We start from the raw sequence: 57,671 nt of genomic DNA, 5'->3' as shown, positions 1-57,671 counted from the left end.
AGCAAACCGGCCAAGGCACCGGAACCAACCGCTGCCGACGCGCCGTCGGCACAACCGGCGGCCCCGAGCAAACCGTGGCAAGTGCTGCTCAAGGACGTGCAACTGCGTAACTATCAGGTGCACCTGGCCGACCGCCAGGCTAAACCGGCTGTGGCGCTGGAACTGGGCCCGTTGAATGTCGACGTACAGAACTTCGACAGCCTCAACCAGAGCCCCTTCGCCTTGAAGGTCGACACCGGCCTGGGTAAGCAAGGCAAAATCCAGGCAACCGGCGAGGTTAACCTCAACCCGGTCAGTGCCAAGCTGAAAGTGAACACCCAGGACATCGACCTGCGGGTCGCCCAGGCCTATATCAGCCCGTTTATTCGCCTGGAATTGCGCAGCGGCATGCTCGGCAGCAACCTGGACGTAAACCTCAAAAGCACCGAGCCACTGGCCCTCCAGGTCACCGGCCGCGCCCAGGTTGACCAGTTGCATACCCTGGACACCCTGAAGACCCGCGACTTCCTCAAGTGGCAGCGCCTGGTGCTAGAGGGCGTGAACTACCAGCACGGCCAAAGCCTGTCGATCGACAAGGTCAACCTGTTGCAGCCGTATGCGCGCTTCATGATCAACGAAGATCGCACCACCAACATCGACGACCTGCTGATTCCGCAGCCGGCCGACAGTGGCAGCAAGTCGGCCGCCAAACCTGCCGCCAGTAACGACAAACCCCTGGGCATTCATATCGGGCAGATCGCGATCAACGACGGTTCGGCCAACTTTGCTGACTTTAGCCTCACGCCCAACTTTGCCACCGCGATTCAACAGCTCAACGGCCAGATTGGCACCATCGACAGTCGCCAGGCCAAACCGGCCAGCGTCGACATCAAGGGCAAGGTGGACCGATACGCACCAGTGACGATCAAAGGCAGCGTGAACCCGTTTGACCCGATGGCCGCGCTGGACATCGCCACCAGCTTCAAGCGTGTCGAGCTGACCAACCTGACACCTTACTCAGGTAAATTCGCAGGCTTCCGCATCCGCAAGGGTCGCCTGAATCTCGATCTGCACTACGTGATCACCAAAGGCCAGTTGAAGGCTGAAAACAAAGTGGTGGTCGAGCAACTGCAGTTGGGTGAAAAAGTCGACAGCTCCGATGCCGTGGACTTACCGATTCGCCTGGCTGTCGCCCTGCTCAAGGACTCCGACGGCAAGATCTCCATCGAACTGCCAGTAAGCGGCGACCTGAACAACCCGCAATTCAGCGTGATGCCGATTGTGTGGCAGACCCTGCGCAACCTCGTGGTACGCGCGGCAACCGCGCCCTTCAAGTTCATTGGCGGGCTGGTCACCGGTGGTGGCTCTGAAGACCTGGGCAATGTGTCGTTCGCCGCAGGCTCCAGTGAGCTGAACAAAGACGCCGAAGGCGCTCTGAACACCCTGGCCAAGGCGCTGAAAGAACGCCCTGCCCTGCGCCTGGAAATTGAAGGCACCGCCGCTGCCAGCAGCGACGGGCCGTTCCTGGCCACACAGCGACTGGAGCGTGAATACCAATATAACTACTACAAGATCCTCCAGCGCCGTGGCGACAAGGTCCCGGCCCAAGCCTCCCTGCTTGAAGTGCCAGAGAAGGAAAAAGCACCATTGCTGGAAGGCATCTACCGCACCCGCCTCAAACAGCAACCGCCGGCCGAATGGAAAGACCTGGGCAGCGATGAGCGCTCGGCGAAGCTCAAGGACGGTGTGATCAAGTTCTGGAGTGGCAGTGACGTGCTACTGCGCCAGTTGGGGCAGGACCGAGCCAGCACGATCAAGGATTACCTGGTAGACAAGGGCCAGTTGGAAGATGACCGCGTGTACTTCATCGATGCGCAGCTGGGGCAGGCCGAGAAGGATGGCCGGGTGATCACTCCAATGCATCTGGATGCTGAGTAACTTCTAAGCACTACCCATCCTAATGTGGGAGCTGGCTTGCCTGCGATAGCATCACCTCGGTGCAACTGAATGACCGAGGTGCCAGCATCGCAGGCAAGCCAGCTCCCACATTTTTTGACCTGATCATTCTGTTTCAGCCTGAAATAGAACAGGCCCCGACACAAGTGCCGGGGCCTGTAATGACCACATCCGTGTGGTCGGTCGCATGAACTCCAGAGGTGCGTCAGGTGGATATCTAACTCACCCTAAGCCGCCGCTATTCAGTCCAGACGAAACGTCAACGTTACTCTGCTTTCAGGCCATCGGCCGAGACAGCTTTAACGCCTTTGATCTTCTTGGTAATCGCTACAGCTGTTTCTTTCTGCGAAGCGGTCACAGCGGTAGGGGACGACAGGGATACAACACCTTTGTTGGTTTCAACCTTGATGTCGGTGCCAGGAATGCCTTTTTCAGTGACCAGGTCAGCCTTCACTTTGGTAGTGATCCAGGTATCGCTGGTGGTCTCTTTAGCGTCGTGGGCAGCGCCTTTGGTTTTGTCGATGCCGTCAGCTTTGGTAGCACCGCCAGCCAGCAGGCCGTCAGCAGAAACCGCAGTCACACCTTTGATTTTCTTGGTGATGGCTACAGCAGTAGCTTTCTGCGAATCCGAGACTGCTACGTCGGAGGACAGGGAAACCACACCTTTGTTGGTCTCAACCTTGATGTCCGAACCTGGAATGCCTTTTTCGGTCAGCAGGTCAGCTTTGACTTTAGTGGTGATCCAAGTATCCGAAACGCTTTCCTTAGCCTTGGTCGCTTCACCGGCCGCCAAAGTCATAGGGGCTTGGGAAGTCTGAGCAAAGGCTACGTTAGCACCCATGGCCAGGGTCAGAGCGGTAGCAGTAGCGAGAGCGAACTTCTTCATACGAGTAACTCCTGTTTTATTAAAAGTCTGCAGGCGTAAACCTTCATGCTGCAGCGCTACCAGGGATATTGCAGACAGTGTGCCAACTCGCTGAACAGATTAAATCCCTTATTAAACAATGACTTATGAAAAGCATAAATTTTCGAAATCGTGCAACTTGCATGAAGCTCATCGTGCCTGCATGCAAGTTGCGGCTTTTGGGCGGCGCTAAACAGCTGATTCTGCTTCATTTTCTCGCGCCCATAAAAAAGGACTCCGAGGAGTCCTTTTTTCAGCGTGAAGCCTGCGGGTGATTAAACGCCCGAAGCCTTGGCTGCTGCTACGTCCTTGATGGACAGCTTGATACGGCCGCGGTTGTCCACGTCCAGTACCAGCACTTCCACTTCCTGGCCTTCTTTCAGAATGTCGGTCACTTTCTCAACGCGAGCATCGCTCAGCATGGAGATGTGAACCAGACCGTCTTTGCCCGGGAGGATGTTGACGAACGCGCCGAAGTCGACGATGCGCTCAACCTTGCCGACGTAGATCTTGCCGATCTCGGCCTCAGCAGTGATACCCAGTACGCGCTGGCGTGCTGCTTCAGCCGCTTCCTTGGTTTCGCCGAAGATCTTGATCGAACCGTCGTCTTCGATGTCGATCGAAGCCTTGGTTTCTTCACAGATCGCACGGATGGTCGCGCCGCCTTTACCGATGACATCACGGATTTTGTCGGTGTCGATTTTCATCGCGATCATGGTCGGAGCATTTTCCGACAGTTCGGTGCGGGACTGACCAATGATCTGGTTCATCTGGCCGAGGATGTTCAGGCGCGCTTCCAGGGCTTGGCCCAGGGCGATTTCCATGATCTCTTCGGTGATGCCTTTGATCTTGATGTCCATCTGCAGCGCGGTCACACCTTTGGCGGTACCAGCTACTTTGAAGTCCATGTCGCCCAGGTGGTCTTCGTCACCCAGGATGTCGGTCAGGATGGCGAACTTCTCGCCTTCTTTAACCAGGCCCATGGCGATACCGGCAACCGGTGCCTTCATTGGCACACCGGCGTCCATCAGCGCCAGGGAAGCACCGCAGACCGAAGCCATGGAGCTGGAACCGTTGGACTCGGTGATTTCCGATACAACACGGATGGTGTACGGGAACACGTCAGCGGCAGGCAGCATGGCCTGAACCGAACGACGGGCCAGACGGCCGTGACCGATTTCACGACGACCTGCACCGCCCATACGACCACACTCGCCCACCGAGAACGGAGGGAAGTTGTAGTGCAGCATGAAGGGGTCTTTTTTCTCGCCTTCCAGGGTGTCCAGCAGTTGTGCGTCACGGGCAGTACCCAGGGTCGCAACCACCAGGGCCTGGGTTTCGCCACGGGTGAACAGCGCCGAACCGTGAGTCTTCGGCAGTACGCCGACTTCGATGTTCAGCGGACGCACGGTGCGGGTGTCGCGACCGTCGATACGTGGCTTGCCGTTAACGATGTTTTCGCGAACGGTGCGGTATTCGATCTCACCGAAAGCAGCTTTGACTTCGCTGGAGGAAGGCTGGCCTTCTTCGCCGGACAGCTTGGCGACGACCTGGTCCTTCAGCTCACCCAGGCGAGCGTAGCGGTCGGCCTTGACGGTGATGGTGTAGGCGTCGGAGATGGCAGCGCCGAACTCGGAGCGGATAGCGCCCAGCAGTTCGGTGGCTTCCGGGGCAGCAGCCCAGGTCCAGGTCGGCTTGGCAGCTTCGGCAGCCAGTTCTTTAACCGCGTTGATCACAACCTGGAACTCGTCGTGAGCAAACAGTACGGCACCCAGCATCTGGTCTTCGGTCAGCTCTTTGGCTTCCGATTCAACCATCAATACGGCTTCGGACGTACCGGCAACGACCATGTCCAGGCTCGAGGCTTTCTGTTGCTCGTAAGTCGGGTTCAGCAGGTAGCCGGTGCTTTCGTGGAACGCAACGCGGGCAGCGCCGATCGGGCCATCGAAAGGAATACCGGAGATGGCCAGGGCAGCCGAGGTACCGATCATCGCAGCGATGTCCGGATCGGTCTTCTTGCTGGTGGAAACGACGGTGCAGACAACCTGCACTTCGTTCATGAAGCCTTCTGGGAACAGCGGACGGATCGGACGGTCGATCAGTCGGGAAGTCAGGGTTTCTTTCTCGGAAGGACGGCCTTCGCGCTTGAAGAAACCGCCAGGGATCTTACCGGCAGCGTAAGTCTTTTCCTGGTAGTGAACGGACAGAGGGAAGAAGCCCTTGCTCGGGTCAGCGGTCTTGGCGCCAACAACGGTCACCAGTACGGTCACGTCGTCGTCAACGGTAACCAGCACTGCGCCGGAGGCTTGACGGGCGATACGGCCTGTCTCGAGGGTAACGGTCGACTGACCGAACTGGAATTTTTTGATAACCGGGTTCACGGTGTCCTACCTTCTTTGTGGCTCTTGGGGGAACTTGTCTTCTTGCGAAATTCTTGGGCAATGCCGGGAATCGGCCCGACGCTCGTCCAGGGTAAAACGTGTATCCAGATAAAACTTGAGGCTGGGAGCCTACCACGGGCCAACGGGAATCCCGATGACACGCGGCAGACAACCAACCTCTAGCGCAATCGCTTATTAGCGACGCAGACCCAGGCGACCGATCAGAGTCTGATAACGACCCAGATCCTTGCCTTTTAGGTAGTCCAGCAGCTTACGGCGCTGGTTTACCATGCGGATCAGACCACGACGGGAGTGGTGGTCTTTACCGTTGGCCTTGAAGTGACCTTGCAGTTTGTTGATGTTGTGGGTCAGCAGTGCAACTTGCACTTCTGGCGAACCAGTGTCACCAACAGCTTGCTGATAGTCAGCTACGATTTGTGCTTTTTCTTGAACGTCGAGAGCCATGAGGCAATCCTTTTTTCAGGAAACCACCCAAAGGGCAGTTTCAACAGGCCAGGGACAAATCCCTGTATCTAAAAATGAGTGTTGACCATGCCTGTTAACAGCCACACTCGTTCGGTCATTCTGACCGAATCAGCCGACGCGGCGCGATGCGCCCGTCTTCGCTCACTTCACCGATACCGATAAAGCGACCGTTATGATCCTGTACTCGCACCATGCCGAACTTCGGGGCATCCGGGGCGCGTACCGGCTGGCCGTTGAGCCAGTAGAACGCGCTGTGCTCCGAGAAGTGCAGCAGCGGCCAATCGAGCAAACCGCTGTCCGATGGCATGAGGAAGCGATCAACCGCTTCATTGCCGCCCTCGGCGTGTACCGCTTCCAACTCTTCCAGCGTGACCGTCTGGGCCAGGCTGAAAGGCCCGGCCTGGGTGCGTCGCAGTTCTGCAACGTACGCGCCGCAACCGAGCTTTTCACCAATATCTTCCACCAGGGTACGGATATAGGTGCCTTTGCTGCAGTCCACGGCCAAACGGGCAGTGTCGCCTTCACAAGCGAGCAATTCCAAGCGCGCAATAGTAACAGAACGCGGTTCGCGCTCCACTACTTCGCCCGCACGTGCCAGCTTGTAAAGTGGCTGGCCATCGCGCTTGAGTGCCGAGTACATCGGCGGTATCTGACTGATTTGCCCACGAAAAGCGGGTAAAGCAGCTTCAATATCCGCACGACCAACGGTCACGTCGCGAACCTGCAAAACATCACCTTCGGCATCCGCCGTGGTGGTGGTCTTACCCAGTTGCATCAGGGTTTCGTAACCCTTGTCGGAATCAAGCAGGTATTGCGAAAACTTGGTGGCCTCGCCAAAGCACAACGGCAATACACCGGTGGCCAATGGATCAAGGCTGCCGGTATGCCCGGCCTTCTCGGCGTTGAGCAGCCAGCGAACCTTCTGCAACGCGGCATTGGAGGTAAAGCCAATGGGTTTGTCGAGCAGAATGATGCCACTGACGTTGCGACGAATACGTTTGACCTGAGCCACCGCTTACTCCTTGGCGTCTTCAGGTGTGGACGGATGCTGGCTGTCTTCAGCCACGGCGCGTTCGATCAGGGCCGACAGGTGCGCGCCACGCACGACGCTTTCGTCGTAGTGGAAGTGCAACTGTGGAACGCTGCGCAGCTTCATTTCACGGGCCAACTGCATACGCAGGAAACCTGCGGCGGAGTTGAGCACCTTGATGCTTTGCGCGATTTCTTCGCTGTTGTCCTGCCCCATTACGGTGATGAAGATCTTGGCGTGACCCACGTCACGGCTCACTTCAACAGCGGTAATGGTGACCAGGCCAACGCGTGGGTCTTTGACTTCGCGGCGGATCAGTTGGGCCAGCTCACGCTGCATCTGATCGCCGATACGCTGGGTACGGCTGTATTCTTTTGCCATGTCTTGTTACCTGTTACTGCCACACGGTGAAACCCGTGGGGTCTGAAAGCGGCAAACGCCCGGCCTGACAAAAGCCAGACCGGGCGTTGCGTTTAGAGTCCTGACGCTACACGGGGCATCTGCATGCCCACACGCTGCGCGGCTCCTGAAGTGCGCGAGTTAGAGGCTGCGAGCAACCTGAACCTTCTCGAAGACTTCGATCTTGTCGCCAACCTTGACGTCGTTGTAGCTCTTGACGCCGATACCGCATTCCATGCCGGCACGTACTTCGGCAGCGTCATCCTTGAAGCGGCGCAGGGATTCCAGCTCGCCTTCGAAGATAACGATGTCTTCACGCAGTACACGGATTGGACGGTTACGGTACACAGTGCCTTCAACCACCATACAGCCGGCAATCGCGCCGAATTTCGGCGAGCGGAACACGTCACGCACCTCGGCGATACCCAGGATGTTCTCCCGGACGTCACTGCCAAGCATGCCTGTAAGGGCCTTCTTGACGTCTTCGATGATGTCGTAGATGACGTTGTAGTAACGCATGTCCAGGCCTTCCTGCTCGACGATCTTGCGAGCGCCAGCATCGGCACGCACGTTGAAGCCGAACAGTACAGCGTTGGAAGCCAGTGCCAGGTTGGCGTCGGATTCGGTGATACCACCGACACCGCCACCGACAACGCGCACTTGCACTTCGTCGTTACCCAGGCCGTTCAAGGCGCCGTTCAACGCTTCGAGGGAACCGCGGACGTCGGATTTGAGGACGATGTTAAGCGTCTTCTTCTCTTCCTGGCCCATGTTCTCGAAGATGTTTTCCAGCTTGCCGGCGTGAGCACGGGCCAGCTTGACCTCGCGGAACTTGCCTTGACGGAACAGAGCCACTTCACGGGCTTTCTTCTCATCAGCCACTACGCTCATCTCGTCGCCAGCGTCCGGCGTACCGTCCAGGCCGAGAATCTCGACCGGGATAGCAGGACCTGCTTCCTTGATTGGCTTGCCGTTCTCGTCGAGCATGGCACGTACACGGCCGTAGTTCGAACCGACCAGTACCATGTCGCCTTGGCGCAGGGTACCGTCTTGGACCAGCACGGTGGCAACTGGGCCACGGCCCTTGTCGAGACGGGACTCCACCACGACGCCACGGCCAGGAGCCGATGGAGTAGCGGTCAGTTCCAGGACTTCGGCTTGCAACAGGACCGCTTCGAGCAGTTCGTCAACGCCGGTACCCATTTTCGCCGAGACCGATACGAATGGCGTCTCGCCACCCCATTCCTCGGACGTCACGCCGTGAACCGACAGTTCGCTACGGATGCGATCGAGATCGGCGCCCGGCTTGTCGATTTTGTTCACGGCAACGACCAGAGGAACACCGGCAGCCTTGGCGTGCTGGACGGCTTCAATGGTCTGCGGCATTACGCCGTCGTCCGCTGCAACCACCAGGATCACGATGTCGGTCGCCTTGGCACCACGGGCACGCATTGCGGTAAACGCGGCGTGACCTGGGGTGTCGAGGAAGGTGACCATGCCGCGTTCGGTTTCAACGTGGTATGCACCGATGTGCTGGGTAATACCACCGGCTTCGCCTGCGGCCACCTTGGCACGACGGATGTAGTCGAGCAGGGAAGTCTTACCGTGGTCAACGTGGCCCATTACGGTCACGACCGGCGCACGGGAAACCGCTTCACCTTCAAACTTCAGGGACTCGGCCAGGGAATCTTCCAGGGCGGTGTCGCTGACCAGGGTCACTTTGTGGCCCAGCTCTTCAGCAACCAACTGGGCAGTTTCCTGGTCCAGTACCTGGTTGATGGTGGCCGGAGTGCCCAGCTTGAACATGAACTTGATGATTTCAGCAGCCTTGACCGACATCTGCTGGGCCAGATCGCCCACAGTGATGGTCTCGCCGATCTTCACTTCACGCACGACAGGGCCGGTTGGGCTCTGGAAACCGTGGGCGTTGCGCTTCTTCAGCTTGGCCTTGCCGCGACCACCACGACGGAAGCCATCGCTTTCTTCGTCGGTGGTACGTGGGGCAACGCGTGGCGCAGGCGCTTTCTCTTTGACCGAGGCGCGGTGCGGAGCGTTTTTACGCTCGCCATCGCCACCACCACCGCGACGATTGTTGTCGTCAGCACGTGGTTTGTCCGGACGACGAGGCTCGTCGCGCTTGCGGGCGTCTGCTGCAGGAGCAGGTGCGGCGGCAGCCGGGGCAGCCTCACGCACAGCTTCAACAGGGGCGGCGACCGCGTCAGTGGCAGCAGGTTGCGCAGCAGCAGGCTGGCGACGCGCTTCTTCTTCGGCGCGACGCTTGGCTTCTTCTTCAGCCTTCTGACGTGCAGCATTTTCTACTGCGCGACGTTCTTCCAGCTCGCGTTTGCGCTCGGCTTCGATTTCTTCCGGGCTGCGCTGTACGAAGACTTTCTTCTTGCGTACTTCAACGCTGATGCTCTTGCTACCTGCAACCCGCAGGGTGCTGGTGGTTTTGCGCTGCAATGTAATCTTGCGCGGTTCTTCCACTTTCGCCTTGTGGCTGCTCTTCAAGTGAGTCAGCAAAGACTGCTTCTCACTATCGCTCACACCTTCATCGGCGGCGGTGTGCGGCAGACCTGCCTCACGCATCTGCTGCAACAGGCGCTCTACCGGTGTTTTGACCTCATCGGCCAGTTGTTTCACCGTGACTTGCGTCATGCACTTCTCTCCTCAGGCCGCGCCTAATTACTCGAACCAATGGGCTCGGGCGGCCATGATCAACTTGCCGGCACGATCTTCGTCAATGCCGTCGATGTCGAGCAGATCGTCAATAGACTGCTCGGCCAGGTCTTCGCGGGTAATTACGCCGCGCACCGCCAGTTCCATCGCCAAATCCTTGTCCATACCCTCAAGCGAGAGCAGGTCTTCGGCCGGATGGGCGTCTGCCAGCTTTTCCTCAGTAGCGATGGCTTTAGTCAACAAACGATCCTTGGCCCGAGCGCGGAGCTCGTTGACGATATCCTCGTCAAAGCCGTCGATGTTGAGCATTTCTTCCAACGGTACGTAGGCAATCTCTTCCAGGCTGGTGAAGCCTTCATCTACCAGCACCTGTGCCAGTTCTTCATCGACTTCCAACTCTTCGATGAAGTTGCGCAGGATGTCACCGGTTTCAGCTTGCTGCTTAGCCTGGATGTCCGATTCGGTCATCACGTTCAGGGTCCAGCCGGTCAGTTGGCTGGCCAGACGCACGTTCTGACCACCACGACCAATGGCCTGAGCCAGATTGTCTGCGCCAACGGCGATGTCCATTGCATGGGCATCTTCGTCAACGATAATTGCCGCCACTTCAGCTGGCGACATGGCGTTGATCACGAACTGCGCCGGGTTATCGTCCCACAGGACGATGTCCACACGCTCACCGCCCAATTCGCCCGACACTGCCTGGACGCGCGAACCGCGCATACCGATGCAAGCGCCTTGCGGGTCGATGCGTTTGTCCTTGGAGCGGACCGCGATCTTGGCACGCGAACCCGGGTCACGGGACGCAGCCATCACTTCGATCAGGCCTTCGGCGATTTCCGGCACTTCGATACGGAACAGCTCGATCAGCATTTCCGGCGCGGTACGCGACAGGATTAACTGCGGGCCGCGGTTCTCGGTGCGGATTTCCTTGAGCAGCGCACGCAGACGCACGCCGACACGGAAGGTTTCGCGAGAGATGATGTCTTCGCGGGCCAGCAACGCTTCGGCGTTGTTGCCCAGGTCGACGATCACGTTGTCGCGGGTAACTTTTTTCACGGTGCCAGAGATGATTTCACCCAGGCGTTCGCGATAGGCGTCAACGACTTGAGCGCGCTCGGCTTCGCGAACCTTCTGCACAATGACCTGCTTGGCGGTCTGTGCAGCAATACGGCCGAATTCGATCGACTCGATCTTTTCTTCGACAACATCGCCAACCTGAGCGCCCGGATGCGTTTGCGCAACCTTGCTTGGCCAGGTTTCGATGGCCGGATCATCAAGATCGTCCTCTTCGACCACCGTCCAGCGACGGAAAGTCTCATAGGCACCGGTGTGGCGGTTGATTTCCACACGCAGATCTACTTCGTCTTCAAAACGTTTCTTGGTAGCAGTGGCCAGGGCCAGCTCCAACGCTTCAAAAATCACGCTTGCCGGTACACCCTTTTCATTGGATACCGACTCAACAACCAGCAGTACTTCTTTGCTCATCGTACGCCTCGCCTTTCGCAAGCCATTGGATCCGCGGGATCCGCGTCTCAGTCAAAACTGGGAATAATGTTGGCCTTGTCGATCATATCGATCGGCAACAGGAACTCGTGGTCTTCTACCTGCACCACGACATCCTGCTCTTCTACACCGCGCAGAAGGCCCTGAAAGTTGCGTCGCCCTTCAAAGGGGGAGCGCAGCTTGATCTTCACTTGTTCACCGGCATATTTAGCAAACTGCTCGATAGTGAACAGTGGGCGTTCCATGCCTGGCGAGGAAACTTCAAGGGTGTATTCAACGGAGATTGGATCTTCAACATCCAGCACACCGCTGATCTGACGGCTGACAATGGCACAATCGTCCACCAGCACGCCGCCCTCTTTATCGATATAAACGCGCAACATTGAGTGGCGACCTTGAGCCGAAAACTCAATACCCCAGCATTCATAGCCTAGGGCCACGACCACCGGGGCCAACAAGGCCTGCAACTCTTCTAGCTTGCTCGACACCTGAACCCCCTCGTGCATGTATGTGCATGCTGTGCAAAATAAAAAAATGGGCGAAACGCCCATCCTTGAAACGCCGTCGAACAGCGGCGTTGAAAGTGTCCAGCTAACAAAAAGCCCCTTAAAAGGGGCTCCGCTAAAACTGGTTGCGGGGGCCGGATTTGAACCGACGACCTTCGGGTTATGAGCCCGACGAGCTACCAGACTGCTCCACCCCGCGACAAAGCTGGGGCGGAAGTATACGACCGATCCCTTACAGGGTCAATGTAACCTTCCACCTACAAGAAAGCCCGCAACAGCGGGCTCTCCTGATAATTGGTACCGAGAAGGGGACTCGAACCCCTACACCCTATGGGCACAACCACCTCAAGGTTGCGTGTCTACCAATTCCACCACCTCGGCAATACAGCGTTTACAACCCTTCTTACTTCTGCTCTTGAGCTGGAGGTACGTCAGTCGCTGGAGTAGCCGACTTTTGCTCTTGAAGCACCGGGACATCATCAGAAGCCGGTTTTGCTTTTGGAACTTCCAACACTGCTGGGTTTGGCAAACCTACTTGAGTCAGCACATGAGCTTTCTCTTTAGCAAAGTAACCTAACCCTAAGCTGGTTATGAAGAAACCTGCGGCAAGTATAGCAGTAAACTTACTAAGAAAGGTAGAGGAACCTTGGCTTCCGAACACAGTATTTGAAGCACCTGCACCGAAAGACGCACCAGCATCCGCACCTTTACCCTGTTGCAACAAAACCAGAGCAACTACGCTCAGGGCAGCCAACAGATGAAAAACGACTACGACTGTTTCCAGCATTTTTTCAGTTTCCCGCGGCGCGACAGATCGCACCGAACTCATCTGCATTCAGGGAAGCTCCACCAATGAGCCCCCCATCGATATCCGGCATGCCGAACAGTTCGACCGCATTGGCCGCCTTCACGCTGCCGCCGTATAGAAGCCGCACACCTTGTGCGACTTCAGAATTCTCTGCCGCCAACTGCGCGCGGATGGCTGCGTGCACATCCTGCGCCTGTTGCGGTGTAGCAGTCAGCCCGGTGCCAATGGCCCAGACCGGCTCGTAAGCAATAACTGCCTTTGCAAATGCACCAACACCCAGCTCCTCGATGATGCTGCCCAGCTGACGCGAGACAACTTCAAGAGTCTTGCCCGATTCGCGCTGCTCAAGGGTCTCCCCTATGCACAACACCGGAATCAAGCCACAAGCCTGTGCTGCGGCGAACTTGCGGTTGAGCGTCCCATCCCGCTCGCCCATCATCTGGCGACGCTCGGAGTGCCCGACAAGCACATAGGAACAACCCGCATCAACCAGCTGACTCGGCGAAATCTCGCCGGTCAACGCACCTTGCATCGGCTCTACCGCAGAGTTCTGCGCGCCGACCTGAATCGACTTGCCCTTCAAGCCATCAACCACTTGGTTGATATGCAAGCAAGGCGGGAACACCGCGACGTCAACACCGCTAGGCAAGGCCAAGTGACGAAGGCCGTTGATCAGCTCAGCGACACTGGCGCGGGTACCGTGCATCTTCCAGTTACCAGCTACCATAGTGCGACGCATGCTGTACCCCGTCGGTCAAAGTGGGCGCAGATGTTACCCAACCACATCATCACTGGCAAGCCGAATTCAGGCGCAAACTTCAGTTACCAGTTTTGCCAGGTCTTCGGCATGGCCGCGAACCTGTGTTTCGTCCTCGCCTTCGACCATCACACGCACCAGCGGCTCTGTGCCGGACTTGCGCAGCAACACACGCCCGCGCCCCGCCATTGCCTGGGTCACGCGCTCGCAAGCCTCTTTGACAGCAGGGTGCTCGATGGGGTTTTCGCCACCGGCAAAACGCACATTGAGCAGCACTTGCGGGCACTTGCGCAGGGCTTGACGCGCCTGGGCCAGGCTCTCCTCGCGGCGACGCAGGGCCAACAGCACCTGTAGCGCGGCGATGATCGCGTCACCCGTGGTGGTGTGCTGGAAGCAGACCACGTGCCCGGAGTTCTCGCCGCCGACCAACCAGTTACGCTCCAGCAGCTCGGCGATCACGTAGCGGTCACCGACATTGGCGCGAATAAAGGGAATCCCCAGTTCTGCCAACGCCAATTCCAGCCCGAGATTACTCATCAGAGTGCCGACCACGCCACCTTGCAGCTTGTTACGCTCATGCAGGTCACGGGCAATGATGAACAACAGGTCATCACCATCCACGATCGTGCCAGTGTGATCCACCATCAGCACGCGGTCGCCATCGCCATCAAAAGCGATGCCCAGGTCCGCATGCTCAGCCAGCACAGCAGCCTGCAGTTGCTCCATGTGGGTGGAACCGCAGTTGTCGTTGATGTTCAAGCCGTTGGGCTGAGCCGACAGCACGGTAACCTGTGCGCCCAGTTCCTTGAAGACGCTCGGCGCCACCTTGTAGGTCGCCCCATGGGCGCAATCGACAACAATTTTCAAGCCTGCAAAATTGGTGCTGCTCGGGACGCTGCTTTTACAGAATTCGATATAGCGGCCTGACGCGTCGTTAATGCGCGACACCTTGCCCAGCTTGCTGGACTCGACCACCGTCATCGGCGCATCCAGCAGCTCTTCGATCATCAACTCGATCTCGTCAGGCAGCTTGGTGCCCTGCCCCGAGAAAAACTTGATGCCATTGTCATCATGAGGATTGTGGGAGGCGCTGATCACAATACCGGCTTCAGCGTGGAAGGTACGCGTCAGGTAAGCGATTGCCGGCGTGGGCATAGGCCCCAACAGCATCACATCGGCCCCGGCGGCGGACAATCCGGCCTCCAGCGCAGACTCAAACATGTAGCCCGAAATACGGGTGTCCTTGCCCACCAAGATGCGACACGCGCCCATGCTGCGGAACGCCATGCCTGCCGCCCAACCCAGCTTGAGCATGAAATCAGGGGTGATCGGGAATTCGCCGACCCGACCACGAATGCCGTCGGTGCCAAAATATTTTTTAGTCATAAGTACTCCATCATTCTTATTCGGCTGATTCTACAGCAGCGAGCATGCGCACCACATCGACCGTTTCGGCGACATCATGCACACGCAAAATACGTGCGCCCTTGGTCACGGCAAGCGCCGCAAGCGCCAGGCCGCCATACAGGCGTTCGCCGACGGGGCGATTCAAGGCGAGCCCTATCATGCTCTTGCGCGAAACGCCGACCAACAGCGGGCGACCAAGGGCGTGCAGCGCTTCCATGTGTTTGAACAGGCTTAGATTGTGCTGCAGGGTCTTGGCAAAGCCAAACCCCGGATCGAGGATGATCTGCTCAGGCGCAATACCCACAGCCACACACTTGGCAACCCTCTCAGCAAGAAACCCACCCACCTCGCCAACCAGGTCGTCGTAATGCGGATTGTCCTGCATGTTGCCGGGCTCACCCAACATATGCATCAGGCAGACGGGCAAGCCGGTCGCAGCGGCCGCATCAAGGGCGCCGTCGCGCTGAAGCGAGCGCACGTCGTTGATCAACCCAGCCCCCAGACGCGCGGTTTCGCGCATCACTGCCGGGGTGGAGGTGTCTACCGAGATGATGACATCCAGCTCGCGGGCTATGCGCTCAACCACCGGTGCCACCCGCTCCAGCTCCTCCAATGGAGAAACAACGCGGGCGCCGGGGCGGGTCGATTCCCCACCCACATCAATCAGCGTCGCACCGGCAGCCACCATCGCCTCGGCATGGCGCAACGCGGCGTCCAACTGACTGAAGCGGCCACCATCGGAAAAGGAGTCAGGGGTTACATTGAGGATGCCCATGACATGCGTCCGGGCCAAATCAAGAACCCGGTTGCCGCAAGGCAACCGGGTAGAGGACAAAGCAGAAGTCATTTCAAACCTTAGTGATCAGCTGCCGGGCCGCCGATAGGCGTTTCAGGGCGCTCATTCTGCACCACAGGCGGAGTGCCCGAAGTACCCGAACCACCTGCCCAGTCGCGCGGCTCACGCGGCGTGCGGCCCGACATGATGTCGTCGATCTGGTCGGCATCGATGGTTTCGTACTTCATCAACGCATCAGCCATGGCGTCCAGCTTGTCACGGTTGTCAGTGAGGATCTGCTTGGCCGTGCCGTAGCACTGGTCAATGATGCTGCGAACCTCGGAGTCGATCAGCTTGGCTGTCTCACCCGAGAAGCTGGCGCTTTGCCCACCGCCGCCACGGCCCAGGAACACTTCGCCTTCTTCTTCGGCGTACATCAATGGGCCGAGTTTTTCCGACAAGCCCCACTTGGTCACCATGTTTCGCGCAATCTGGCTGGCACGCATGATGTCGTTGGAGGCGCCAGTGGTCACACCGTCGAAGCCAAGGGTCATTTCTTCAGCAATACGGCCACCATACAGCGAGCAGATCTGGCTGATCAGCGCACGCTTGGAGAGGCTGTAGCGATCTTCTTCCGGCAGGAACATGGTCACACCCAGTGCCCGACCACGAGGAATGATCGACACTTTGTAGACGGGGTCATGCTCAGGCACAACGCGACCTACAATGGCGTGACCTGCCTCGTGATAAGCGGTGTTCTGCTTCTCTTTCTCGGACATGACCATGGATTTGCGCTCGGCGCCCATCATGATCTTGTCTTTCGCCAATTCGAACTCTTTCATCTCAACGATGCGCTTGCCAGTACGGGCAGCGAACAGCGAAGCCTCGTTGACCAGGTTCGCCAGATCAGCACCGGAGAAACCGGGAGTACCACGGGCGATCACAGCCGGAGCCACGTCGTCACCCATTGGCACCTTGCGCATGTGTACTTTCAGAATCTGCTCACGACCACGAATGTCCGGCAGGCCGACCACAACCTGGCGGTCGAAACGGCCCGGACGCAGCAACGCAGGGTCGAGAACGTCGGGACGGTTGGTTGCGGCGATGACGATAATGCCGTCATTCATCTCGAAACCATCCATCTCTACCAGCAATTGGTTGAGGGTCTGCTCACGCTCATCGTGACCACCACCCATGCCCGCGCCACGATGGCGACCAACGGCATCGATTTCGTCGATGAAGATGATGCATGGCGCGTGCTTCTTGGCCTGCTCGAACATATCGCGAACACGGCTGGCGCCGACGCCGACAAACATCTCGACGAAGTCAGAACCGGAAATCGTGAAGAAAGGCACCTTGGCTTCGCCGGCAATCGCCTTGGCCAGCAAGGTTTTACCGGTACCCGGAGGCCCCACCATCAGCACACCGCGAGGAATACGGCCACCCAGGCGCTGGAACTTGCCCGGATCACGCAGGAACTCGACCAACTCACCGACTTCTTCCTTGGCTTCGTCGCAACCTGCGACGTCAGCCAGGGTGGTCTTCACCTGGTCTTCGGAGAGCAGGCGCGCCTTGCTTTTGCCGAAGCTCATCGGCCCGCCCTTGCCTCCCGCACCGCCTTGCATCTGGCGCATGAAGAACATGAACACGGCGATAATCACCAGGATCGGGAAGCTGGCCACCAGGAGCTGGGTCCAGATGCTTTGCTGTTCAGGCTGCTTGCCTTCCACAACGACCTTGTTATCCACCAGGTCACCGATGAGACCGTTGTCCTGAATGGCAGGACGAATGGTCTTGAAGCTGTCGCCATCGTTGCGCTTACCGGTAATCACGTAGCCATCAACCGCTACGCGCTCGACCTTGCCATCCTTAACTTGCTGGATGAAGTCGGAATAGTTGAGGGTCTGCGGCTCGTTAGGGCTGGAGAAGTTGTTCATCACCGTCACCAGGACAGCCGCGATGATCAACCACAGGATCAGATTCTTTGCCATATCGTTCAATTAACTACCCTCTGAAGCAAGCTCCGCTACTGGCGCGCGCTTCGCATGATATTCACCGGCCTAACTTACTACATTACCTACAACTCTGGCAGGCGCCGTCTGTAACCCTTTGTGAAACTTTGACTACGCAATATTCGTAAAGCTTCGTGACGAAAGCGATATAAAAAAACCTATCGCCCTCCTCGAATTTCTCAAAAACGCTCTTCGCTCGCAGCGCCTTCGACACCGCGGAAGCCACGGCACAGCAGATACTGCTCCCTGGACCGGTCACGGGATGAGTCCGGCTTGCGTGTCTGTACCTTGTCGAACAACTTGCGAATGTTCTTGTGGTACTCGTCGAAACCTTCGCCCTGGAAGACCTTCACCAGGAAATCGCCACCCGGACGCAACACCCGACCTGCCAGATCCAGCGCCAGTTCACACAGGAACATGGCACGCGGCATATCAACAGCCGGTAATCCACTCATATTGGGGGCCATGTCGGAAATCACAAGGTCTACCTGCGAATTTCCCACAGCCTCCAGGATCTCGGCCAATACTTTGTCCTCGGTAAAATCGCCGTGAACAAAGGTCACGTCCGGGATGCTGTCCATCTCGAGGATGTCCGAAGCGATCAATCGACCTTGCCCACCAATCAGACGACTGGTCACCTGGGACCAGCCACCGGGGGCCGCGCCGAGATCGATAACGCTCATGCCTGGACGAATCAATTTGTCCTTGTCCTGGATCTCCAGCAACTTGTAGCTGGCCCGGGAACGGTAGCCGTCCTTTTGCGCCTTTTTGACGTAAGGATCATTGAAATGTTCTTGTAGCCACTTAAGGCTGGTTTTGGAACGGGCCACGGGCCACCTCGAAAAAATAAAACGGGTCGTGATTAACTGGGCGGTCCCGGACTCGCTCGGGTAAACTGGCCGCCGCTTTTTACAAGATCAGACGCAGGGGTCAGATTATGCCGCTCACTCAAGAGCAGAAGAAACAGTACAAATCCATTGGCCACCATCTGAAACCAGTTCTGATTGTGGCAGACAACGGTTTGACTGAGGGTGTGCTAGCCGAATTCGAGCGCGCACTGAACGATCACGAACTGATCAAGATCAAGGTCAACATCCTTGATCGCGAAGCGCGCCTGGCCGCCGTTGCAGAACTGTGCAAGGTCGGCAAAGCGGACCTTGTTCAGGTCATCGGCAAGATGGCGCTGCTGTATCGCAAGAACTTCAGCGTCAACAAGCAACTGTCGAACGTTCATCGCTTCAAATGATGAAAAGGGTCAAGGGCGTGCTTCGCGCGCCCCGCCACTCCATCCCGGCGCAGGCTGCATAACCAGCACCAGGCCAGAGAACCCTAGCACAAGATAGCTGAACAACTGCCAGCGCAACGCTTGCGGCAGCCACACATGCACCACGCAAAACATTGCGCATGCATACAGCGCCATCAACAGCAGTTGCCCGCGGATATCCCGCCACAAACTCTTCAGGCCTTCGGCCTTGATCAGCACCAACACCTGAAGCGTCACGCACGCCGCCGCAAAACCCACCAGCAGCGCACTCAGCAATCCGTCGATCTCATCGATCAGCAGCGGCGCCAGGCCAATCAGGCCCAACGCCGGCAACATACCAATATGTAACAGCCATAGGCCGCCCACCCAAAGCATCTGAGAGAGCTGCCAAAGCATGGCGCCCGCACGCAGCGGGCGCCGTCTTTCAGATGTGACGAACTTCGACAATCTCGTACTCAATGACGCCGCTCGGCGTTTTCACGGCAACCACGTCGCCTTCTTCCTTGGCAATCAAGGCGCGAGCAATCGGCGAGCCGACAGAGATCTTGCCTTGCTTGAAGTCAGCCTCATCCTCACCCACGATTTGGTAAGTCACGCTTTCGTCGGTCTCGACGTTGGCGATTTCCACGGTCGTGCCGAAAATTACCTTGCCGGTATGCGGGATGGTGGTGACATCGATGATCACCGCATTCTGCATACGGCCTTCGATGTCACGAATCCGCGCCTCGACCATACCCTGCTGCTCGCGAGCAGCGTGGTATTCGGCGTTTTCCTTCAAGTCACCCAGCTCGCGGGCCGTACCGATGTCCTGGCTCAGCTTTGGACGTACGACCTTGGTCAGATGGGCGTGCTCCTCTTCCAGGGCGCGCGCGCCCTGAACGGTCATCGGGTATTTGGTTATGCTCATGCCTTCAATCCTGCGTGTAGATCCTGCAAGCGACGCACGGTCTTTTCCGGACCGAACTTCAGCGCTTCACAGATAGCTTCGCCAGCAGCAATGGTAGTGGTGCAGTAAATCTTGTGCTGCAAGGCATTACGACGAATGGAATAGGAGTCCGCGATCGACTGGCGACCTTCGGTGGTGTTGATGATCAGGGTGACTTCGTCATTCTTGATCATGTCGACCACATGCGGACGGCCTTCCGTCACCTTGTTCACGCGACGTACTTTCAGGCCGGCAGCTTCGATCAGCTTGGCGGTCCCGGCGGTAGCCACGACTTCAAAGCCCAAGTTGATCAGATCGCGGGCGACCCCTGCAACCAGTGGTTTGTCATCATCACGTACGCTGATAAACGCAGTACCGCCGGTCGGCAGCACTTCGCTGGCACCCATCTGGGCCTTGGCGAACGCTTCACCGAAGGTATCGCCCACACCCATCACCTCACCGGTGGACTTCATCTCTGGGCCCAGGATTGGGTCCACGCCAGGGAATTTAGCGAACGGGAACACCGCCTCTTTCACACTGTAGAAGTTCGGAATGATTTCCTTGGTAAAGCCGATTTCCTTCAGGGTCTTACCAGCCATCACACGCGCAGCGATCATGGCCAGGGACACACCGATGCACTTGGACACGAACGGTACGGTACGCGAGGCACGCGGGTTGACTTCGATGACGTAGATGTCTTCGCCTTGCAGCGCCAACTGTACGTTCATCAGGCCGACCACACCCAGTTCCAGGGCCATCTTCTTGACCTGTTCGCGCATCTCGTCCTGGATGTGCGCCGGCAGCGAGTACGGCGGCAGGGAGCACGCGGAGTCACCGGAGTGAACGCCGGCCTGCTCGATGTGCTGCATGATCGCGCCGATCACGACGTCAGTACCGTCGCAGACCGCGTCCACGTCCATTTCGATGGCGCAGTTGAGGAAGTGGTCCAGCAGCACCGGGCTGTCGTTGGAGACTTTCACCGCATCACGCAGGTAGCGCTTGAGTTCTTCTTCTTCGTAGACGATTTCCATCGCCCGGCCGCCCAGTACGTAGGACGGACGCACCACCAGCGGGTAGCCGATCTTGCTGGCCGCGCGAATGGCTTCGTCTTCGCTGCGCACGGTGGCGTTCGGCGGCTGACGCAGGTTCAGGCGCTCAACCATCTGCTGGAAACGCTCACGGTCTTCGGCACGGTCAATTGCATCCGGGCTGGTACCGATGATCGGCACGCCAGCGGCTTCGAGGGCACGCGCCAGCTTCAGCGGGGTCTGGCCGCCGTACTGGACGATCACGCCTTTAGGCTTCTCGACCCGGCAGATTTCCAATACGTCTTCCAGCGTTACCGGCTCGAAGTACAGACGGTCGGACGTGTCGTAGTCAGTGGAAACCGTTTCCGGGTTGCAGTTGACCATGATGGTCTCGTATCCGTCTTCGCGCAGGGCGAGGGCGGCGTGTACGCAGCAGTAGTCGAACTCAATGCCCTGGCCGATACGGTTCGGACCGCCACCCAGGATGATGATCTTGTCGCGGCCCGTCGGCGCGGCTTCGCACTCTTCCTCATAGGTGGAGTACATGTAGGCCGTGTCGGTGGCGAATTCTGCGGCGCAGGTGTCAACGCGCTTGTAGACCGGGAAGATATCCAGCTTGTGGCGATGAGTACGCAGGTTCTTCTCGGTCACACCCAGCAGCTTGGCCAGACGCTGGTCGGAGAAGCCTTTGCGCTTGAGGCGGAACATCAGGTCGCGGTCGATAGACGACAGACCCAGCGTCTTGACCTTCTCTTCTTCCTTGATCAGATCTTCGATCTGCACCAGGAACCACGGGTCGATCATGTTCATGCCGAAGATATCTTCGACGCTCAGGCCGGCACGGAAGGCGTCAGCCACGTACCAGATACGCTCGGCGCCCGGCACGGTCAGCTCGCGCTTGAGGATGCTCATGCTTTCCGGGTTGCTCAGGTCGAGCTTCTCGTCCAGGCCGCAAACACCGACTTCCAGGCCGCGCAGCGCTTTCTGCAGGGACTCCTGGAACGTGCGGCCGATGGCCATGACTTCACCGACCGACTTCATCTGGGTGGTCAGGCGCGCATCCGCCTTGGCGAATTTCTCGAAAGCAAAGCGAGGCAGCTTGGTCACGACGTAGTCGATAGACGGTTCGAAAGACGCCGGCATAGCGCCGCCGGTGATTTCGTTTTGCAGCTCGTCCAAGGTGTAGCCGATAGCCAGCTTGGCAGCGATACGCGCAATCGGGAAACCGGTCGCTTTCGAGGCCAGCGCCGAAGAACGCGATACACGTGGGTTCATCTCGATCACGACCATGCGGCCGGTGTCCGGGCAGATGCCGAACTGGACGTTGGAACCGCCGGTTTCAACGCCGATCTCGCGCAATACCGCCAAGGAGGCGTTACGCAGGATCTGGTATTCCTTGTCGGTCAGGGTCTGTGCTGGTGCCACGGTGATCGAGTCACCGGTGTGCACGCCCATCGGGTCGAAGTTTTCGATGGAGCAGACGATGATGCAGTTGTCCTTCTTATCGCGGACAACCTCCATCTCATATTCTTTCCAGCCGATCAGCGATTCGTCGATCAGCAGCTCTTTGGTCGGCGACAGGTCCAGGCCACGCGCGCAGATTTCTTCGAACTCTTCACGGTTGTAAGCAATACCACCGCCGGTGCCGCCCATGGTGAAGGACGGACGGATGATGCACGGGAAGCCCAGGGTCTCGAGGACCGCATTGGCCTCTTCCATGCTGTGGGCGATACCGGAACGCGGGCACGCCAGGCCGATGGACTTCATGGCCTTGTCGAAACGCGAACGGTCTTCAGCCTTGTCGATGGTGTCGGCATTGGCACCGATCATCTCTACGCCGAACTTTTCCAGGACGCCTTCGCGCTCCAGGTCCAAGGCGCAGTTCAGAGCGGTCTGGCCACCCATGGTTGGCAGCAGCGCGTCCGGACGCTCTTTTTCGATGATCTTGGCAACGGTCTGCCACTTGATCGGCTCGATGTAGGTGGCGTCGGCCATGGCCGGGTCGGTCATGATGGTGGCCGGGTTGGAGTTCACCAGGATGACGCGGTAGCCCTCCTCGCGCAGGGCTTTACAGGCCTGCGCGCCGGAGTAGTCGAATTCGCAGGCCTGGCCGATCACGATCGGGCCAGCGCCGAGAATCAGGATGCTTTTTATGTCTGTACGTTTTGGCATGGGTTTGTCACTCAAATCCGCAGGTCAGTCGGCAAGCCGTCTTGAACAATCTTTGAAGAGCCTGCGGGGGCCACCGCAATCCGGGGCCGCCCGCAGGCCACTCAGTCAGCGTCGCTTGGCCATCTCATTGATGAAACGGTCGAACAGCGGCGCTACGTCGTTCGGGCCCGGGCTGGCTTCAGGGTGGCCCTGGAAGCTGAACGCGCTCTTGTCGGTGCGCTCGATGCCTTGCAGGGAGCCGTCGAACAGCGACTTGTGAATGGCGCGCACATTGCTCGGCAGGGAGGCTTCATCCACCGCAAAACCGTGGTTCTGGCTGGTGATCATCACAACGCCGGTGTCCAGGTCTTGTACCGGGTGGTTGGCACCGTGGTGGCCGTGGCCCATTTTCAGGGTCTTGGCGCCGGAGGCCAAAGCCAGCAACTGGTGGCCAAGGCAGATGCCGAACACCGGAATCTCGGTCTCCAGCACGTCCTTGATGGCCTGGATAGCGTAGTCGCATGGCTCAGGGTCACCCGGGCCGTTGGACAGGAACACACCGTCCGGCTGCATCGCGAGCACATCGCTGGCAGGGGTTTGCGCGGGCACCACGGTCACACGGCAACCGCGCTCGACCAGCATGCGCAGGATGTTGTACTTGACGCCGTAGTCATAGGCGACCACGTGGTAAGGCAGATCGGCAGCCTCGATAGTCGCGTGGCTGTCGGTCTTCAGATCCCACACAGTGGAACGCCACTCGTACTTCTCTTTAACGCTGACGACTTTCGCCAGGTCCATGCCCTTCAGGCCGGGGAAACCTTGCGCCGCGGCAATCGCCGCCTCTTCGGAGATATTGTCACCGACCATGATGCAGCCGTTCTGCGAGCCTTTTTCACGCAGGATGCGCGTGAGGCGGCGCGTATCGATACCGGCGATCGCCACAACGTTGTTGGCTTTCAGGTAATCGGACAGCGACATCGTGTTACGCCAGTTGCTCGCAACCAGTGGCAGGTCACGAATCACCAGGCCCGCCGACCAGACACGATCAGACTCGACATCTTCCGGCGTAGTGCCGGTGTTGCCGATGTGCGGATAGGTCAGGGTAACGATCTGTTGGGCGTAGGAAGGATCGGTAAGGATTTCCTGATAGCCGGTCATGGCAGTGTTAAACACCACCTCTCCAACGGTCTGACCGTCGGCTCCAATGGCTTCGCCGCGAAAAATGCTGCCATCAGCAAGGGCGAGTATGGCTGGCTTAGTCAAGAAGACCTCCCGTAAATAAAGCCTGAAAGGGCGATCGCAGGTTGTAAAAAAGCGGAGTGACGTATGGACACGTCACCCCGCTTCTTCACTGAATTATTCTGCGCGCTTTTAGTGGACACACTAAAGCTGTAGCTTACAGAAAAAGGCTTTTTTGGTCCACCGCTAATGAGCCTTAAAGGCAGGGGAATGCGACAGGACGTCGCCTAGCGGGTAAAAACGGGGCCACAGGATAATCCTGAGCCCCCGTTTTAGCTACTGGTTAGTGCAAATCCAGCACGTCACGCATGTCGTACAGGCCCGGCTCGCGGCCGTCCAACCAAAGCGCAGCACGCACCGCGCCCTTGGCGAAAGTCATGCGGCTGGAGGCTTTGTGCGTGATCTCCAGGCGCTCGCCTTCGGTGGCGAACAGCACGGTGTGATCGCCAACCACATCACCACCGCGCACGGTTGCAAAACCGATGGTGTCGCGTGCGCGCTCCCCTGTGTGGCCTTCACGCCCGTATACCGCCACTTTCGACAAATCGCGGCCCAGCGCATCGGCAATAGCTTCACCCATGCGCAACGCAGTGCCCGACGGGGCGTCGATCTTGTGACGGTGATGAGTCTCGATAATCTCGATATCAGCCTCATCACCCAGCACGCGCGCCGCCAGGTCCAGCAATTTCAGCGACAGGTTTACGCCCACGCTGAAATTGGCAGCGAAGACGATCGGAATATCCTTGCCCGCCTCCACCAGCAACTGTTTCTGCTCGGCGCTCAAACCGGTGGTACCGATCACCATAGCCTTGCCCGCCTTACGGCAGAAGGCCAGATTTTTCAGCATCACTTCCGGCAGGGTGAAGTCGATCAGCACGTCGAACTCGTCAGCCACCTGCTCAAGGTTGCCAGACAACGAAACACCGATGCGGCCCAATGAGGCCAACTCACCTGCGTCCGCGCCGATCAACGTACTGCCTGGGCGAACAATCGCCGCCGTCAGCCCGGAGGCCGGCGAGCGTTGCTGCACCGCCTCGACCAGCGTCTTACCCATGCGCCCGGCAGCGCCCATTACGGCTATACGTCGCATATTCAGATCCTTACAGGTCGCCGAAGAAGCGTTTTACACCGTCGAAGAAGCCCGTAGTCTTCGGCGAGTGGGAGTCATCGCCTTCCAGCGAGCTGCGGAACTCTTCCAGCAGTTCACGCTGACGACGATTCAGGTTCACCGGGGTTTCCACCGCCACACGGCACATCAGGTCGCCAGCACCGCCACCGCGCACGGGCGCAACGCCCTTGCCACGAATGCGGAACTGCTTGCCGGTTTGAGTCCCCTCGGGAATCTTGAGCTTCACCCGACCATCCAGCGTCGGAATCTCCAGCTCGCCACCCAGGGCCGCATCAACAAAGCTGATCGGCACTTCGCAGAACAAGTGCTTGCCGTCACGCTGGAAGATCGAGTGCTCGCGCACATTGATCACCACGTACAGGTCGCCCGTAGGGCCACCCTGGGCACCCGCCTCGCCTTCGCCCGACAGTCGAATACGATCACCGGTATCCACACCCGCCGGCACTTTCACCGACAGCGTCTTGTACTCTTCGACGCGGCCTTCGCCGTGGCAGGAGTCGCACGGATCGGAAATGATCTTGCCCTGGCCATGGCAACGCGGGCAGGTTTGCTGCACCGAGAAGAAGCCCTGCTGCATGCGTACCTGCCCGATACCGCCGCAGGTCGGGCACGTGATCGGCGAGGAGCCTTTCTTCGCACCCGAGCCGTCGCACGGCTTGCAGTTGACCAGCGTCGGCACACGGATATTGACACTGGTGCCGCGCACGGCTTCTTCCAGGTTCAGTTCCAGGGTGTAACGCAGGTCGCTGCCGCGCTGAGGGCCGCCACGCTGACCGCCACGGCCACCGCCGAAGAAGTCGCTGAATACGTCGCCGAAAATATCGGAGAAGTTCTGGCCACCAAAACCGGCACCGCCGCCGCCCATGCTCGGGTCGACGCCAGCATGGCCATACTGGTCGTAGGCCGCACGCTTATTGGGATCACACAGGCATTCGTAGGCCTCGTTGGCCTCTTTGAACATCTCTTCGGATTCTTTGTTATCCGGATTACGGTCCGGGTGGTGCTTCATCGCCAGGCGACGGTAGGCTTTTTTCAGCTCCGCCTCGCTGGCGCCACGCTCCACACCCAATACTTCGTAATAGTCACGCTTTGCCATAAGTCTTTGCACTCTTAAGGACGTTCGACCTGGCCCTCCTGAACCCTGCCAAACTCGTTGAGCCCCAATACAGGCCCGGACCCAACTCACGTCAATTCAACGATCCTGGTCATTACTGTTTTCAGCCAGGGAGCCGGCCAAAAACGCGGTGACTGTCATTCGGAAAGCAGGAGCATTCCCGTTCACACCGCCAGCATCCGAGCGTTGTCGCATGCTGTAAAAATTCGCATACCCCAGACACGCCAACGCGGGAGCAAGCTCCCGCGCGGCGACATCCTACCAGTCACCGCTTGTGCGCGGTCAACCGGGCGACAACTTACTTGTTGTCTTTAACTTCTTCGAACTCAGCATCGACAACATCGTCGTGCTTGGCTTCAGGCTCGGCTTGTTGCGCAGCGCCGTCAGCCGGCTGGCCTTGCTCGGCGTACATTTTCTGAGCAACTGGCGCGGAGACTTTCGACAGCTCCTCAACCTTGGCTTCGATGGCAGCCTTGTCGTCGCCTTTAATGGCGGCTTCCAGGGCAACCACTGCCGCTTCGATTGCGGTTTTCTCTTCGTCGGTCACTTTGTCGCCAGCATCAGCGATCATTTTGCGCGTCGAGTGAACCAGCGCGTCACCCTGGTTACGGGCGCCTGCCAACTCTTCGAACTTCTTGTCGGCTTCAGCATTGGTTTCAGCATCACGGATCATCTGTTGAATTTCTTCATCAGACAGGCCGGAGTTGGCCTTGATGGTGATCTTCTGCTCTTTGCCGGTGGCCTTGTCTTTCGCGCCGACGTGCAGGATGCCGTTGGCGTCGATGTCGAAGGTCACTTCGATTTGTGGCACGCCACGTGGTGCTGGTGGAATCTCAGCCAGGTCGAACTTGCCCAGGGACTTGTTCTGTGCGGCTTGCTTACGCTCGCCCTGCAGCACGTGGATAGTCACGGCGCCCTGGTTGTCATCGGCAGTCGAGAACACCTGAGATTTCTTGGTAGGAATCGTGGTGTTTTTCTCGATCAGCGCAGTCATCACGCCACCCATGGTTTCGATACCCAGGGTCAGCGGGCTTACGTCCAGCAGCAGCACGTCTTTCACATCACCGGCCAGTACCGCACCCTGGATGGCAGCACCCATGGCAACGGCTTCGTCCGGGTTCACGTCTTTACGGGCTTCTTTGCCGAAGAACTCGGTAACCAGCTTCTGAACCAGTGGCATACGGGTCTGACCGCCTACCAGGATCACGTCGTTGATCGAGCCAACGTCGATACCGGAGTCTTTCAGCGCGATGCGGCAAGGTTCGATGGTGCGCTGAACCAGGTCTTCAACCAGCGCTTCGAGCTTGGAACGCGAGATCTTCACGTTCAAGTGCTTAGGACCGGTAGCGTCTGCAGTGATGTACGGCAAGTTCACGTCAGTCGACTGAGCGGAAGACAGCTCGATCTTGGCTTTTTCAGCGGCTTCTTTCAGGCGCTGCATGGCCAGCGGGTCACCCTTGAGGTTCATGCCGCTTTCTTTCTTGAATTCGTCAACGAGGTAGTCGATCAGACGAATGTCAAAGTCTTCACCACCCAGGAAGGTGTCACCGTTGGTGGCCAACACTTCGAACTGGTGCTCGCCGTCAACTTCTGCGATCTCGATCACGGAGACGTCGAACGTACCGCCACCCAGGTCGTAAACGATCACGGTGTGGTCGCCCTTGGCCTTGTCCATACCGTAAGCCAGCGCGGCTGCGGTTGGTTCGTTGATGATACGTTTTACATCCAGGCCCGCGATGCGGCCGGCGTCTTTGGTAGCCTGGCGCTGGCTGTCGTTGAAGTAGGCCGGAACGGTGATCACCGCTTCAGTCACCGCTTCACCGAGGTAATCTTCGGCGGTCTTTTTCATCTTTTTCAAGATTTCAGCCGAGATTTGCGGCGGCGACATTTTCTGGCCGTTCACTTCAACCCAGGCGTCACCGTTGTCGGCCTTGGCGATTTTGTAAGGCACCATCTTGATGTCTTTCTGTACGACTTCTTCGTCGAACTTACGACCAATCAGACGCTTTACCGCGTACAGGGTGTTGTGCGGGTTGGTCACCGCCTGACGCTTGGCCGATTGACCGACGAGGATTTCACCGTCGTTGGCGTAAGCGATGATCGACGGAGTGGTACGTGCGCCTTCGGCGTTTTCAATAACTTTTGCAACGCCGTTTTCCAGCACGGAGACGCAGGAGTTGGTGGTCCCCAGGTCGATACCGATAATTTTGCCCATGATTTACTCTCCCGAAACTTGAATTTGGTTGCCGCAGCAGTTTTGGCTAACTGCGGTAGCACTTAAACGCTTGACTTATAAATGGGGGCCTTGCGGCGAATTTCAAGCCTGCTCATCAATAGAAGGTGCAACGGGTGCAGGAGCCTTGCTCACCACCACCATTGCCGGACGCATCAGGCGACCGTTGAGCTGGTAACCCTTCTGGAACACCTTGATCACGCTATTAGGTTCCAGGTCATGGCTTTCTTGCATGGCCATGGCTTGGTGATGTTCAGCATTGAACGGCTCGCCGGCTTGCGGATCGATAGCTTCCAACTGATAACGCTTCAGGGTGTCCTGGAACATTTTCAGGGTCAGCTCGATGCCTTCGCGCATTGGGCGGATGTTTTCATCGTCCGGGTTGGACAACTCAAGACCACGCTCCAGGCTGTCGATGATCGGCAGCAGGTCACCGGCGAATTTTTCCAGCGCGAACTTGTGAGCCTTCTCTACATCCTGCTCGGCACGGCGGCGGACGTTCTGCAGATCGGCGGCAACACGCAACGATTGATCCTGCGCAGCGGCCAATTGCTCTTCGAGCACTTGCACACGAGTCGCCAGTTCATCACCGGCAGCCGAATTGGCGTCTGGAGTTTGCGTATCCTGCGTCTGTTCGTCAGCCATAGATTTCTCCTTTCAAAATCATGCGCGAACTCAACTCGCGCTTCTGCTCCGGTATATGGGGCCACAATTTTCAGGTTCAAGGGCGCAGGCGTTACCAAAAGCCTTTCGATTGACCTGGATCATTTCCTTCACGCTCATTCCACATCGCGCTAAAAAAATTAACGACTCAAGCAAATCGAGCTAAGTGCCAGGATTGTCAGGCCCGAACAAAACACTGTATAAATAACCAGACCTAAAGCCTGGGAGCGGCCGTCATGCTCGTGCACCTGTCTGTACATAACTACGCCATCGTTGAACATCTGGATCTTGAACTGGATCGCGGGATGAGCGTAATCACAGGCGAAACCGGCGCCGGCAAGTCGATCATGCTCGACGCCCTCGGCCTGACGCTTGGCGACCGCGCCGACAGTGGCGTGGTACGCCCTGGCTCCGACAAGGCCGACATCCTGGCCACCTTCGACCTGGCGGACATCCCCGAAGCCGAGGCATGGCTGGCCGAGCGCGACCTTAATAATGAAGGCCCCTGCATTCTGCGCCGGGTGATCACCGCCGAGGGGCGCTCGCGCGGCTATATCAACGGCACGCCTTGCCCACTGGGCGACTTGAAAGCCCTGGGCGAATTGCTGATCGATATCCACAGTCAGCACGAACACCAATCCCTGTTGAAAACCGATACCCACCGTCGCCTGCTCGATGAGTACGCCGGCGCCACCGATCTTTCCCGGCAAGTTCAACTGGCCGCCCAACGCTGGCGCCAGACACGCCAGGAACTGGAACGCCTCTCCAACTCCGGCGACGAACAACGCGCCCGCCACCAGTTGCTCAGCTATCAACTGGAAGAGCTCGAGAGTCTGGGCCTGGGTGAGACAGAGCTGGAGCAACTTGAGCAGGAACACAAGAACCTGACCAACGCCGAGACCCTGCTGGGTATCTGCCGCCAGGTCGTCGAGCAATGTAGTGAGAGCGACTCCGGCAATGTCCTTAATGCACTGACCGCCAGCCTCAACCGCCTGTCCAGCGTGAACAATGCTTCCGGCTCACTGAGCGAAGCGACCACCCTGTTGACCAGCGCGCAGATCCAGGTTGAAGAGGCCGTGGGCGAACTCAATCGTTTCCTGGACCATTTCGACGCCGACCCAGCTCGCCTGCAGGAAATAGAAGAACGCCTGGACACTATTTATACCCTGGCTCGCAAGCATCGAATCCAGCCGACAGAAGTCGCAACCATGCAGCAGAAACTGCTGGATGAAATCGAAACACTCAACGCGAACGACGAATCCATCGAACGACTGGGCGAGGAGCTCGCTTCGTTTGCCCGTCATTATCAGGAAAAGGCCCGGGAGCTGAGCGCACTGCGCCAGCAGGCAGCTACTAGCCTGGCAAGCGCCGTTGAGCTGGAAATCCAACGCCTGGGCATGCCAGGCGGGCGCTTCACCATTGAGCTGCATCCCAACGCCAGTCAAGAATTGCAGCCCCATGGGCTGGAGCACGTCGAACTGCTGGTGAGTGCCAACCCCGGCCAACCGCTCAAGGCCCTGGCCAAAGTGGCCTCCGGCGGCGAACTCTCGCGGATCAGCCTGGCGATCCAAGTGATTACCGCCCAGACCTCACGGGTACCCACCCTGGTATTCGATGAAGTGGATGTGGGCATTGGCGGGCCGACCGCAGAGATTGTTGGCCAATTGCTGCGTCGCTTGGGGGATCGCGGCCAGGTGCTTACGGTGACGCACTTGCCGCAAGTGGCAGCCCAAGGGCATCAGCACCTGTTTGTGCATAAGGTGCGCGGCAGTGACGCGACACACACCGCCGTCTCCAAGCTGAACAAGTCGGAACGGGTGGAGGAAGTGGCGCGGATGCTCGGCGGTATCGACTTGACCAAGGAGTCCTTGGCTCACGCGAAAAAAATGGTGGTGGCCGCGAAGGCCTGAAGCGATATTTTCCACTCTATAGAAAGCACGAAGGCGACCCGAGGGTCGCCTTCAATCGTTTCGCAAAGCAAAACTGCGTCGATTTTTACTTTTTCTTACGGATGTACAACACGAGATTATGGTCGACCAAATCGAACCCATGCTCTTCAGCAATCTTGTGCTGCAGCGCTTCGATTTCAGGGCTGGTGAACTCGATAACCTCATTGGTATCCAGATCAACCATGTGGTCATGGTGACCACCGTCAGCCAATTCAAACACCGCATGACCGCCGTCGAAATTATGACGAACCACCAGCCCTGCGGCTTCAAACTGGGTCAGTACACGGTAGACCGTGGCCAGGCCGACGTCCTCGTTAGACTCCATCAGCGCCTTGTAAACATCTTCGGCACTCATGTGGCGCTGCTCAGCAGAATCGAGCATTTGTAGAATCTTGACTCGTGGCAGAGTCACTTTGAGACCGGCTTTGCGTAGTTCGCTATTTTCAACCATGGTTAGCTTTCTCGCGGATGCTGCTTCGCAGCTTCTCTTAATACGGGTATGATCGGCGTTTACGTTGTCCCAGCCAAGATAGTGGAAGTCGCCCACCGATGCAAAACACCAAGCTCTTGCTAACCAGTTTCACCTTTGTGGGACTGCTCGCACTCGCCGGTTGTTCATTCCCCGGGGTTTACAAAATCGACATCCAGCAGGGCAATGTCGTCACGCAGGACATGATAGACCAGTTACGCCCGGGAATGACCCGACGGCAAGTACGGTTTATCATGGGTAATCCCCTGCTGACCGACACTTTCCATGCCGATCGCTGGGATTATCTCTACAGCCTGCAGCCTGGTGGCGGTGAACGCCAGCAGGAGCGCGTCAGTGTCATCTTCAATGGCAATGACCAGCTCGTGAGCCTGTCCGGCGACTTCATGCCCGGCGTAAGCCGCGATGAAGCCTTGCTGGGCAAGGACAGCGGCACCAACGTGACCGCACCTACGCAGGAAGCTGAAAAACCAAAATCCGAGGTACCGGCCAAGCCTGGTTCGTTGCTGGACACCATCCAGAAAGACATCGACAACGTGGAAACCGTGCCCGTCCCGACGCCTGAGCCTCTGGACACAAGCCCGCAATAATTTTGCGCTCGATAAAAAGCCCGGCATGCCGGGCTTTTTGTTGCCTGCCATTTACATAGGCATCTCTACATAACCTTGGTGCGACGCTAAACCTGTGGGAGCTGGCTTGCCTGCGAAAGCGATCTGACAGTCAACCAGGATCCTGGATCAGATCGAGAACATACCCGTTATCGGGACCGCCCCTTCCACATTTGGATCGTGGGTATCAGGTAGATATGCGCCGGCTATCAGGGCGTCATCGCAGGCAAGCCAGCTCCCACAGTTGGATCGCGGCGCTCCAGATAGCTAGGCTGCCATTTGGCAAGCTCAAGAACTCGCTTGCCTGGCCAATGCCGCCTTGGCCGCGCGTAGCCTGCGCACCTCTTTAGGGTCGGCCAGCAAAGGCCGGTAGATCTCAATACGGTCGCCCGCTTGTACGCAACGCGCCCCGGCATCCACGACAACCTTGCCAAATATACCCAGCGGGCAATCAACCAGATCAACGTCAGGAAAATGCGCCGCTATTCCCGACGCCCGCACCGCCTCGCGCAAACTAGTGCCTTCAGCCACCTTTACCCCCAGCAACACCTGGCGATCCTCAGCGGCGAACACCACCTCAATCTCAACCATGCAGTTGCTTGGCGCGCTGACAGAACGCGTCCACCAGGGTATTGGCTGCCTGATTGAACAAAGGCCCCAACGTCGCACGAACAATCGGCCCGGCATAATCAAACGAAAGATCCAGGCTGATCTTGCAGGCCTTGTCCGTCAGCGCCTTGAACACCCACACACCGTGCAGTTGGGTGAACGGCCCTTCCTGCAGGTTCATTTCGATGGACTGGCCCGGCACCAGCACATTACGCGTCACAAAATGCTGGCTGAGGCCGCCCTTGGCCACCCCCACACTGGCAACCATGTGCTCGTCACTGCTCTCCAGAACCTCGGCCGTCGAGCACCAAGGCAGAAACTCCGGGTAACGCGCCACGTCGTTGACCAGGTCATAGAGCGCCTGCGCCGGGTAGGGCAACAGGGCCGAACGTTGAATATGCGTCGTCATGTGAGCGTTACTTCCACTGCTTAAGGCAAACATCGCGAAAGAACAGCCCAATCCGCGAGAGAAAAAAACCAAAGAACTGCCCGCATTGTCCGGGATTCGTCCAACTCGCTCAAGCACACAGGTTGACCGTAGCCGACACGCTCGCAACTCCCTATAATGCCGCCCCTATGGCTAAACAAAAGAAACACCCCACAGGGACCATCGCGCAAAATAAAAAAGCGCGACACGATTACTTCATCGAACATCGGTTCGAGGCTGGTCTGGTCCTGGCCGGCTGGGAAGTAAAAAGTCTGCGTGCCAGCAAACTGCAGCTGGTCGACAGTTATGTGCTGCTCAAGGATGGCGAGGCATGGCTGCTTGGCAGTCATATCACTCCGCTGACCACCGCGAGCACCCACGTGATTGCCGACCCGGTGCGTACGCGCAAGTTGTTGCTCAATGCCCGCGAGCTCGAAAAACTCGCCGCAGCCGTGCAGCAAAAAGGCTACGCGTGTGTCTGCTTGTCCTGGTACTGGAGCAAGCACCTGGTCAAATGCGAGATCGCATTGGGCAAGGGCAAGAAGGAATACGACAAGCGCGACACCGAACGCGAGCGCGATTCCAATCGCGAGCTGCATCGCGCCGTGCGCAACAAAGGCAAGGAAGAGTAATCCTTGTGACGGTGTAGCCCAGGCGGGCTACATCCCTTTGCGCCGCTCCGCCCGAGCCACGCGTTGAACCTCCTGACGCACCTCCTCCAACACCTCCTGCACATACAGCAGATGCCGTGTCGAGACTTCGCGCGCCTGCTCGGCCCGCCCCTCGATGATGGCCAGGTACAAGTCCCGATGCTGATTGATCAGCATGTCGCGGGTCTCAGTACGCTGCTGGTACATGCCACCAATATTCGTCACCACGTTACGCTTGAGCAGGTCGAACAGCCCGCGAATGGTGTGCAGCAACACGGCGTTATGACTGGCTTCGGCAATCGCCAAGTGAAACCTTGCATCCGCAGCACCCTCCTCCACTCGGCTCACTTCGTCGGCGCGCGCATAGCAATCCTGCAACGCCTCAAACGCTGCGGTCAGCCGTTCACGGTCAACCTCCGTGGCGCGTAACGCCGCGTAATAAGCACACGAAGCCTCAAGGGTCTGGCGAAACTCCAGCAGATCGCGCTGCGCTTCGGGATTGCTTTCCAACAAGTGCAACAGCGGATCGCTGAAGGTCGAACCCAGGGAGTCCACCACATAGTTGCCACCTCCCTGGCGGCTGACCAGCAACCCCTTGGCCGCCAGTTTCTGAATCGCCTCACGCAACGACGGGCGCGACACACCAAAGCGCTCGGCTAACGCGCGCTCGGCCGGCAAGCGTTCGCCCGACTTCAGCGTGCCCTCGAGAATCATCCCCTCAAGCTGCTCGACAATATCGTCAGACAAACGGCGCTGACGCACCTGATCAAACCCCATAACTCACTCTCCGCCATCCCGACCACTCGCAGGGGCCCCTATTCTGGCCTATCGACGTGCCGGCAGCACCTATCAGAACGCCTTCAATTTCGCCGATCAGAACACTCCGCCTCCCGACCTACGACCAAAGTTTCGCAGGCGGCAAATTGACACACCCCCGCCCAGGCTTTTAATCTAGCCCACAGCGATTGTAAATTGGTATTACCAATTACCCAAGCTCACCAAACAACAACAATCAGGGGCCACCCCATATGCAAACCTGGCAACAGCTTTACAGCCCACTCGGCAGCCTCGGCCTGTCCGCACTGGCCGCCGTCATTCCCATCGTATTCTTCTTCCTGGCGCTGGCCGTGTTCCGCCTCAAAGGCCATGTGGCCGGCAGCATCACCCTGGCCCTGTCGATACTGGTCGCTATTTTCGCCTTCCAGATGCCGGTAGACATGGCGCTGGCTGCGGCCGGTTACGGTTTTGCCTACGGCCTGTGGCCCATCGCCTGGATCATCGTCGCGGCGGTATTCCTGTACAAATTGACGGTCAAGAGCGGCCAGTTCGAGATCATCCGCAGCTCCGTTTTGTCGATCACCGACGACCAGCGCTTGCAGGTGTTGTTGATCGGTTTTTGCTTTGGTGCCTTCCTGGAAGGTGCGGCCGGTTTTGGCGCGCCCGTGGCGATCACCGCCGCGCTGCTGGTAGGCCTGGGTTTCAACCCGCTGTACGCCGCCGGCCTGTGCCTGATCGCCAATACCGCGCCTGTGGCCTTCGGCGCATTGGGCATTCCGATCATCGTCGCCGGCCAGGTCACCGGTATTGACGCGTTCAAGATTGGCGCCATGACCGGCCGCCAACTGCCGCTGCTGTCGCTGTTCGTGCCGTTCTGGCTGGTGTTCATGATGGACGGCCTGCGCGGCGTTCGCGAAACCTGGCCGGCAGCCTTGGTGGCGGGCTTGAGCTTTGCCGTCACCCAATATTTCACCTCGAACTTCATTGGCCCAGAGCTGCCGGACATCACCTCGGCACTCGCCAGCCTGATTGCCCTGACGCTGTTCCTGAAAGTCTGGCAACCCAAGCGCACCGCAGGCGCACAAATTGCCGGCGCCACCTCCAGCGTAGCGGTCACTTCCAGCGCCGGCGGCTTCGGCTTGCCACGCAACACCGTGGTTTCGCCCTACAGCCTGGGGCAAATTTTCAAGGCGTGGTCGCCGTTCCTGACCCTCACCGTACTGGTGACCATCTGGACTCTCAAACCCTTCAAGGCCCTGTTCGCCGCGGGCGGCTCGATGTACGGCTGGGTGTTCAATTTCGCGATCCCGCACCTGGATCAACTGGTGGTTAAAGTCGCGCCCATCGTGACCAACCCCACCGCCATCCCGGCCGTTTTCAAGCTGGACCCGATTTCGGCCACCGGTACTGCAATCTTCTTCTCGGCACTGGTCTCCATGCTGGTGTTGAAAATCGACGTCAAAACTGGTCTTACCACTTTAAAAGAGACCTTCTTTGAGCTGCGCTGGCCGATCCTGTCCATCGGCATGGTGCTGGCATTCGCCTTCGTCACCAACTACTCCGGCATGTCCTCGACCATGGCCCTTGTTCTGGCCGGCACCGGTGCTGCCTTCCCGTTCTTCTCGCCTTTCCTTGGTTGGCTGGGAGTTTTCCTGACAGGCTCCGATACCTCATCCAACGCCCTGTTCAGCTCACTGCAAGCCACTACCGCGCACCAGATCGGCGTCAACGACACCCTGCTGGTAGCCGCGAACACCAGCGGTGGCGTGACCGGCAAAATGATCTCGCCGCAATCAATCGCCGTGGCCTGCGCCGCCACCGGCCTGGTGGGCAAGGAATCCGACCTGTTCCGCTTTACCCTCAAGCACAGCCTGTTTTTTGCCACCATCGTCGGGCTGATCACCTTGGCGCAGGCGTACTGGTTCACCGGTATGCTGGTGCACTGAGACCTGCACGTAATAGGGTAAGAATCGACGCCGGGGCACCCTTCCGGCGTCTGCTATTTCTGGAGGACCGATGAGCCTGCCTGCTGCTTTCCTGAGCGACGTCGCACAACTGATCCCGCAAGATCGTCGCTTCGACGATCCACTTTCCACCCTCGCCTTCGGCACCGACGCCAGCTTCTACCGACTGATCCCACAGCTGGTGATCCGCGTGGAGTCAGAAGACGAAGTGGTAACCCTGCTGCAACTGGCCCAGCGCGACCGCGTACCGGTGACCTTCCGTGCCGCAGGCACCAGCCTCTCGGGCCAGGCCATCAGCGACTCGGTGCTGATCGTGCTGGGTGATAACTGGAACCACCGCGAAATTCGCGGGCAAGGCACCCAGATCCGCCTGCAACCGGGTGTGATCGGCGCCCAGGCCAACGCCTGGCTCGCACCGTTCGGGCGCAAGATCGGCCCGGACCCTGCGTCCATCAATGCTTGCAAGATCGGCGGTATCGTCGCCAACAACGCCAGTGGCATGTGCTGCGGCACGGCGCAAAACACCTACCACACCCTGGCGGGCATCCGTCTGGTGCTGGCCGATGGCAGCCGCCTGGACACCGAAGATGCCGCCAGCGTGCAAGCCTTCCGCCAGTCACATAGTGCACTGCTTGAACGCCTGGCCCTGTTGGGTCGCGAAACACGGGCAAATACTGAGCTGGCGGCAAAGATCCGCCACAAATACCGCCTGAAAAATACCACCGGCCTGTCACTCAACGCCCTGGTGGATTTCGATGACCCGCTGGATATCCTCAGCCACCTGCTGGTCGGCTCCGAGGGCACCCTGGGGTTTATCAGTGCGGTCACCTACGACACCGTGATCGATCACCCCAACAAAGCCTCGGCGCTGATCGTCTTCCCGGACGTCGAAACCTGCTGCAACGCAGTCACCGTGCTGAAAACCCAGCCAGTCTCCGCCGTTGAACTGCTGGACCGACGCAGCATGCGCTCGGTGCAGGACAAACCGGGCATGCCTGCTTTCGTACAGCACCTATCGGAAAACGCCTGCGCACTGCTGATCGAATCCCGCGCCGCTTCGCCATCGCTGCTGCACGAACAACTGACGCGCATCATGGCGTCCCTGGCGGCGTTTCCCGTGGAGAAACAAGTCGACTTCACCGAAGACCCATTGGAAAACGCCCGCCTGTGGGCGATCCGCAAAGACACCTTCCCCGCCGTAGGCGCCGTACGCAAAACCGGCACCACCGTGATCATCGAAGACGTGACCTTCCCGGTCGAACAACTGGCGATTGGCGTGAACCGCTTGATCGCACTGTTCGACAAACATCACTACGACGAAGCCATCCTTTTCGGACATGCCCTGGAAGGCAATCTGCACTTTGTGTTCACCCAAGGCTTCAACAGCAGCGAAGAAGTCGCACGCTATCAAGCGTTCATGGACGACGTCGCGCAACTGGTGGCCGTGCAGTTCGGTGGCTCGCTGAAGGCCGAACACGGCACCGGCCGCAATATGGCGCCGTTCGTTGAACTGGAATGGGGCAGCGACGCTTATCAACTGATGTGGCAGCTCAAGCGCCTGCTCGACCCCAACGGCATCCTCAACCCGGACGTGGTACTCAGCGAAGACCCGCAGATCCACCTCACACACCTCAAGCCGTTGCCCGCCGCCGATGAGCTTGTGGATAAGTGCATCGAGTGCGGGTTCTGCGAGCCGGTGTGCCCGTCAAAAGGCCTGACCCTGAGCCCGCGCCAGCGCATCGTGATCTGGCGCGATATCCAGGCGAAAAAACGCGCAGGCGTCGACACCTCCGAACTGGAAGCGGCCTACCACTACCAGGGCATCGACACCTGCGCCGCCACCGGCTTATGCGCGCAACGTTGCCCTGTAGGCATCAATACCGGCGACCTGGTGAAAAAGCTGCGCAGCCGCGAGGCCGACCGTACGAAAACCGCCGACTGGCTCGCCAGCCATTTCGCCACCGCGCTGCAAGGTGCGCGCTTTACCCTGCACGTCGCCAATGGCGCACGCATGCTGCTGGGTGCTCCACGGCTGACTAGGCTCTCGAGCACGCTGACCAAGCTGTCCAAAGGGCAAATACCGCAGTGGACCAACGCCATGCCACAGCCCGAAAAAGCCATCCGCTTCAGCCCCGCAGTGACGGACGCTCGCCCGCGCGTGGTTTACCTGGCCGCCTGCGTCTCCCGCGCCATGGGCCCGGCAGCCGGCGATAAAGAGCAAATGTCGCTGTACGACAAAACCCGCCAACTGCTGAAAAAAGCCGGCTACCAGGTAGTGTTCCCCGACAACCAGGACAGCCTCTGCTGCGGCCAACCCTTCGCGTCCAAAGGCTACGCCGAGCAGGCCGAACACAAGCGCCAGGAACTGATCGGCGCCCTGCTCCACGCCAGCCGCGGCGGCCTCGACCCCATCTACTGCGACACCAGCCCCTGCACCCTGCGCCTGGTGCAAGAATTGGGAGAAACGCGCCTGGACCTCTACGACCCCGTGCGCTTTATCCGCACCCACCTGATGGACCGCCTCGACTTCACACCCCAGGAAGCGCCCATCGCCGTGCACGTCACCTGCAGCACCCAACACCTGGGCGAGAGCCAGGCCCTGATCGAACTGGCGCGACGCTGCGCAAAAACCGTGGTGATCCCCGAAGGCATTCATTGCTGCGGCTTTGCCGGCGACAAAGGCTTCACCACCCCGGAACTCAATGCCCACTCCCTGCGCTCACTCAAGGACGCCGTGCAATATTGCAGCGAAGGCATCTCCACCAGCCGCACCTGCGAGATCGGCCTGAGCCAGCATGGCGGCATCGACTACCACGGCCTGGTCTACCTGGTAGACCGCGTCACCCGCGCCCGCGCCCACTGACCCGGCAAAAAAACCGAACCCTCGCGCGCCGGCGCAGTCATCTGCATAGGCCTCGACAAACGAGGCCCATCAGTGATGTCGCTGGCAGCGGTTGCACGCCAGCAGCGTCGAGCCCTTTTGCGCAAGGAGACACCCTATGAAGCGTTCCGCTCTTGCTGGCTTGTTCATGACCGCTGCGATGCTCGCCTCCCCTGCTTTCGCCGCCAGTGACAAAGACCTGTGCCAGATCAACCTGGACAAAATCAACAACGGCAAAGCCCTGCTCGCCACCGACACCAGCGGTAAAAGTGGCGAAATAGACACCGCCGTCTCCCAGGCCAAGGCCGCCCACGCCGCAGGTGATGAGAAGAAGTGCATCGAAATCACCTCCAAGGCCCTGCAAGACCTGCAGAACAGCGAGAAAGGCGGCCAGTAAGCGAGAGGGCCAACCTTCGGGTTGGCCTTCGCTGACGTTTTGGCGTACACTGCACAGGCTTGTCACTCACTAAGAAACAACGAGTTACAAGCACGGGGCCGTTTAGGATTCGACGCCGGTCGCGAAACTTTAGGTGCATGCCGAGTTGGTAACAGAACTCGTAAATCCACTGTTGCAACTTCTTATAGTTGCCAATGACGAAAACTACGGCCAGGAATTCGCTCTCGCTGCGTAAGCAGCCTTAGCCCTGAGCTTCTGGTACCTTCGGGTCCAGCAATCACCAGGGGATGTCTGTAAACCCAAAGTGATTGTCATATAGAACAGAATCGCCGTGCAGTACGTTGTGGACGAAGCGGCTAAAACTTACACAACTCGCCCAAAGCACCCTGCCCTTCGGGTCGCTGAGGGTTAACTTAATAGAAACGGCTACGCATGTAGTACCGACAGCGGAGTACTGGCGGACGGGGGTTCAAATCCCCCCGGCTCCACCACTTCATCATCTAAAGACGTCCACGGACGTCTTTTTTTGTGCCTGAAACCCAGTAAATACGGGGCTTTCACCGCCATTGGCTTCCACAGAAGCTTTTAGAGTTCCAGGCGTTTTGGTATCCCAGTTGGTATCCCGAGCCCACTGGTGCTATTTTTGGGATACCAAAACGGTGTCAGAGGTAGCTCTCATGCCTACTAATGCAGCCCGCCTATCAGACCGCCAACTCAAGGCAGTCAAGGCAACAGGAAAAGACTTCGTTCTCACTGACGGCGACGGCCTTCAACTCAGGGTCAGAGCCAGTGGCTCGATGATCTGGAACTTCAATTACCGCGCGCCGGTAACCAAAAGCCGCCTCAACATGGCGCTCGGCCCTTACCCAGCCCTCTCGTTGGCAAATGCCAGAAAGAAAGCAGCTGAGGCACGCGAACTGCTGGCGCAAGGCATCGACCCCAAAGCGCACCGCGATGAGCTAAGGCAGGCCAAGCTGGCAAAAACCGAGCACATATTCGAGAAGGTGGCCACCGCTTGGTTCGAGTTGAAAAAACACTCCGTCACAACGGCCTACGCCGAAGACATCTGGCGCTCACTCACGCTGCATGTTTTCCCCAGCCTCAAAGCCACACCCCTCGCAGACATCACCGCCCCCATGATCATCAAGCTCCTACGCCCGATCGAGGCCAAAGGCAGCCTGGAGACGGTCAAGCGACTTTCCCAACGTCTCAACGAAATCATGGCCTACGGCGTCAACTGCGGACTGATCTTCGCGAACCCGCTCAGCGGCATACGGGCAGCCTTCAAAAAGCCGCAAAAAGAAAACATGCCGGCACTTCCCCCCGAAGAACTACCCGACCTCATGGTGGCGATTGCCAACGCTAGCATTAAACGCATCACCCGCTGCCTCATCGAATGGCAACTGCACACCATGACCCGCCCTGCCGAGGCTGCCGGAACGGCCTGGGCAGAAATTGATTTCGAGAAACGCATCTGGACCATCCCAAAGGAGCGCATGAAAAAACGCCGAGCGCACCCCATCCCCCTGAGCGACCAGACGCTCGCGTTGCTAGAGACACTCAAACCCTATAGCGGCCACCGGGAACATGTGTTTCCGGCAGACCGAAATCCGCGTACTCACGCCAACAGCCAAACCGCGAACATGGCGTTAAAACGTATGGGTTTTCAGGATCGGCTGGTCAGCCACGGCCTGCGATCAATGGCTAGTACCATCCTCAACGAACATGGATGGGACCCGGAGTTGATTGAAGTCGCACTCGCCCATGTCGACAAAGACGAAGTCCGAAGCGCGTACAACCGAGCGGACTACATCGAGCGAAGACGCCCGATGATGACTTGGTGGAGCGACTACATTCAAAAAGCCGCCACCGGCAATTTGTCGGTGACGGCCATTCATGAAAACAAAAACGGGAACGTCATCCCGTTTCGTTAATCAGTTCCTACTGGCGACAGCGGCGACACTGGCGACAACCCACTTATTTAGCGGTCCTGCGCATGGCGACAAAGCGGCGACCGTCGCCACCATCTGCATCGCCCACAAGCTTTTAAGGCCCAGCCCCTGAGGGCAGGAAGGCTTTGCCTTCCCGCCCTCAGGGGCTCACTTTAAAAACCGACGAACGGCCCACTGTCCATTCAAAGCCACCGTCTTCCATACACATCCATCGCCTAAAAACCCCACCCCATACACGGTTGACCACCCTCCGAGCACGCGCTACACCAGAGCCGTAGAGCGCTGTCATCGACAGCATTGCCCAGGTAGCCAGGGATCTTTAAGGCTACGCCCTACAGTGGTGGTCCCAGCCATGCGCGCTCGCTTCCAATTAGGCGCGCAGTCACGCCCAACGTGATCGAAGCCAACTTATCCACAGTGCAAATGCGGCAGCCCACGCCCGTCTCTTTCTCCAGGAAAGAGACGGGCGCCGAAACCACTGCCGCAGCCCTTGCCGGGCAACACATTGCAGCGTTTGTCAATGTGACAATCGGCGTGACAAACCCCGATGTCACACGCAGCAGCAATGCAGATGATGGTGCCGCAGCCCACGGAATGGACTGCACCTGACTGACAGTCAGGCACGCCCTGGTCATCGCATTACTGCCTGCAACAGACTCAGGATCTCGCGGCGCTGGTCTCGTCAGCCAACGCAGCCTCCACCCGCCCACCGTTATCGGTGCTCAGGAGGCAAGATCATGAGATGCCCAAGCTCCCGGTCGTAAAGAGCCGCCCGTCCCGCGTAAGTGGACACCCTCACAGGCTGCAGGGGCCTTGATCCCTGATAACACTCAACAACCGTGGCGGGGAGAGTGAGGGGGAAATTCGAAGCACCAGGAGAATGACGATGCAATTGTGCGAAGCGTTTGACCTGCCACAGCCGCTGCTGGAATACCGGCCCGAGCCGCTGGCGTATCCGGTCGAAGCGTTGGGACAGATATTAGGACCAGCCGTCGAACGCATGGCAGAGGTGATCGGCGTGCCCTGCGCCATGGCTGCGCAATCGGTGTTGGCCACTGCCGCCCTGGTGGCCCAGTCGCACGCCAATGTGCATCTCGATGGCCGTGTTTATCCGTTGTCCCTGTACATGCTGACGGTGGCATCGTCGGGTGATCGGAAAAGCGCAGTGGATCATCTGGCGCTGGCGGCTGCGCGTGAGTGGGAGCGGCGGCAGTGGGCGTTGTATTTGGAACAACTGAAATCCAATCGCGCCGCCATTCGAGGAAAGCACGAAGCTCGTGAGTTATCCGACCCCATACCGCCCAGGTTGATCATCGCCGAGCCCACCATTGAGGCGCTGATCAAAAACCTATGCCAGGGCTTGCCCAGCATGGGGTTATTCAACGATGAGGGCGGCCAGTTTCTGGGCAGCAGCACCATGAGCAAAGAGAACCAACTCAAGGCCATCACCACCCTGTCAGCACTCTGGGACGGCAGCCCCATCGACCGGGCGCGCTCCATGCCTGGCGAAAGCCTGCGAGCTTATGATCGTCGCCTCAGTCTGCATCTGATGCTGCAACCTTACCTGGCCACCCAGCTACTCACAGACCGGATGATCAACGGCCAAGGCATCCTTGGCCGTTGCCTGATCAGTTGGCCCGAACGCCTAGTGGGGCGACGCTTGTACAAGGCGGTCGACCTTACGCGAGATGCCAGGATCCAGCGCTACCAAGCGCGCATTACCGCTCTGCTGGATAAGCCGCTGTCGCTACACAACGACGGCTCACTTAACCCTGACAGGCTGGAACTGACACCCAGCGCTCGCGGTGCCTGGATCGATATTCACGACACCATCGAATGCCAATCTGGTGAGTTTGGCGAGCTGGCCGGCATTCAATCTGTCGCCGGGAAAGCAGCCGCCAATGTACTGCGTATCGCCGGGGTATTGGCGGTGATTGAAGACGCGCCCGTAGTGGACGAACCCCATATCCAGCGCGCCTCGACGCTGATGGATTACTACCTGGCCGAAATCCAGCGCCTGACGGAGCAAGAACCCATCAACAAGTTACGCGAGGAGGCGGATCGACTGCTGCGCTGGCTGACGCAAAAAGGCTGGACCCAATTTACCGTCCGCGACCTCAATCGCAATGGCCCCCGCTTTGCCCGCAAAAGCAGTCATCACACCATTACGCTGCTGGTCGAATTGATCTCACATAGCTGGCTGGACTCTTCTGACGGAAAGACCTTCGAGGTGCGCCATGTTCCGCCTCAATGACGCGGTGCGCCGTTACCAGGCGCAGCATCAGACACGACCTGCATTGCGGAGTGTCGCCACTTCCGTCGCCGCCTTGTCGCCATGCTTCAGAGCAGCAACTACAAGGGTTGTCGCCACTGGCGCCGTTGTCGCCACACCCGCCTTAGGGCCTGTCAACATCGGCCAACTGATCCACCAACTGCGCGAAGAGGGAGCAATGCTGCGGCATCAGCAAAACGCCCTGATTATTCGTCCCGCACATTGGCAACAAGTGAACAAGATCAGCGCCCACTGGAAAGCGGTGCTGCGCTTTCTGCAAGACAATGAAAACGGTGAAGCCGATGGCATTGGTCGGCCGACGTGACGGGCGCAACTTTGGCTACGGCCGTCAGCTCAGCTATGCCGGCCCACAAGCGCTGAAAGATCTGTTTGCCGGCGGCCACTTCGCTACGGTCAAAGCACACAGTGATCGCTGGCAGGCTTTCGTGAAGTGGTGTCGGTCAGCGGACGGCCCCGGTTACAACGACGCCCGCCAGATAGATCGCAGTACCTTGCACAGCTACGCCACACACCTGCGTCAGCAAATCCAACAAGGTGAAATCTGCATCGCCACCGCGCAGAACCGCCTGAGTAGCGTAAACCGTACCCTCGCAGCACTACGCGGCGACCAGTACGTGAAAATCGCCAGCCCGAGCAAGGCACTCGGCATGCAGCGATCAAGCGTACGCACCCGCGCACCGAATGGCCAAGATCACCAACAACTGAGTCGAGTGATTGAAGCGCTTCGCGAACAGCAACACCACCGCGTCGCTGCGATTGTCTGCTTGGCCCGCGCAACCGGCATGCGCTTGCGCGAAACGATCTTGGCTGACCTGCCACGTTTGCAACGTGAGGCTAAACACTTAGGCCGCATCAATATTCAGGATGGGACCAAAGGCGGCCGGGCTGGAGCTTCAGCAGCGCGCTGGATCATCGCAAATAACGAGGTTAAGGCAGCCTTGCAGATGGCTCGTCACGCCTCGCCACCCCACAGCCGCAATTTGCTGGCCGAAGGTGAAAGCTACGCCAAGTTCCAGCAACAGACGGTGAGGCCAGCCCGTGAATTGCTTCAGAAGCTGGGACTGAAGGGGGTTCATGAATTTCGAGCGGCTTATGCGTGCGAGCGCTACATACAGCTCACGGGCCACGCGGCCCCCGTCAATGGTGGCCGATGCTATCGCATCGACCACGCTCTGGACCAAAGCGCGCGACGGCAAATTAGTCTTGAGCTTGGGCACAATCGAATCGAGGTGGTTTCGGCTTACATTGGGGGTAGAGCGTGAGCAAGCCTTTCGATATGGCACTTTTCCTGGGTGGAGTACTGAACGGTTCGACAGCCACGCAGCAAAGACACATTCGACAAGCTCGTATCATGCAGGCAGCTATCCAACAGAGGTGGCAGCGCGATAACCCTTGGGGCTGGCACTTCAAGCATGTGCGTTGGTTTTTGGTACACCAGCTGAAGGACCGCTCAGAAGCCACCCGTTACTACTACAGGCTCACCGCACAACTTATCTCGAAAAGATTAGGCCGGAGCTGGCTTTGCCTTGATATCTAAGCGCCGACCGTCCCGGCCACATAAGTGGCCCTCCACGTTGACATTTCCCTTGACAAATGGTTATCTCGATAAAGACCATGGTACTTAGTGCCGTTAAGAGCCGTCTAGGTGCATGGGGCCGGTGAAACAGGCCCCATGCACCTAGACGGCACCCTAACCCATGCATTTCGTCGGCTAATCCCTTGCAACCACAGCCCTTCGCCTATAAATGCGCCAACTGAATGTGCTAACCTCAAATCCAAGTCTATTTCCACCCTTATGGGTACTTTCGCCATGATCAGCGGCCACCAGCATTCAAAAGACCTTAGCTTTGCGGAAATGATGAGCCTTAAAAGCAGCTCACGTGACCGCCAGGTTGATGCTGTCTATGCTGCAGACCCTGAGATGCTTGAAATGGCTGCTGCCCGTGCCAAAGCCGCCCTTCGTGGCAACTCTGCTTCAATCGCTCGCCCACTACGATTCTCTGCGCTAAGCAACTGATGCCCGAAGCGGCAAACGAAGACGCTCCGTTCGCCTTACTTGAACGTTCAGAGCTCTTCGCATTTCTGCTCGATCTAATTCAGCGCGTCTACCGCCCCTCAATTCAATCAGCTGTCACCGATTACGGCCTTGTGATCGTTGGCGGGCAATCGCTTACGCTTTGGGCCCGGCAATACCTCATCGACGAAATGACAGGCGAGGATGTCGGATTCGTCACTAGCGATGATTTGGACTTTATCGGTAAACCCAACTCTATTGATTATTGCGCCCGCGTGATGGGAGTCCCTTTTCGCAAGGCTAAGATGGACGACAACACTATAAACATTGCCGCCGCGTATATTGACTGGGTTGACGGTAAAGAGGTCATTGTCGATATCCTGGAAATGGACAGCGTCGGGGGCGCGCCTCAAAAAGAGATTTTCAAGTATTTATCTGTCCTGGATATCGAAGGTGTGCAGATCGCCGTCATCGACCCCATCACATGTCTGAAGTCTCGTTTATTCAATTTATTCTCTTACTGGCAGGATCGGCCACATCGGGAATCCGTGCGGGTGACGATTGCACTTCGCGCGTCGAACCATTATCTGCGCGACCTGCTGGTAAATGATGGGTATCGAGTCATATCAGAGCATATCCGCCGGATCAAGGCCTTAGCCCTGACACCGCTCGGCAAGCGTGTTTATGTCGAATATGGAATCGACGTGCTGGATGCCATCCCCTACGATCCGGCGCTATTCCCAACCGCCTACATGGATCGGGAACGACCGAACATGCTTCGCCAAATAGGTGATGCACGCCGACGGAAGTTAATTCAGTACCAACGATTCGCTTGTGGTCCTATTCACCTGAGCCATCTTCATCCCGCGGTAGAGAACGATCCAAGATAAGAGAATCTGGATAACGCAAAACACTCACGCGGTCATCTCATCGACTCTGCAACCAAGGATGGTGACGGAGACAAGGCCACAGCTATAATAGCTACCGATAGAGTATTAAATATTTTCAATATTTTGTACGTCGTAATACTCTCCAGAGAAACGGGAAAACAACCGATGATTGAGAAGAGCCAAAAAAATGTACTTACAACTTTCGGCGCTTGGCACTATTTTCCCGTTCAAATCAAAATCAATTAGCAGTTGCATTTCCACAGCATTATTACGAATATTTTGTATATAAACATCATTATTGTAGTGGGCCTTTTGCTTAATTGCGGAGGCTCTTCTTAACTGAATCTTATTGTTTCCCACATAGGCATCAATCTCATCCATACTGGAAAACAATGATGAAAATTTCGGCTCCAGCTTTAACAACCCAAAATCTTCTTTATGAGCCTCTTTATAGCTTAATATTGACTCCGTCTTATTTTTTTGCTTAGCAATTACATCGCCGTCAAAAATGAAAAAATCTATACTCTTAGAAATATTAAAAGTTGGCGTATTATCGATATCCAGAGCATTGTCTTTGAATACCGCCCTATATGCGCCAGCCAGCTTCTTTAACTTCCAAGAGTCATCGGTCGATTTTACTGCATAGAGAGAATTTTGATCATCAAGAGTAAGCCTTATTGCATAAAAATGGGCATTCTGTATATCTTTAAGTTTTTTCACCTTCTTTTCATCGCGAGCCACGCACTCTTGTATCAATTGTCCTGCATGTGTTTCATCTGCTGGAATCGACAAGACACTAGTTTCGTTATTTTCGGCGAGCAGCGAGTATTCTCGAATTTCTTCGACACTTTGGACTGCAGCATTGACATTTTCTTTTATTTTAGCATCCAAAAGTTCAGAAGTCTCAACCCAGCGCCCTGTGTAAACTATTTTACCCGCGCGAGTAGATCTCTTGAAAACCCACAGAGTAACAGTTGAATTGAGGACATCAAACGCTTTCAATGCTAAAAGATCGGCCATAATGTTAGTCTCGTTGTTTTAGAATTTTGACTTTATCAATACTGCTATAACGAAGAACATCACCAGTTAACGGTTGAAACTTAGCCAAACAACCTTCTGCATTCGATATAGAGTCGCCTTCATATCGATACTTTATTTCGTAATGTCCCCAACCAAACGCAACCAGCGCAGGATTTAAAATCACTTGCCCCGACTTGTAAGTCAGCCAAAATATCCAAGCCAGAAATATAAAAAAACCCAGAAATTTACCCGTCTCTTGATAATCCAAACTCATAAATGAAACCACATAAGGCAAAACGTAGTTCATTAGATCTGCTGGAACATGCTTGCACTCTTCCACAATGATTTTCCGCTTTGGTGTGGCGAGCCAAATTGTTCCTAATGATATTGAGAGCGAAATGAGACAGAGGGTAAAAAAACCAAGTGCTAATAAGGGATGCTTTAACGGCAGCTCACATTGACTGGCGAAATTTTTCCAGTCTGAGCACAGACTTTGAGCAGTCGAACCCATTGTAAAATCTTGGACGAGTAAGATCATGCTCAGGGGAAGGTAAGATCCTAAGTAGATCAATAATGCGACTAAAATCCTTGTCTGCATTTTGTAAATAGTCCTGAATCTGGTGATCTTTATTTAAAGGATTCTGGTGGCGGTCAGCCCCACAAAAACGCCACACAGCTCACTAAACTAGACAGAGCCAAGCTAGCATATTGCCATCTACAGGTCTAACCCTCCTGCGTTCTTTATCGGTTGGCGTTCAAGTTGCTGGCGGCTTCCTATCCGACAGCGGCGCGATCCTGGGTCACCAACAGACGCTCGTAGTAGAGCATGCCGATCTATCGATCCAGCACACGAGTACTCCAGTTTTGCGTGGCGGCCTCAGTCATATATCACCGGCGGCGCTACCAACCTTGAGCAAGGTGCGGTAATAGATCTAGCTCAATTCGGTACGCAATCCGTTCCAAATTGGTAAGGCCATCGTGACCTAATCCCTGAGCAAGAGCGCGGTTGAAGTAGCGTTTCAGGACATCGCAGCGGGTCACACTGCAAGCCCGTACTTCGTCCAGCCTATTGGTTATTGTCGTCTTTCTTTGCTGCCTGTGCGGAGGTTGGAGCTTTCGGCTGCGTAATATGTCAGGAATGACGCTGTGACTGTTACCGCTGACCGAAAACTGACCCGGTAAAGGCTGGTTGCCGACAAGGGCTATAACGCAGAGGCATTTCGTCAGCACTCTGACCGTTATCGAATGCAGCCAGTCATCCCGCTGCGCAAGATGATACGTAAGCCAAAGCCCGCGGCACCCCGCCGGCTCAACAAGCCCCAATACACGAGACGAGACATCATTGAGCGGATGTTCTGCTGGCTGAAAGACAACCACCTGATTGGTAACCGCTACGACAACCTCGCGGACAGCTTTTCTGCGATGCTCTCGCTGGACTGTTCGCTGCGGTGTTTACGACAGCTGGTTTCGTACAGAGTCCAGACCTCACCGAATGTTCGTATTCATGGGTCTCCTTTAATGGATTTGACAAGTAAAAAACACCACGGTGGCCGAGTCTGTAACGCTCATGGATAATGGTGGGTTTACGGCCGTTCAGCTACACGTCGCGCCCCTTTGACACCAGGACAATAGCCCCTTCCCCATGAACCATTACGCACATACCAAACTTGTCTCATTCATTTGGTCTATCGCGGATGACTGCCTTCGCGACGTTTACGTCCGGGGCAAATACCGTGACGTCATCCTGCCGATGGTTGTTCTGCGTCGCCTCGATACTCTCCTCGAGCCCACCAAGGCCGAAGTCCTGGAGGAGGTCCGCTTTCAGAAAGGCGAAATGAAGGCGACTGAGCTGGACGATGCACCGCTAAAGGCGGCCTCTGGCTACGTATTCTTCAACACGAGCAAATGGACACTGAAGCTGCTGCATGCAACCGCCACTAACAACCAACAGATACTGCTGGCCAACGTGGAAGACTACTTGAACGGGTTCAGCGACAACGTCAAAGAGATCATCTCGCGCTTCAAGCTACTGGAGCAGATGCGGCACATGGCAAACAAGCAGGTCTTACTGGACGTGCTAGAAAAGTTTATCTCGCCCTACATCAACCTCACGCCACATCAGGTCGAAGACCCTGACGGTAACACCCTGCCAGCCCTCAGCAACCTCGGCATGGGCTATGTCTTCGAAGAGCTGATCCGCAAGTTCAATGAAGATAACAACGAGGAGGCGGGCGAGCACTTTACTCCGCGTGAAGTGATCCACCTTATGACCCACCTGGTCTTCGACCCGATCAAGGATCGGCTGCCCCCCGTTATGACCATCTATGACCCCGCCTGTGGTAGCGGCGGCATGCTAACGGAGTCGCAGAACTACGTCATTGACCCCGATGGTTTGATCAAAGCTACCGGCGACGTCTATCTGTACGGTAAGGAAATCAACGACGAGACCTATGCCATCTGCAAATCCGACATGATGATTAAGGGCAACAACCCCGAAAACATCAAGGTCGGCTCCACCCTGTCCACCGATGAGTTCGCCGCCCAGCGCTTTGATTTCATGTTATCCAACCCGCCCTACGGCAAAAGCTGGAACAGTGAACTCAAATACATCAAGGACGGCAACGACGTCATCGACCCGCGCTTCAAGGTCGAGCTGAATAATTACTGGGGCACCAGGGAAACCAAAGACGCAACCCCCCGCTCCAATGACGGCCAACTGCTATTCCTGATGGATATGGTGGGCAAGATGAAGTCCACCAAGGACAGTTCCATAGGCTCGCGTATCGCCTCGGTCCACAACGGCTCCAGCCTGTTTGCAGGCGATGCTGGCAGCGGCGAGTCCAACATCCGCCGCCACATCATCGAAAACGACCTGCTCGACACCATCATCCAGTTGCCGAACAACTTGTTCTACAACACCGGCATCACCACCTATATCTGGCTGCTGACCAACGCCAAGCCCGCAGCACGACAGGGCAAGGTGCAACTGATCGACGCCAACCCGCTATTTCGTAAGCTACGCAAAAACCTTGGTGACAAGAACTGCGAATTCGCTCCTGAACATGTCGAAGAAATCACAAGCGCCTATCTTGCTTTCCAATCGGTCGAACGGAAGCTGGATGCCAACGGCGACCCCACCGGCATTGCCGTGCAGATCTACGACAACACCGATTTCGGCTATCACAAGGTCACTATCGAGCGCCCCGACCGCCGCCGCGCCCAGTTCAGCGCTGAACGGCTTGCTCCCCTGCGCTTCGATAAATCCCTGCGCGAACCGATGGAGTATCTGTGGGAAGCACACGGTGAGGCGGTCTATGAGCCGGGCTTCCTGAATGCGCATGCTAAGCCGGTCATGGAGTGGTGCGAAGAGCAGGGCATCACCCTGAACGCCAAGGCCCGCGCCAAGTTAATTGATACCGCCAACTGGAAGCGTCTGCGCGAATTGCTCGATCACGGACACCAGTTGATGCAGGCCATCGGTACGGATGAAACTGCCGACTACAACGAGTTTTGTGATCGCATTAGCAAGGTGCTGAAGACCCGAAAGATCAAGCTGTCAGCGACCGAGAAGAACGCCATCTTGAATGCGGTGAGCTGGTATGCCGAGGACGCAGAAAAGGTGATAGACAAATCTCTTCGCTTTACCGACCTGGAGCTCGCATCGGTAGCTGCGCAGCTAGGCTGCGACGTATCAGCGCTAGGCGATTTTGGCTTTTATGCACAGGCCGATGGCACCTGGCTGACCTACGCCTCAAACACCGACCTCCGCGACAGCGAGTCTGTGCCGCTGAAGGACAGCATTCACGGCTACTTCCTGGCCGAGGTGAGGCCCTATGTCGAAGAGGCCTGGATCAACCTCGACTCGGTCAAAATCGGATACGAGATCAGCTTCAACAAATACTTCCACTATCACAAGCCGCTGCGGAGTTTGGGCGAAGTTACGGCGGATATTCTGACGCTGGAGCAGCAGGCTGACGGACTGATCTCGGATATTTTGGGTGTCCCGATGGCGGCGTTGTCGGAGGTGGGATGATGGATAGGTTTGGGTTCGAGCAGTACGAAAGCTACGCAGAAAGTAATGTTAGATGGATTGGTAAATTACCATCGCATTGGAAAGTTGAGCGAAGCAAATGGCTTTTTTCTGACCGCAAAGAGCGCGCAAGACGGGGCGAGCCACAACTTGCAGCTACTCAAAAATACGGCGTGATTCCTCAATCGCAATTCATGGAGATTGAGGGACGCCGAGTGACCCAAGTCTTTCTTGATTTTGACATTCTAAAACATGTTGAATCTGGCGACTTCGTGATGAGCATGCGTAGCTTCCAGGGCGGAATTGAGTACTCTGAACACACGGGGTGCGTTAGTTCAGCATATGTCGCTTTGCGACCTGGACCGCGCGTAGAGCCAGCCTTTTTTCGCTATCTACTTAAAAGCACCAGATATATTGAGGCCCTACAAAGCACATCCAATCTAGTGCGTGATGGGCAGGCGCTTCGCTTTGACAACTTCTCGGCGGTCGACCTATTCATCGTTCCCATTGAGGAGCAGCGTTCGATCGCGACATTCTTGGACGAGAAGTGCGCCAAGATCGATGTAGCTGTGAAGATCAAGGAAGACCAGATCACGCTGCTACGCGAGCGGCGTCAGATCATCATTCAGGAAGCCGTAAACCGCGGCCTGAATTCCGCCACTCCATTGAAAGACAGCGGCATCGACTGGATTGGCCAAATCCCAGCGCATTGGGAGGTGCGGCGCAGCAAGTTTGTCTTCACGCAACGCAAAGAGTTGGCGCGAAAGGATGACATTCAGCTTTCTGCCACCCAATCCTATGGGGTTATTCCTCAAGAGAAGTTTGAGGAGCTGGTTGGTCGCAGGGTCGTGAAAATCCAGACGAACCTCGAAAAACGCAAGCACGTAGAGTTGGACGACTTCGTGATCAGCATGCGCAGCTTCCAAGGCGGCCTGGAGCGAGCTTGGGCGGCGGGCTGCATCAGGTCCTCCTACATTATTTTGCGACCGCACGAGGAGATTTGCCCGACCTTCTTCGGCTACCTTTTCAAAAGCCCTCGATATATTAAAGCCCTGCAAACAACTGCAAGCTTCATTCGCGACGGGCAAGACTTGACCTTCGAAAATTTCGCGATGGTCGACCTTTTCCTTCCACCCATCAATGAACAGCGTGAGATTGCGGACGAAATCAAAAGAAAATGCGAGAAGGTTGAGAATGGTATTGCCATCAAAGAACGCCAGATCGCCGCGCTCAAGGAATACAAAGCCAGCCTAATCAACGCGGCCGTCACCGGCAAGATCAAGGTTATTTAAGGGATAGTATATGGTCAGCAATACTAGGGAAGTTGCACTCGAGCAGGCGATTCAGAAATATCTGACCGGCTGGACGACCGAAGAGCTGGCAGGCAAGCCCGTGCCGGTTGGCGGCGGCCCCTATAGCATCGGCCTGCCCGGTGACTTCAACGCCCAGTATGCGCTAGACACTGCCATGTTCTGGCAGTTTTTGGAGTCGACACAGGGCAAGGAGCTGGCCAAGCTGCAATCGCGCAACCCATCAGATTGGCAAGCTAAGATCCTTGAGCGCTTTGATCGGATGATCAAAAGGCACGGCCTGCTGCATCTGCTGAAAAAGGGTCTATCGGTCGATGACGCGTTCTTCTCACTGATGTACCCCGCTCCGCTGGCCAGCTCTGCCCCCCGCATCCACGAAAACTTCGCTGCCAATATTTGGAGCATCACTCGACAGGTCCGCTATTCGCAGAGTAACCCTCTGGAAGAAATCGACATGGTACTGTTCCTGAACGGCATACCCTTGGTCACGGTCGAGTTAAAGAACGCCTGGACTGGGCAAACTGCCCGCTTTCATGGCCAGAAGCAGTACCACGAAAAACGCGACGCCACCCAGCCTCTGCTGCAATTTGGCCGCGCACTTGTGCATATGGCGGTGGACACCGACGAGGTGTTCATGACCACCAAGCTTACCGGGGCCTCGACTTTCTTTCTGCCGTTCAACAAGGGCCACAACAATGGCGAGGGCAACCCGCCGAACCCCAGCGGCCACAAGACCGCCTATCTGTGGGAAGAGGTGTTCCTGCCCGCCAGCCTTGCGGGCATCATCCAGCATTTCGTTCTGCTGGAGGGCAAAGCCACCGATCCGCTGGCGAAGAAATCGCTGATCTTCCCGCGCTATCAGCAGTTGGACGTGGTGCGCCGCTTGCTGGACCACGCGTCCACCAACGGTGTCGGCCACAGCTATCTGATCCAGCATTCGGCGGGATCAGGCAAATCGAACTCGATCACCTGGGCGGCCTATCAGCTGATCGACGCGTACCCCAATAGCGTCGGCCTCCCTGGCGCCAAGGGCCTAGACCAGCCCTTGTTTGACTCGGTTATTGTGGTGACGGACCGGCGCTTGCTCGATAAGCAGCTGCGCGACAACATCAAGGACTTCTCTGAGGTCAAGAACATCGTCGCCCCAGCGCTGCGTTCAGCCGACCTAAAATCCGCGCTGGAGAACGGCAAGAAGATCATCATCACGACAATTCAGAAGTTCCCCTTCATCATTGATGGCATTGCGGACCTAAGCGAAAAACGATTCGCCGTGATCATCGACGAGGCGCACAGCGGTCAAAGCGGCCAGGCCCATGACACCATGAACCGCGCGATGGGTGCCGGGGACACCGACCTGGACGAGGATGATCCGCAAGACCGAATCCTGGCGGCGATGCAGTCCCGCAAAATGCGCGGTAACGCGTCCTATCTGGCCTTTACCGCAACGCCTAAGGCGACCACGCTTGAGAAGTTTGGCGAACAGCAATCCGACAGGAGCTTCAAGCCATTCCATCTTTACAGCATGAAGCAGGCCATTGAAGAGGGTTTCATCCTCAATGTGCTGGCTAACTACACGACCTATAAAAGCTATTACGAAATCCAGAAGTCCGTGGAGGGAAACCCGCTTTTTGACACCCAGAAGGCTCAGAAGAAGCTGCGGGCCTATGTCGAACGCAGCCAGCACACGATCAACACCAAGGCCGAGATTATGCTGGACCATTTCATCCCACAGGTCGTGAATGCCAAGAAGCTTCGCGGCAAGGCCAAGGGGATGATCATTACCCAGAATATCGAATCCGCAATCCGTTATTACAAGGCTGTAAACAAGCTGCTCGACGCACAAGGAACCCCGTTTAAGGCGTTGATCGCTTTTTCGGGAGAGAAGACCGTCGATGGGTTGAAGCACACCGAAGCCGAAATGAACGGCTTTCCTGAAAGTGAGACGCGGGAAAAGTTCGACACTGACGACTATCGGCTGCTGATCGTGGCCAACAAGTATCTGACCGGGTTTGACCAGCCCAAGCTGGCTGCGATGTATGTGGACAAGAAGCTGCAGTTCGTCCTAGCCGTCCAAGCCCTGTCTCGCCTGAACCGTTCGGCCCCAAAGTTGGGCAAGCGAACGGAAGATCTGTTCATCCTCGACTTCTTCAACAGCGTCGATGACATCAAGACGGCCTTCGATCCCTTCTACACCGTGACAACGCTGTCCGAGGCGACCGACGTCAACGTGTTGCACGAGCTGAAGGACGCACTGGACCAAGTTGGAGTATACGAGTGGCAGGAGGTCGAAGACTTCGTCACACGTTATTTTGCCGGTGAAGATGCCCAGGCCCTCAGCCCGATCATCGATGTTGCAGCCAATCGCTTCAACACTGAGTTGGAGTTGCTGGACCCCGAGAAGATCGACTTCAAGATCAAGGCCAAGCAGTTCGTGAAGATCTACGGTCAGATGGCGTCGATCATCCCGTTTGAAGTGCTGGTGTGGGAAAAGCTGTTCTGGCTGCTGAAGTTTCTGATTCCCAAGCTCATGATCGAAGATCCCAATCAGGATATGCTCGACGAACTGCTTGAGGCCGTTGACCTGTCATCGTATGGCTTGGAGCGCACGAAGCTGAACCAGGAAATCGGCCTCGACGATTCCGACACGGAACTGACGCCGCAAAACCCGAACCCACGCGGCAACCGCGACGGCGATCCGGAAACTGATCCGCTGGATGAAATCATTCGCAGCTTCAACGAGCGGTGGTTTCATGGCTGGAGCGCGACGCCTGAGGAGCAACGTGTCAAGTTCGTCAACATCGTCAACAGCATCCGCGCACACCCGGACTACACAGCCAAGTACGAGGACAATGCTGACCCTTACAATCGCGGCCTCGCATTGGAAAAGATGCTCCAGGACGTGATGCTGAAAAGGCGAAAGGACGAGCTGGAGCTCTATAAGCTGTTTGCCTCTGATCCGGCGTTCAAAGCGGCATGGAGCCAGAACATCGAGCAGGTGCTCAAAAAGAACTTGGACAATCAGGCCAGCGCATAAAGCGAAAAAACTGGGGGAGTCTACCGGCTGCACAAGCACGCAGACGGCGACTATAGCCTCGACCCAGCCACCGCTGTAGTCAGAGGTAAGACCCATGATTCGGAGAAGACGCGGGTGTCGGAGATCATCAAGGCGCTGAGAGACAGCTTCGTTGTATGCGTACGGCCAAGTCATCTACCCAGCCCTGCAAAGCCAAGACATGGTGTGCACTTACATTTAAGTGGGCACCAGTTCTAGCCTTTTAAGCGGGTATTTCATGCAGCCAACACGCCGTTCCTATTCCAAATCCTTCAAAGCTCAGGTCATTCAAGAGTGTGCCCAGCCCGGTGCTTCGATTGCCAGCATCGCACTCAGCCATAACCTCAACGCAAACCTCGTCCACAAATGGATTCGCCTGCAAGCGCAGAAAAGCACAGCGCTGCAACCTGCATTTATTCCGTTACCCGTGCCGCTGGCAGGGGCGAAATCCCACACATCATCATCGAATATTTGCGTTGAAATACAGCACCCGCGTGGCACCGTCACAGTGAACTGGCCCACTGAAAATGCTGCTGCCTGCGCGACCTTTCTTCGAGACCTTCTGCGATGATTCGCATCGACTCCATCTGGCTCGCCACCGAGCCGATGGACATGCGCGCTGGTACCGAAACGGCATTAGCCAAGGTGATTGCGGTGTTCGGTGCGGCGCAGCCGCACTGTGCTTATCTTTTCGCCAACCGCCGCGCCAATCGCATGAAAGTGCTGGTGCATGACGGCTTCGGCATATGGCTGGCGGCGCGCCGGTTGAGCCAGGGCAAGTTCCACTGGCCAAGCATTCGTCATGGCTCTGAAATGCAGTTGGACACCGAGCAACTCCAAGCCTTGGTATTGGGCCTGCCATGGCAACGAGCAGGTTCCGGCGGCTCGATCACACTGCTTTAACGGCTGCCATTAGCCTATCGGTCTATCGCCGCGAAGCGCCTGCTCTGGCAAAATTCGGCGCATGACTTCTTCTCCCAATCTCGACCAAATGACTCCCGACCAACTGCGTGCCTTAGCTGCGCAATTG

The 57,671-nt window shown here is 57.2% G+C and carries 48 protein-coding genes, 2 tRNA genes, 1 other RNA gene and 1 pseudogene (2 of these 52 cut by a window edge); 22 read left to right on the top strand and 30 right to left on the bottom strand.

What is annotated here, in order from left to right:
* Positions 1-1,917, top strand: partial view of a DUF748 domain-containing protein gene (locus BMH52_RS15060; protein WP_073844163.1) — the 3' portion only. The gene continues 1,005 nt to the left of window position 1, outside the view; 1,917 of the gene's 2,922 nt are visible here — the last part of the coding sequence; its start codon lies beyond the left edge, outside the window; the stop codon is at positions 1,915-1,917.
* A gap of 283 nt (positions 1,918-2,200) precedes the next feature.
* On the opposite strand, the gene BMH52_RS15055 is transcribed toward BMH52_RS15060, so the two are convergent.
* The 16 genes from BMH52_RS15055 to rlmE all read right to left on the bottom strand — a co-directional run bounded on the left by BMH52_RS15055 (position 2,201) and on the right by rlmE (position 18,415).
* Positions 2,201-2,821, bottom strand: coding sequence for a BON domain-containing protein (locus BMH52_RS15055; RefSeq protein WP_014719949.1), 621 nt, complete (start codon positions 2,819-2,821; stop codon positions 2,201-2,203).
* 293 nt (positions 2,822-3,114) lie between these two features.
* Positions 3,115-5,220 (bottom strand): polyribonucleotide nucleotidyltransferase, encoded by a 2,106-nt coding sequence (pnp, locus tag BMH52_RS15050; RefSeq protein WP_003194180.1) that lies wholly within the window; start codon positions 5,218-5,220, stop codon positions 3,115-3,117.
* A 195-nt stretch (positions 5,221-5,415) separates the two neighbouring features.
* A complete protein-coding gene (gene rpsO / locus BMH52_RS15045; protein WP_003177875.1) occupies positions 5,416-5,685 on the bottom strand; it encodes a 30S ribosomal protein S15 in 270 nt (89 codons plus the stop codon).
* A gap of 115 nt (positions 5,686-5,800) precedes the next feature.
* Positions 5,801-6,718, bottom strand: coding sequence for a tRNA pseudouridine(55) synthase TruB (gene truB / locus BMH52_RS15040; protein ID WP_014719950.1), 918 nt, complete (start codon positions 6,716-6,718; stop codon positions 5,801-5,803).
* Between the two features lie 3 nt (positions 6,719-6,721).
* Positions 6,722-7,117 (bottom strand): 30S ribosome-binding factor RbfA, encoded by a 396-nt coding sequence (gene rbfA / locus BMH52_RS15035; protein ID WP_003176137.1) that lies wholly within the window; start codon positions 7,115-7,117, stop codon positions 6,722-6,724.
* Positions 7,118-7,276: 159 nt separating this feature from the next.
* Positions 7,277-9,793 carry a translation initiation factor IF-2 gene (gene infB / locus BMH52_RS15030; RefSeq protein WP_003194185.1) on the bottom strand — a complete coding sequence of 839 codons (2,517 nt, stop codon included), beginning with the start codon at positions 9,791-9,793 and terminating at the stop codon, positions 7,277-7,279.
* Positions 9,794-9,820: 27 nt separating this feature from the next.
* The gene (gene nusA, locus BMH52_RS15025) at positions 9,821-11,302 is read right to left on the bottom strand and encodes a transcription termination factor NusA (RefSeq protein ID WP_003194187.1); all 1,482 of its coding nucleotides are present in this window, start codon (positions 11,300-11,302) and stop codon (positions 9,821-9,823) included.
* Positions 11,303-11,349: 47 nt separating this feature from the next.
* Positions 11,350-11,808 carry a ribosome maturation factor RimP gene (gene rimP / locus BMH52_RS15020; RefSeq protein ID WP_032873230.1) on the bottom strand — a complete coding sequence of 153 codons (459 nt, stop codon included), beginning with the start codon at positions 11,806-11,808 and terminating at the stop codon, positions 11,350-11,352.
* Positions 11,809-11,948: 140 nt separating this feature from the next.
* Positions 11,949-12,025, bottom strand: a tRNA-Met gene (locus BMH52_RS15015).
* 96 nt (positions 12,026-12,121) lie between these two features.
* Positions 12,122-12,207: transfer RNA gene (locus BMH52_RS15010), tRNA-Leu, on the bottom strand.
* A gap of 22 nt (positions 12,208-12,229) precedes the next feature.
* On the bottom strand, positions 12,230-12,613 hold the full coding sequence (secG, locus tag BMH52_RS15005) for a preprotein translocase subunit SecG (RefSeq protein ID WP_003194191.1): 384 nt from the start codon (positions 12,611-12,613) through the stop codon (positions 12,230-12,232).
* A gap of 4 nt (positions 12,614-12,617) precedes the next feature.
* Positions 12,618-13,373 (bottom strand): triose-phosphate isomerase, encoded by a 756-nt coding sequence (tpiA, locus tag BMH52_RS15000; protein ID WP_003194193.1) that lies wholly within the window; start codon positions 13,371-13,373, stop codon positions 12,618-12,620.
* Positions 13,374-13,439: 66 nt separating this feature from the next.
* Positions 13,440-14,777 carry a phosphoglucosamine mutase gene (gene glmM, locus BMH52_RS14995; protein ID WP_003194195.1) on the bottom strand — a complete coding sequence of 446 codons (1,338 nt, stop codon included), beginning with the start codon at positions 14,775-14,777 and terminating at the stop codon, positions 13,440-13,442.
* A 16-nt stretch (positions 14,778-14,793) separates the two neighbouring features.
* Positions 14,794-15,645: a dihydropteroate synthase gene (gene folP, locus BMH52_RS14990; RefSeq protein ID WP_034127005.1), complete on the bottom strand. Its 852-nt coding sequence runs from the start codon at positions 15,643-15,645 to the stop codon at positions 14,794-14,796.
* An 8-nt stretch (positions 15,646-15,653) separates the two neighbouring features.
* Positions 15,654-17,564: an ATP-dependent zinc metalloprotease FtsH gene (ftsH, locus tag BMH52_RS14985; protein ID WP_073844161.1), complete on the bottom strand. Its 1,911-nt coding sequence runs from the start codon at positions 17,562-17,564 to the stop codon at positions 15,654-15,656.
* A gap of 200 nt (positions 17,565-17,764) precedes the next feature.
* On the bottom strand, positions 17,765-18,415 hold the full coding sequence (gene rlmE, locus BMH52_RS14980; RefSeq protein WP_014719954.1) for a 23S rRNA (uridine(2552)-2'-O)-methyltransferase RlmE: 651 nt from the start codon (positions 18,413-18,415) through the stop codon (positions 17,765-17,767).
* 107 nt (positions 18,416-18,522) lie between these two features.
* On the opposite strand from rlmE, the gene BMH52_RS14975 reads away from it, so the two are divergent.
* Positions 18,523-18,831 carry a YhbY family RNA-binding protein gene (locus BMH52_RS14975; RefSeq protein WP_003176146.1) on the top strand — a complete coding sequence of 103 codons (309 nt, stop codon included), beginning with the start codon at positions 18,523-18,525 and terminating at the stop codon, positions 18,829-18,831.
* Between the two features lie 9 nt (positions 18,832-18,840).
* On the opposite strand, the gene BMH52_RS14970 is transcribed toward BMH52_RS14975, so the two are convergent.
* The 8 genes from BMH52_RS14970 to grpE form a co-directional block, all read right to left on the bottom strand.
* Complete coding sequence (locus BMH52_RS14970; RefSeq protein WP_060768035.1) at positions 18,841-19,245, bottom strand: hypothetical protein; 405 nt, start codon at positions 19,243-19,245, stop codon at positions 18,841-18,843.
* A 28-nt stretch (positions 19,246-19,273) separates the two neighbouring features.
* Positions 19,274-19,750 carry a transcription elongation factor GreA gene (gene greA / locus BMH52_RS14965; RefSeq protein ID WP_032873232.1) on the bottom strand — a complete coding sequence of 159 codons (477 nt, stop codon included), beginning with the start codon at positions 19,748-19,750 and terminating at the stop codon, positions 19,274-19,276.
* Between the two features lie 2 nt (positions 19,751-19,752).
* Entirely contained in the window at positions 19,753-22,974 is a 3,222-nt protein-coding gene (gene carB / locus BMH52_RS14960) for a carbamoyl-phosphate synthase large subunit (RefSeq protein WP_003194205.1), read from the bottom strand.
* Between the two features lie 105 nt (positions 22,975-23,079).
* Positions 23,080-24,216 (bottom strand): glutamine-hydrolyzing carbamoyl-phosphate synthase small subunit, encoded by a 1,137-nt coding sequence (carA, locus tag BMH52_RS14955; RefSeq protein WP_003194208.1) that lies wholly within the window; start codon positions 24,214-24,216, stop codon positions 23,080-23,082.
* A gap of 259 nt (positions 24,217-24,475) precedes the next feature.
* Positions 24,476-25,282, bottom strand: a complete 807-nt coding sequence (gene dapB / locus BMH52_RS14950) for a 4-hydroxy-tetrahydrodipicolinate reductase (RefSeq protein WP_014719957.1) — start codon at positions 25,280-25,282, stop codon at positions 24,476-24,478.
* A 10-nt stretch (positions 25,283-25,292) separates the two neighbouring features.
* Positions 25,293-26,417 (bottom strand): molecular chaperone DnaJ, encoded by a 1,125-nt coding sequence (gene dnaJ / locus BMH52_RS14945; protein ID WP_014719958.1) that lies wholly within the window; start codon positions 26,415-26,417, stop codon positions 25,293-25,295.
* A gap of 316 nt (positions 26,418-26,733) precedes the next feature.
* Positions 26,734-28,650, bottom strand: coding sequence for a molecular chaperone DnaK (gene dnaK, locus BMH52_RS14940; RefSeq protein WP_014719959.1), 1,917 nt, complete (start codon positions 28,648-28,650; stop codon positions 26,734-26,736).
* A gap of 102 nt (positions 28,651-28,752) precedes the next feature.
* Positions 28,753-29,313 (bottom strand): nucleotide exchange factor GrpE, encoded by a 561-nt coding sequence (gene grpE / locus BMH52_RS14935; RefSeq protein ID WP_003194215.1) that lies wholly within the window; start codon positions 29,311-29,313, stop codon positions 28,753-28,755.
* Positions 29,314-29,567: 254 nt separating this feature from the next.
* Here grpE and recN point away from each other — a divergent pair, with 254 nt between their 5' ends.
* Positions 29,568-31,241: a DNA repair protein RecN gene (gene recN / locus BMH52_RS14930; RefSeq protein WP_003194217.1), complete on the top strand. Its 1,674-nt coding sequence runs from the start codon at positions 29,568-29,570 to the stop codon at positions 31,239-31,241.
* An 85-nt stretch (positions 31,242-31,326) separates the two neighbouring features.
* Here the strand turns inward: recN and fur are convergent, their stop codons facing one another.
* Positions 31,327-31,731 (bottom strand): ferric iron uptake transcriptional regulator, encoded by a 405-nt coding sequence (fur, locus tag BMH52_RS14925; RefSeq protein WP_003194220.1) that lies wholly within the window; start codon positions 31,729-31,731, stop codon positions 31,327-31,329.
* 98 nt (positions 31,732-31,829) lie between these two features.
* On the opposite strand from fur, the gene BMH52_RS14920 reads away from it, so the two are divergent.
* Positions 31,830-32,357, top strand: a complete 528-nt coding sequence (locus BMH52_RS14920) for an outer membrane protein assembly factor BamE (RefSeq protein WP_014719960.1) — start codon at positions 31,830-31,832, stop codon at positions 32,355-32,357.
* A 306-nt stretch (positions 32,358-32,663) separates the two neighbouring features.
* Here the strand turns inward: BMH52_RS14920 and BMH52_RS14915 are convergent, their stop codons facing one another.
* Both BMH52_RS14915 and BMH52_RS14910 read right to left on the bottom strand, forming a co-directional pair.
* A complete protein-coding gene (locus tag BMH52_RS14915; RefSeq protein WP_073844159.1) occupies positions 32,664-32,966 on the bottom strand; it encodes an RnfH family protein in 303 nt (100 codons plus the stop codon).
* On the bottom strand, positions 32,959-33,393 hold the full coding sequence (locus tag BMH52_RS14910; RefSeq protein WP_003194226.1) for a type II toxin-antitoxin system RatA family toxin: 435 nt from the start codon (positions 33,391-33,393) through the stop codon (positions 32,959-32,961). Before BMH52_RS14910 ends, BMH52_RS14915 begins: the two co-directional genes overlap by 8 nt.
* Before the next feature lie 167 nt (positions 33,394-33,560).
* Here BMH52_RS14910 and smpB point away from each other — a divergent pair, with 167 nt between their 5' ends.
* A complete protein-coding gene (gene smpB, locus BMH52_RS14905; protein WP_014719962.1) occupies positions 33,561-34,043 on the top strand; it encodes an SsrA-binding protein SmpB in 483 nt (160 codons plus the stop codon).
* A gap of 27 nt (positions 34,044-34,070) precedes the next feature.
* Here the strand turns inward: smpB and BMH52_RS14900 are convergent, their stop codons facing one another.
* Positions 34,071-34,838 carry an FCD domain-containing protein gene (locus tag BMH52_RS14900; protein WP_014719963.1) on the bottom strand — a complete coding sequence of 256 codons (768 nt, stop codon included), beginning with the start codon at positions 34,836-34,838 and terminating at the stop codon, positions 34,071-34,073.
* A gap of 251 nt (positions 34,839-35,089) precedes the next feature.
* On the opposite strand from BMH52_RS14900, the gene BMH52_RS14895 reads away from it, so the two are divergent.
* The 10 genes from BMH52_RS14895 (at position 35,090) to BMH52_RS14850 (ending at position 47,229) form a co-directional block, all read left to right on the top strand.
* Positions 35,090-36,784: a lactate permease LctP family transporter gene (locus tag BMH52_RS14895; protein ID WP_073844157.1), complete on the top strand. Its 1,695-nt coding sequence runs from the start codon at positions 35,090-35,092 to the stop codon at positions 36,782-36,784.
* 70 nt (positions 36,785-36,854) lie between these two features.
* Positions 36,855-39,665, top strand: coding sequence for an FAD-binding and (Fe-S)-binding domain-containing protein (locus BMH52_RS14890; protein WP_073844155.1), 2,811 nt, complete (start codon positions 36,855-36,857; stop codon positions 39,663-39,665).
* 136 nt (positions 39,666-39,801) lie between these two features.
* Positions 39,802-40,080 (top strand): hypothetical protein, encoded by a 279-nt coding sequence (locus BMH52_RS14885; protein ID WP_003194233.1) that lies wholly within the window; start codon positions 39,802-39,804, stop codon positions 40,078-40,080.
* A gap of 94 nt (positions 40,081-40,174) precedes the next feature.
* Positions 40,175-40,571, top strand: a transfer-messenger RNA (tmRNA) gene (gene ssrA / locus BMH52_RS14880).
* A gap of 186 nt (positions 40,572-40,757) precedes the next feature.
* The gene (locus BMH52_RS14875) at positions 40,758-42,014 is read left to right on the top strand and encodes an integrase domain-containing protein (RefSeq protein ID WP_073844153.1); all 1,257 of its coding nucleotides are present in this window, start codon (positions 40,758-40,760) and stop codon (positions 42,012-42,014) included.
* Between the two features lie 904 nt (positions 42,015-42,918).
* On the top strand, positions 42,919-44,286 hold the full coding sequence (locus tag BMH52_RS14870; protein ID WP_073844151.1) for a YfjI family protein: 1,368 nt from the start codon (positions 42,919-42,921) through the stop codon (positions 44,284-44,286).
* Entirely contained in the window at positions 44,270-44,629 is a 360-nt protein-coding gene (locus BMH52_RS28870) for a hypothetical protein (protein WP_073844149.1), read from the top strand. The genes BMH52_RS14870 and BMH52_RS28870 overlap by 17 nt, the downstream gene beginning before the upstream one ends.
* Complete coding sequence (locus tag BMH52_RS14860; protein ID WP_073844147.1) at positions 44,607-45,587, top strand: integrase domain-containing protein; 981 nt, start codon at positions 44,607-44,609, stop codon at positions 45,585-45,587. Before BMH52_RS28870 ends, BMH52_RS14860 begins: the two co-directional genes overlap by 23 nt.
* On the top strand, positions 45,584-45,862 hold the full coding sequence (locus tag BMH52_RS29610) for a hypothetical protein (protein ID WP_073844145.1): 279 nt from the start codon (positions 45,584-45,586) through the stop codon (positions 45,860-45,862). The genes BMH52_RS14860 and BMH52_RS29610 overlap by 4 nt, the downstream gene beginning before the upstream one ends.
* Before the next feature lie 479 nt (positions 45,863-46,341).
* Entirely contained in the window at positions 46,342-47,229 is an 888-nt protein-coding gene (locus tag BMH52_RS14850; protein WP_047882044.1) for a hypothetical protein, read from the top strand.
* Positions 47,230-47,334: 105 nt separating this feature from the next.
* Here the strand turns inward: BMH52_RS14850 and BMH52_RS14845 are convergent, their stop codons facing one another.
* Together BMH52_RS14845 and BMH52_RS28865 are read right to left on the bottom strand one after the other, a co-directional pair.
* Positions 47,335-48,249, bottom strand: a complete 915-nt coding sequence (locus BMH52_RS14845) for a Kiwa anti-phage protein KwaB-like domain-containing protein (protein WP_073844143.1) — start codon at positions 48,247-48,249, stop codon at positions 47,335-47,337.
* 4 nt (positions 48,250-48,253) lie between these two features.
* The gene (locus BMH52_RS28865; protein WP_139273372.1) at positions 48,254-48,760 is read right to left on the bottom strand and encodes a hypothetical protein; all 507 of its coding nucleotides are present in this window, start codon (positions 48,758-48,760) and stop codon (positions 48,254-48,256) included.
* Between the two features lie 674 nt (positions 48,761-49,434).
* Between BMH52_RS28865 and BMH52_RS14840 the strand changes: the two are divergent.
* The 7 genes and pseudogenes from BMH52_RS14840 to BMH52_RS14805 form a co-directional block, all read left to right on the top strand.
* Positions 49,435-49,725, top strand: a pseudogene (locus BMH52_RS14840) (IS5/IS1182 family transposase); the annotation flags it as partial.
* Positions 49,726-49,891: 166 nt separating this feature from the next.
* Complete coding sequence (locus BMH52_RS14835; protein WP_047882042.1) at positions 49,892-52,282, top strand: class I SAM-dependent DNA methyltransferase; 2,391 nt, start codon at positions 49,892-49,894, stop codon at positions 52,280-52,282.
* A complete protein-coding gene (locus BMH52_RS14830; protein WP_073844139.1) occupies positions 52,279-53,571 on the top strand; it encodes a restriction endonuclease subunit S in 1,293 nt (430 codons plus the stop codon). The genes BMH52_RS14835 and BMH52_RS14830 overlap by 4 nt, the downstream gene beginning before the upstream one ends.
* Positions 53,572-53,581: 10 nt before the next feature.
* The gene (locus tag BMH52_RS14825) at positions 53,582-56,623 is read left to right on the top strand and encodes a type I restriction endonuclease subunit R (protein ID WP_047882040.1); all 3,042 of its coding nucleotides are present in this window, start codon (positions 53,582-53,584) and stop codon (positions 56,621-56,623) included.
* Between the two features lie 256 nt (positions 56,624-56,879).
* Positions 56,880-57,212: a transposase gene (locus tag BMH52_RS14815; protein WP_009682494.1), complete on the top strand. Its 333-nt coding sequence runs from the start codon at positions 56,880-56,882 to the stop codon at positions 57,210-57,212.
* Positions 57,209-57,544 (top strand): IS66 family insertion sequence element accessory protein TnpB, encoded by a 336-nt coding sequence (gene tnpB, locus BMH52_RS29605; protein ID WP_009682493.1) that lies wholly within the window; start codon positions 57,209-57,211, stop codon positions 57,542-57,544. The genes BMH52_RS14815 and tnpB overlap by 4 nt, the downstream gene beginning before the upstream one ends.
* 61 nt (positions 57,545-57,605) lie before the next feature.
* Positions 57,606-57,671, top strand: the start of a protein-coding gene (locus BMH52_RS14805; RefSeq protein WP_034128274.1) for an IS66 family transposase. Its footprint extends 1,482 nt past the window's final position; the window shows 66 of its 1,548 coding nt (coding positions 1-66); it begins with the start codon at positions 57,606-57,608; its stop codon lies off the right edge, out of view.

Source organism: Pseudomonas sp. BTN1, from assembly GCF_001907715.1.
GTDB classification, from domain to species: Bacteria; Pseudomonadota; Gammaproteobacteria; order Pseudomonadales; family Pseudomonadaceae; genus Aquipseudomonas; species Aquipseudomonas paracarnis.
Note: the sequence above shows the minus strand (reverse complement) of the source record. Positions and strands in the feature narration are given on the sequence as shown.

What these genes read in the sequence shown, in the direction of transcription:
- rbfA (WP_003176137.1), bottom strand. Translation starts at nt 7,117, where the DNA reads ATGGCAAAAGAATACAGCCGTACCCAGCGTATCGGCGATCAGATGCAG.
- tnpB (WP_009682493.1), top strand. Translation starts at nt 57,209, where the DNA reads ATGATTCGCATCGACTCCATCTGGCTCGCCACCGAGCCGATGGACATG.
- secG (WP_003194191.1), bottom strand. Translation starts at nt 12,613, where the DNA reads ATGCTGGAAACAGTCGTAGTCGTTTTTCATCTGTTGGCTGCCCTGAGC.
- carB (WP_003194205.1), bottom strand. Translation starts at nt 22,974, where the DNA reads ATGCCAAAACGTACAGACATAAAAAGCATCCTGATTCTCGGCGCTGGC.
- BMH52_RS14920 (WP_014719960.1), top strand. Translation starts at nt 31,830, where the DNA reads ATGCAAAACACCAAGCTCTTGCTAACCAGTTTCACCTTTGTGGGACTG.
- dnaJ (WP_014719958.1), bottom strand. Translation starts at nt 26,417, where the DNA reads ATGGCAAAGCGTGACTATTACGAAGTATTGGGTGTGGAGCGTGGCGCC.
- BMH52_RS14890 (WP_073844155.1), top strand. Translation starts at nt 36,855, where the DNA reads ATGAGCCTGCCTGCTGCTTTCCTGAGCGACGTCGCACAACTGATCCCG.
- BMH52_RS14815 (WP_009682494.1), top strand. Translation starts at nt 56,880, where the DNA reads ATGCAGCCAACACGCCGTTCCTATTCCAAATCCTTCAAAGCTCAGGTC.
- BMH52_RS14830 (WP_073844139.1), top strand. Translation starts at nt 52,279, where the DNA reads ATGATGGATAGGTTTGGGTTCGAGCAGTACGAAAGCTACGCAGAAAGT.
- recN (WP_003194217.1), top strand. Translation starts at nt 29,568, where the DNA reads ATGCTCGTGCACCTGTCTGTACATAACTACGCCATCGTTGAACATCTG.
- BMH52_RS14825 (WP_047882040.1), top strand. Translation starts at nt 53,582, where the DNA reads ATGGTCAGCAATACTAGGGAAGTTGCACTCGAGCAGGCGATTCAGAAA.
- dapB (WP_014719957.1), bottom strand. Translation starts at nt 25,282, where the DNA reads ATGCGACGTATAGCCGTAATGGGCGCTGCCGGGCGCATGGGTAAGACG.
- dnaK (WP_014719959.1), bottom strand. Translation starts at nt 28,650, where the DNA reads ATGGGCAAAATTATCGGTATCGACCTGGGGACCACCAACTCCTGCGTC.
- BMH52_RS14860 (WP_073844147.1), top strand. Translation starts at nt 44,607, where the DNA reads ATGGCATTGGTCGGCCGACGTGACGGGCGCAACTTTGGCTACGGCCGT.
- BMH52_RS14895 (WP_073844157.1), top strand. Translation starts at nt 35,090, where the DNA reads ATGCAAACCTGGCAACAGCTTTACAGCCCACTCGGCAGCCTCGGCCTG.
- BMH52_RS14845 (WP_073844143.1), bottom strand. Translation starts at nt 48,249, where the DNA reads ATGGCCGATCTTTTAGCATTGAAAGCGTTTGATGTCCTCAATTCAACT.
- BMH52_RS14835 (WP_047882042.1), top strand. Translation starts at nt 49,892, where the DNA reads ATGAACCATTACGCACATACCAAACTTGTCTCATTCATTTGGTCTATC.
- nusA (WP_003194187.1), bottom strand. Translation starts at nt 11,302, where the DNA reads ATGAGCAAAGAAGTACTGCTGGTTGTTGAGTCGGTATCCAATGAAAAG.
- fur (WP_003194220.1), bottom strand. Translation starts at nt 31,731, where the DNA reads ATGGTTGAAAATAGCGAACTACGCAAAGCCGGTCTCAAAGTGACTCTG.
- BMH52_RS14970 (WP_060768035.1), bottom strand. Translation starts at nt 19,245, where the DNA reads ATGCTTTGGCAGCTCTCTCAGATGCTTTGGGTGGGCGGCCTATGGCTG.
- BMH52_RS14915 (WP_073844159.1), bottom strand. Translation starts at nt 32,966, where the DNA reads ATGGTTGAGATTGAGGTGGTGTTCGCCGCTGAGGATCGCCAGGTGTTG.
- folP (WP_034127005.1), bottom strand. Translation starts at nt 15,645, where the DNA reads ATGACTTCTGCTTTGTCCTCTACCCGGTTGCCTTGCGGCAACCGGGTT.
- BMH52_RS15055 (WP_014719949.1), bottom strand. Translation starts at nt 2,821, where the DNA reads ATGAAGAAGTTCGCTCTCGCTACTGCTACCGCTCTGACCCTGGCCATG.
- smpB (WP_014719962.1), top strand. Translation starts at nt 33,561, where the DNA reads ATGGCTAAACAAAAGAAACACCCCACAGGGACCATCGCGCAAAATAAA.
- BMH52_RS14900 (WP_014719963.1), bottom strand. Translation starts at nt 34,838, where the DNA reads ATGGGGTTTGATCAGGTGCGTCAGCGCCGTTTGTCTGACGATATTGTC.
- tpiA (WP_003194193.1), bottom strand. Translation starts at nt 13,373, where the DNA reads ATGCGTCGCACTATGGTAGCTGGTAACTGGAAGATGCACGGTACCCGC.
- BMH52_RS14875 (WP_073844153.1), top strand. Translation starts at nt 40,758, where the DNA reads ATGCCTACTAATGCAGCCCGCCTATCAGACCGCCAACTCAAGGCAGTC.
- BMH52_RS14975 (WP_003176146.1), top strand. Translation starts at nt 18,523, where the DNA reads ATGCCGCTCACTCAAGAGCAGAAGAAACAGTACAAATCCATTGGCCAC.
- BMH52_RS14910 (WP_003194226.1), bottom strand. Translation starts at nt 33,393, where the DNA reads ATGACGACGCATATTCAACGTTCGGCCCTGTTGCCCTACCCGGCGCAG.
- BMH52_RS14870 (WP_073844151.1), top strand. Translation starts at nt 42,919, where the DNA reads ATGCAATTGTGCGAAGCGTTTGACCTGCCACAGCCGCTGCTGGAATAC.
- grpE (WP_003194215.1), bottom strand. Translation starts at nt 29,313, where the DNA reads ATGGCTGACGAACAGACGCAGGATACGCAAACTCCAGACGCCAATTCG.
- BMH52_RS14850 (WP_047882044.1), top strand. Translation starts at nt 46,342, where the DNA reads ATGCCCGAAGCGGCAAACGAAGACGCTCCGTTCGCCTTACTTGAACGT.
- infB (WP_003194185.1), bottom strand. Translation starts at nt 9,793, where the DNA reads ATGACGCAAGTCACGGTGAAACAACTGGCCGATGAGGTCAAAACACCG.
- BMH52_RS28870 (WP_073844149.1), top strand. Translation starts at nt 44,270, where the DNA reads ATGTTCCGCCTCAATGACGCGGTGCGCCGTTACCAGGCGCAGCATCAG.
- BMH52_RS14885 (WP_003194233.1), top strand. Translation starts at nt 39,802, where the DNA reads ATGAAGCGTTCCGCTCTTGCTGGCTTGTTCATGACCGCTGCGATGCTC.
- rpsO (WP_003177875.1), bottom strand. Translation starts at nt 5,685, where the DNA reads ATGGCTCTCGACGTTCAAGAAAAAGCACAAATCGTAGCTGACTATCAG.
- ftsH (WP_073844161.1), bottom strand. Translation starts at nt 17,564, where the DNA reads ATGGCAAAGAATCTGATCCTGTGGTTGATCATCGCGGCTGTCCTGGTG.
- glmM (WP_003194195.1), bottom strand. Translation starts at nt 14,777, where the DNA reads ATGACTAAAAAATATTTTGGCACCGACGGCATTCGTGGTCGGGTCGGC.
- BMH52_RS28865 (WP_139273372.1), bottom strand. Translation starts at nt 48,760, where the DNA reads ATGGGTTCGACTGCTCAAAGTCTGTGCTCAGACTGGAAAAATTTCGCC.